Genomic DNA, 57,671 nt, shown 5'->3' with positions numbered 1-57,671 from the left:
GATTTTGTGCTTAACATCAGAGGCACGAACCCGGTGCTTATTATTTCGGCGATTGGCTTTAAAGGACGGGAGATAACCGTTGGTCGGCAGTCGTCCATCGTGGTCCGGCTCGAAGACGATGCTACCGCGCTGAACGAAGTCATCGTTACGGGTTACACCACCGACAGCCGCAAAGACAACACGGGGGCCGTATCGACGGTGAAAACCCGCGACATCACCATAACGCCCACGGGCAACGTGGAGCAGGTGTTTCAGGGTCGCGTGTCGGGGGTAACAGTGATTTCGAGCGGGCAGCCCGGCACCAACAGCATTGTCCGGATTCGGGGCTTTGGCTCGTTCGGTAACAATCAACCGCTCTACGTTGTAGATGGGATTCCCGTCAGCGACCAGTTCAACGGGATCAACTTTCTCAGCCCCGACGACATTGAATCGACAACCGTGCTGAAAGATGCGGCTACTGCATCCATCTACGGGGCACGGGCTGCCGGTGGTGTGGTGGTAATTACAACGAAGCGGGGCGTCAAGAAGGCCAATAAACTAACCGTCACCTACGACGGTCTGTTTGGCATAACGACGCCGGGGCAGGGACAAACGATGCTCAATCCCCAGCAGCAGGCCGACTGGACCTGGCAGTCGCGACGGAACGACATTTTTCAGGCTGGCGGCACCATTGGTCCCGACAGTTTCACGGGTTTGGGCGGTGGTCAGTACGGGGCGGGCCAAACACCCGTGTTGCCGGACTACCTCAACGTCGGCGGCACACCGGGCGTCGTGGGCACCGTTGACCTGAATGCCGCCCGCGCGTTATATAACATCAACCCGGCGGCTGGCCCCATCTATCAGGTGGTTCGGGCGAACACGGAAGGCAATGGCACCGACTGGTACGGGACCGTTACGCGCAATGCGCCGTTGATTCGGAACACGCTCGGCATTTCGGGAGGGTCCGAACACAGTCGTTACTACGTTGGGTTCAGTGCTCAGAACCAGGCCGGTGTGCTCAAATACAACCAGTTCAATCGCTACACTGTTCGGTTAAACTCAGAATTTGATATTCTGAAAAACCTGCGGCTCGGCGAAAATCTCCAGCTAACCTACCGGCAGCAGCTTGGGCAGATTGGCAACACGAACGGTCAGAGCACTCCGCAGGACGAGAACGTTATTTTGCAAGCGTTTCAGATCAACCCCATCATTCCAGTTTACGACGAATTCGGAGGGTACGCCGGTACGGCCGCCAAAGGATTCAATGGCTCTCAGAATCCGGTAGCAACCCTCGACGGCATCCGCAACAACAAGAGTTTTCTGGCCAGCGCTTTTGGCAATGTGTACGTGGAATATGAACCTATTCCGGGCTTGACCCTGCGCAGCAGCATCGGCGGTCAATACGGCAACTTTTTCTCTAATTTCTACAACCGGGCGACCTACGAAACCGCTCAGAACAACAGTACGTTCAGCTACGGAGAAAATTACGGCTACAACCTGAACTGGACGCTGAGCAACACGGCCAGTTACAAACGTCAGATTGGGTTGCACAGTCTCGACCTGCTGGCCGGGCAGGAGGCCCTCAATACGGGCGCGGGCCGTACTATCTCCGCATCGGGCATCGACCCCTTCTCAACCAATCCGAACTACGTGACACTCAGTTCAGTATCCGGCACGGGGCGGCAACTCGGCAGTACCTACGGGCTGGGCGTTAATTTTTACTCGCTCTTCGGGCGGGTGCAGTACACCTACAATGACAAGTACACGCTGACCGGCGTGGTTCGGCGGGATGGGTCGTCGCGCTTCGGGGCCAACAGCCGGTACGGGGTATTCCCAGCGGTTTCGGCGGGCTGGACCCTCTCGAACGAAGCGTTTCTGAAGAACATCCCGGCTATTTCGTACCTGCGCCTGCACGCGGGTTACGGCACCATGGGCAACTCCAACAACGTCGATCCTAACAACCAGTTTAACCTTTATACCCAAAGCATCAACCGGAGTTACGACATTGCCTCGACCAAGAACAGCGTAGCCCCCGGCTTTGCCCGCAGTCAGATCGGCAATCCCGATGCCCGCTGGGAAACGGCCGTTACGACCGACGTAGGCTTCGATGCGTCGCTGTTCAACGGTAAACTCGACGTGCAGTTCGACATCTGGCGCAAAGACACGCGCGACCTGCTCTTCGAGGTGCCGCTGCCCGCTGTGGTCGGCGACAACGCCAATGCGCCCGCGGTGAACATTGCCAAAATGCGCAACCAGGGGATCGACCTGCAACTGACGAACCGGGGCAGTTTCACCCGCGACCTGCGGTACGAAGTCATTCTGAACGGTAGTTTCCTGACCAACATCGTGCAGGCGCTGGCACCGGGTATTCAGAACTTCCAGCCCGCCAACCTGCGGAACATCAGCCCGGTTCAGATTCAGCCTGGCCTGCCCATTGCGTCGTTCTACGGCTACCGGGTCGATGGTCTGTTCAACAGTAAAGAAGAGGTAACCGCATCGGCCACGCAGGACGGAGCCGCACCGGGCCGCTTCCGGTACGCCGACATCAACGGCGACGGCAAGATCGACGCAGCCGACCGCACCTTCCTGGGCAGTCCAGTGCCCAAATTCACGGGTGGACTGACGTTCATTCTGCGTTACAAAGGGTTCGATGCGAGCGCGTACTTGTACTCGTCATTAGGCGGCAAGATCTACAATTTCTCGAAGTGGTACATTGACTTCTACCCGTCGTTCACGGGTCAGGCCGTCAGTGCGCGGGTGCTGGATTCGTGGACGCCCCAGAACACCAATACCGACCAGCCCATCTTCGAGAATACGTCGAACTTCAGCACCAACACCCAGTCGAACTCATTCTACGTCGAAAATGGCTCTTACCTGCGAATGCAGAACTTCACGCTTGGATACACGCTGCCGACTGCGGTGCTGAACAGCACCCGGCTGCAACGGCTGCGGCTGTTCGTGCAGACCACGAACCTGTTTACGGTCAGCAAATACAAAGGTCTTGATCCGGGAGTGGGCGGTACGGCCGATACCAACTTCGGTATCGACATTGGTAATTACCCGGTTACGCGCGGCTTCAACGTAGGTGTTGGGCTTACGTTCTAAGAAATCATTCTATGGGTCAGATGATACCGATTCAGGTATTGTCGCTTGGCCGTTAACTCATATAGTCCATCAAATGTCATGAAAACAACGCTAAAAAAGAGACTGATAATGGCCGTCACCTCGCTGCTGATTGCGGTGGTTGGCTTTGCCTGTAAGGATAAATTCCTGAATCTGGCACCAACGGGAACCCTCAGCAGCGCCGAAATAACGAGCAACGCGGGCATACAGGCCACGCTGATTGGTGCCTATGCCGAACTGAACGGACGGGATTACGGCTGGTTCGGGTCCAGCTTCAACTGGCTCTGGGGTTCGGTGACGGGGGGCGACGCCAACAAAGGATCGAACGCCGGGGATCAGAGCACGGCCGTTTTCGTCCAGAATTTTACGGTTATTCCCACCGCCGGGCCAATCAACGACAAGTGGCGGGCTATGTATGAAGGCATCAGCCGGGCTAACACCGTACTCAGGATATTACAGGAGCCTGGACCCGACGTGACACCGGCCAGTGCCCAGAACCTGAGCGGTCAGGCGCGTTTTTTGCGCGGTCACTATTACTTCGAGTTGAAACGGACGTACAACAACACCCCGTATGTGGATGAAACCCTCGATTATAGCACGGGCGTCAGCAAAGTGACTAACGAGGCTGAACTCTGGCCCAGGATCGAAGCCGACTTCAAATATGCCTACGATAACCTGCCCGAAACGCAGGATGCCGCTGGCCGGGCAAACAAGTGGGCCGCTGCGTCGTATTTGGCCAAGACGCTGCTGTATCAGGGTAAATATGCCGAAGCCAAAGCGCTGTTCGACCTGATTATTGCCAACGGCAAAACCGCTAATGGTCAGCCGTACGCGCTGGTCGCTGACTTCACGACGATTTTTAACGCGGCCAACAGCAACAATGCCGAGTCGATTTTTGCGATTCAAAACGCGGCCAATACCGGGAGCGTCAACAATGCTAACCCCGACATGGTGCTGAATTTCCCCTTCTCCGGGGGGCCGGGTAGTTGTTGCGGATTTTTTCAGCCTTCGTTTGAGATGGCCAACTCGTTCCGAACCAATGCCAACGGGTTGCCCCTGCTCGATGGATCGTACAATACGGTTGCCAATGCGCTGAAAACCGATCAGGGTCTGGCTTCTGCCGATCCGTTTACGCCCGATCCCGGACCGCTCGACCCCAGGATTGACTACTCGGTGGGACGGCGCGGTATCGCTTACTTAGACTGGGGACCGCATCCGGGTGCCAACTGGATTCGGGATCAGATCTACGGCGGTCCGTTTGCGCCCAAGAAGTTCGTGTATCCAAAAGCACAGACGGGCACGTTGACCGACAACACCGGCTGGACGCCCGGCTACACGACGATCAATTACAACATTATCCGGTATGCCGATGTGTTGCTGATGGCCGCTGAGGCTGAGGTTGAAGTAGGTAGTTTGGAAAAGGCCCGTGGCTACGTGAATCAGGTGCGGACGCGGGCAGCCAACCCCGCCGTTTTCGTGAAAAGTGCCGATGGTAAACCCGCTGCCAACTACGTTATTGGTCTGTTCACCATGCCCTGGGCTAATCAGGCTGCGGCCCGTGACGCCGTGCGGTTCGAGCGCAAACTCGAACTGTCGGGCGAAGGTCACCGTTTCTTCGATCTGGTTCGCTGGGGCATTGCCGAACGGGCCGTCAGTGCATTCATTGCCTACGAAAGTACAAAGCTGCCCGGCACCTACGCGGGGGCGAAGTTTACGGCGAAAAAGAACGAGTACATGCCGATTCCCCAGCAGCAGATTGATCTTCAGGGTACGGCCGTGCTGAAGCAGAACCAGGGCTATTGAGATTGCCGGGTTTGCTCGGCCAGCGTATGCCACTACCGTCTTGATGAAAGAGGGTAGTGGCAAATCTCAATGCCTGTGATGAGACTGTAGAGGTAAACCAACGCATTGATACATTCTGTTAGCAACTACTCATTAGTGTCGGGTGCGTTTGCTCCTGCTGACTCCTCCTCATCATCTTGCCGGAGTGCTTGCTCGGCTTCGCGTTGTTCCCGAGAGAGTTCGCCGAAAAGGTCCTGTTGCTGCTGTTCCAGGTCTTGCTGTTCCTGGCGTCTTCCTTCCTGGTTGTCGTTATCAGTCATGGCTATACGATTTAATACTCGGTTGAATAAAATAAACAAACCCAAAGGCTCTACAAGAACGCAAATTGGAAACAAACTTACTCTATTCGATAAGATGGAGGATCAGTATAGGGTCCACTAAAGTCCTGTGGGGAAGATACCGAGTATGCCTTCATCCCGCTATCACTACTTCGGCAGGAGCACAAATACATCGTCGCTGCTCAGGCCGCCGTCCAGACGCACCAAGGCGCGTCCCAGGGTAAAGGCGTTAGGGAAACCCTGTCCTGCGCCGATAGCCTGATAAAAACCCACCGAGAAATCCAGGGCAGCATCATCGCCCACTTTAGATGACGTGCCAACGACCTGCGGAATGAACCGCGCCAGTTCCTTAGCCTGACTCACGGAGTAACAGGCGTTCAGCACTAAGCAGCCAATGCCCGCGCCCAGCACCGAAAACAGTTGCTGGAGGGCTTCGGTGCTGGCTAATACGGGCGCTTCGGTGTCGTCGACTAAATACAGCCCTTCGCTGGTGCCATGCCCCGAAAAGTGGAGAATATACGGTTTTTCTTTCAGTAGTATCCGCGTCAGATGGTGGGGCGTCACCGCCGAAACAGTCGTGTAGTCGTACTTGTCGCGCTCGTCCGACATTTCTAATTCTTCCCAGATCCTGCGCGACTCAGTATCTAACCGCAGCCGGTCGAGTGCCGGGTTAGCCGACAGAAACAGAATCTTGCGTTTGCCAACGGGTGCCGCAGTCGGCATACTCATAAAACCCGGCACCAGCGGCTCTGGCGAAAGCCCGGACGCACTAATGAGCTTGTCCAGACCAAGCATTACTTTGGATTTGCCGTTGAAGTGGGCCGTTACTGTCAGGGTGAGCGGAAAACGTCCATGCTGGCGGGGCGTCATGCTGAACCGCCATTCGGTGAATTCGTCAGCAATGACGGCCTGTCGCACCGGACCGAGTGGTTGAATACCGAAGTTAGCCCCCGCTGACCCGTCCGTTAACTCAACGCTCATTTCGTCGGTCACCCGAACGCCCGCCAACGTGCTGTTCGCATTGATTTTGAACGTATTGGCAGCGACTTCGGCTCCTGCAATGCGAACGGTGCAGATGGTGGGTATGCCAACGGGCATCAGTTCGGGCAGGTCGTAGTCAAGATTACCCGGCCGGAATGGGCTGGGCGGTGGCGGGGAAGGAGCGAGGGGAGCCGGTGGCTCATTCTCCGACATGGAGAATGGCGGGCTGCTTTCCGGCGCTGCATGCTCGAATACGTCAAGGAGATCCCGTTCGTTATCGCCCGGTTCTGCCATCATCATCTCCCGCCCCTGACTGTCATCGGTCATCTCCAGCACGAAGTCCCTGCCCGCTGCCGGAGCCGGGTGTGCAGACACGCTGGTTAGAATCTGATTGATCTGCTGAATAAACGGAGCCGCCAGTAGTTGATACCCTTTGTCGTTCGGGTGAATCTCATCGTGCCAACACTCATCGACGCGATTGGTGCGCTTAATTGTGCCCCGCAAATCAATGTAGAAGACATTATTGAATTGGGCCGCTGCTTCCTGCTGCCGCTTGTTGAATTCGTCCAGAATGAACTGGATAACCGTTTCCCGCTCGGACTGCGGCTCAATGCCCCGCTCAATCATATACTTGCCCAGCCAGCTTTCCTTCTTCGGTTGCAGGGTCGTATCCACCGGAATAATGTAGTCATAGCCGTGAATGATGACGGGTAGTTGGGGAAACCGCTGCTCCAGCGTTTGGAAGATGGATTGGTAGATGGTCTGCAACTGGTCTAACTCCTGAATCAGGTTGTTTTTCAGATACCGGAGCGGGGCTGGCTGCTGATTAAACGTTGTTTCGAGAAAATCGCGGAACTGCTCCCCCAAAATGTCGTTGCCCCCCGCACTCATCAGAAAAATAGCGGGGTTCTGTTCCTCAATGGCGTCCAAGAAGTTCGGCTTCTGCCCCATATTTCGTAACGTATCGCCCGCAGCCGACACGCAGTAAATCGGGTACACGCCCGACAGGTGATCAATAAGTTCGCGCACCAGCAGCGGGTACTGAAACCACGAATCGCCCTCGGCCACTAAGCGCGGGCGGCTGGGGTGCTGTTTGATGGTTTGGAAATACTGACGGTTGCGCAGTTTGCGGGCAATGGTATTGGCAACCCACAGTTTGGCATCGCCCAACCACCCTCGCTCAGCCAGACCGGCCGGATCGCCCAGCAGCGTGATCTCGGACCGGGGCCGGAAGGTGGGCGCACCCGTTTCGTCTGGCCCCAGCGTGTAATACAGCCCCAGGGCAAAATCGGCCTGGGCGCTCTGGATAGCCGTCGTGTCTTTGGTCAGGTCGGTTTCCTCAATCTCGTCAACCTGACCAATCATGGCCGACAGCTCATCGGCCTGCACCTGATTGTGCAGCGGATTGGGCGTCACAATGGTCAACGTCAGCGTCGACCAGTCGGGTAGGGGCTGGGCAGCGGGCTGGTCGAAGTCGTCGCCGTCGCGGGTTTTGAAACCGGCTCCCGATTTGGTTAAGGTCGGGGGCGGGGTAAGTCCGTTGAGGGTCAGGAAGGCCAGCGCCGTTTCGGAGAGTGGCTCTTTGGTGATAATAAATTTGAAATGCTCGGTCAGCTCGGGCCAGTTGTATTGCCGTACCACCTCGTCTAAGCCAAACCGGATCGAATCTTTCCGTCCGCTGGGCACGTCTTTGTCGGGTCGCCCCAGCATAACCTGTTTGGTCAGTTCACCGTCGAGCAGGTAGTTTTTAGGCAGGTACTCAGGATACGCCCGGAACGACCGCGACAGGTAAAACGCGTTGACGTACAGTTTCTGGCCGGTGGGGTTGGTCAACTGAATTTCCAGGTCGGTCAGCCAACGTCCGTCCTGTTCGTTGAGGAGTACCGTTACCACCTCATTCGCCACCGGGAGCGACTCGGTTCCGGCACCGATGCGCCGGGCCACGCTGACCTGAACCGGTGAGGTCGGGGCAACGGGGTTGGTGAGGTGACGGATGTGCTGCCACTGCGCGATGTGCTGCAAATCGTCGGCTACGAAACGGGCCGCACGGGGGTCGCCAGCGGGAACGGGCTGCGCCAGCGGCCGGAACTCGTCGTTGGGCCGGGTCAGGTAATACAACCCGTTGCGGGCGTGTAGCGTGTAATCGGCTCCGGTTTCTCCGCCCTGCGGCACGACGTACCGACCGGCTTTTTCGGCTAAGTAGTCACTTACGGTCTGCACGTCGGTCAGTTGGCCGTTGTCATTGCGCAGGTGAATTCCCAATGGTCGGGTCAGCAAGCCTGCGACGGTAGCCCGGTAGGTTTTGGCCCGGTCGAAACGGGTGGCGGTTACCGCGTCAAGTTCAACGTGGGTGTAGTCGGGTCCAATGTGCTGCACAGTGAGCAGAGCATCCGGCCCGCCATTGGCACCCGCCACCGTTACCGACCCTGATGTTTGCCCCAGCCCATGAATCGCCCCTACGTTCAGCGTCCATTTTTTAGCGTGCTTATTATAGGCCAGTTCGGCGCTGCTGCTGGCGTCGCTGATGGGCTTGTTCAGAAATCCCAGCCGCAGCATGCCCTCCGCCGACCCATCGCCCGACTCAGGAACGTACAGGCGGGGCTGCTGCTCAAAGCCAAACCGCATGGCTTCCCGGACGCGGCTGTGCAGCGTTCGGTAGCTCAACGGACCACCGGCGGCCTTCAGCACGGTGAGCAGCGTTTTGGTGAATACGCCTTCCCCGTTAATTTCCAGCGCCGACTCGTCCGACTCGCAGGCCGAGAACTGAATGTGCGTTCCCTCCGGAATCAGCTTTTCAGGACCTTGCTGGCGGAGGGTGTCTTCAGTTATCGTGTCGCTGAACAGAAACTCGGACCAGGCCCGCTTTGGAAACGCATTGGCCACCCGGCGCTCCAGCACCTCGTCGCCCCCGCGGGCGGCCATCAGCAAATCGAAGTTGCGGGTATTGTCGCCCGAGTGGCAACAGTCGAAGATGGTGATGACGTGCGCCCCGGTCTTTTGGGTCAGTTCGTGAATGAGGTACCGGATTTCCTTGTCGGTCATCAAAAAGTCGGGGACGGGTGCCACCGGACCATCGAAGCAGACGATGCATTCCAGCCGCCCGTCGGCTTCGTTGGGCCATAATTTAGCGTCCGCTTGCTCCTGCGTGCCGTGCCCCGAAAAATAAAACAGTACCGTGTCGGTCGCTGTCGCCTGGGATAAATGCGTCCGAAATCCGTCGATGATGGCTTGTTTAGTGGCGGCTTTGTCAGTCAGCACGTTCACCGCTCTTGCGTCATCGGTAAAATCTGGATCGGCCTTCAGGTAGGCGTTTACTTTTCGGATGTCGTTGACGCATCCGCGCAGCGGTCTTACGCGCTCGTATTGGTCGACGCCCACGAGCAGAGCGTACAAATTGGGGGAAGTTGCCATGGTGGTAAAGAGGTCGGAGTAGCTTGACCGAAAGCTACTTAGAGTTACCACTGCCGCGTCGTTGTATTTATCGAAAGGTTAAAAAGGCGTCTGATTCCGAATTCACCTTATCTTAGTCGTCCTAAACAAAAACGGTCTCCGGGCCATCCATTATGACTATCAGATATAGTGCAATTGTATTGCTGGTTAGCATTTCCACCCTGACTATGGCTCAGACCAAGTCGGTAGAAGATGAAAAATTTGTTTTCCTGAATAATGGCGTGACGGTCGGTATGATTGTCAAATCCGTGCTGAAAGCCGACAAACAACGGCTTAAACTGACCGATCAGCAGCTACCCAAGGCCAAAGAAATTATTACTCAGGCGACCGTTAAGTACAACGAGGGAGTCAAAAAACTGAAAAAATCGGGGATGAATCAGCAGAAGCTGCGCGTGTTGGCCGTCGCCGTGGAGACCGAAAAACTGTACCAGTACAAAACCTTGCTAACGCCCCAGCAATACACGATACTGCTGGCTAACCACAAAAAGACGTACCCTGAAAGCAAGGTATAACTGGCGGGAACGTGCGACCCGCTGAACCTGGTATTTGCCAAACGCCTGCTTAATTTACCCGGACCAAGTCGATGGTAAAGATCAGAATGGAATTGGCCGGAATGCCATTCTGAGCCGCTGAACCATACGCCAGACTGGGGGGCAGGTAGAGGGTAATGCTGCCACCGGGCGCGACCAAAGGAATGCCCTCCTGCCAACCCACAATGAGCTGGTTCAGCCCGAAGGAGACGCCATTGCCACTGTCAAACGTGTTGCCATTGGTCAGCTTGCCGACGTAGTTAACCGTCACCGTGGAGCATATCGTTGGCTTGGTGCCGGAACCGGGCGACTGGATGGTGTAATAAAAGCCGCGACTGTCGGCGGTAGCAGTAATTTTGTTCGTGTCAATATACTGTTTTAGGGCCGTAACCTCCGCCTGGGGTGCCTGCGTCGTCACAGGAGTTGCGTTGCAGGGGGTATCATCGGCCTGCTGGCAACTGCCCGCCACTAATGCCCAGACTATTATCAAAAATCCGTATTTTTTCATCAACAACTGGTTCACTCTGGATTGAGAATTCAAACTGATTCTGTCGGAATCTCCACAAGGTAACCCGCTTCGGGGCGACGGTCAAGCATTACTTAGGCATTGGCCGTTATTCATCCGTTAAAACCACATCCTGACTGGTGACGTTTTACGGATGATAGTACATACAAGTCTTTCAGGCACAGATGCGAACCCGTGCAAGACGGATGCCCGGTTGGTTGAAATGACGCTGCATTTCAGCGAAGACCCAGTCAATGGCTTCGTCTGGATCAGCAGCGGCAACCGATAGGTCTTCATTTAGCCGGATATGGTGGTTCATCTCATCGAGCACGTCAAACATGACCCGGATCAACTGTTTCTTTTTAGCAGCCATATTATCCAATAAACAGGTGTGGTAATCGACTACCACAAGTCTGGGCTAAAAATAACAGCTATCTGTTGGAATTGTATTATATATAGCAAAATAATATTATAGAGGTTGAGATAGCGAGAGCGTCAATCATTGTTACGATGACAGCACGTTTGTTTCAATGTGCCGGATCAGTTCATCCTCAAGTTCTTTTTCTCTATCATAAAATTGATTGTCAAAATCTTCCAATAGCTCGTCATATTCGCCTGTCTCCCAGTCTGATATTACCCTGTTTCTTTCCTCAACGTCTGTCGAAGGTTGCCCATCGGGGAGCCAACTGTTGATCCGTTTCAGCAAACCGGCTATGTCCGAAAAACCAAGCGTTTCTAAATCGTCGATTGTTTCCCTGTTTCGGTCTGCGCCATGATTATAGTAGTGGCTTATCAATCCACCATTATTAACATCGCCAAGTAAACCTTGTACAGTAAACCAGATTCGTTCATTAGGAGTCAATGACTGAAAATCGTCAAATCCTTTCGTTACCAGTTTCTCCCACTCGTCCTGAAAATCAATCAGCGATTTGTCCGTGCTCTGCATACGATTTCGCTTGTTAACAGCGTATTGGAAAATTGAGAAAGACGCCACCTTTTGGTCACCAATCGACGGCGTCATGGCCGCACCGGCGTCTGGTAAACAGTTTTTTAGAGTGACCCGCCCGGCTGAGTCTCAGTCCAACTGCGGCTCTGGCCCCCGGAACGGATCGAGTTCGGTGATGAGGGGTAATTTAATGGACTTGCCTTCCTGAGCCGACTGATAGATGGCTTCCATGATGCGATGGTCCTGCAGGCCTTCTTCGCCGGGTGTAAATGGTTTCTTGTTACGCTGAACACAGTCCGAAAAGTGGTCCATCTCGGTAGCAAACTGGTTTCGCTTCGGGATGTACGTGTTGTCGGTGTGCTCCGTCTGGCCGATGGCGTACGATTTTTCCAATTGCAAGCCGTTTTAGGCGAACACGTTGTCCATATTCAGCCAGCCCCGTTCGTTCAGAATCCGGTACCACCGCGATTCGTGGGCGAAGTACTGCGTTGGCGTCGGCGAACTTACCGCTGACCTAACCGTAACCGTGCTGGGTAATCCGGCGGGTGAAACGGCAACGGTTGAAATTGCGGGAGCGGAGCAGCAAGCATTGGTACTCCGCTCCCGCAATTTCAACCGTTGCCGGTTGGTTGAGCAGCGGACCATTGAGCGGGCGAAAGCCACAGAGCGGCAAACATTCGATTTGCGTCAGCAAGCGGCCGGTGCTCTCCTGCTGCGCACGACCACCAACGGGCAGTCGCAGACGGTGAAATTATTGCAGTCTTACTGAAGCTGCCGCCGGGAGAGCGGATTTTTCTCACGCTGGCTTCTGCTTACTATCAAGTAGAGCGGAGCCGGAAGAAAACGGTGAACAAAGGTTGCTCGACTTCGACCTCTCGGCAAACGCCATTCACGTATCGGTAGTAATTTTTCTTACCGTCGGGCAGGGTCAGCTCATAGGCGTGGGTTGCCACGGACCGCAGGGTGCAGAACCGCCCGTGCCGCTCCGAAAACAATTCGCTGACGCCCAACGGCTCGCGGTCGTACAAACTGGCGGCACTGTAGGTGGCCCGCCGGTTGGCAATGATTGAAGAGGCATCGTTGATCCGGATTTGGTATTGGTTGCCGTCCCAGTGAACCAGTGCATCATGTTTGGTGCGTCCGTTGAGCTGATCGTTGAACGAGGATTCGGTGAGCAGATTGTTGCGGTAGGTGCTGGTGAAGCGGGTAATCATGCGCTTTTCGCCGAATAGCCGAACGGCAACATCCGCATTGACGCGGTACTGGACGCCGGTAGTGGTGGGTACTTTCGTGACGTTTAGCTGACCAATGGACCGGTTATGAACGATCACGTCGTAGGTCAGCGCTTGCGGGGGCGAACTGACGAACCAACTTAGGATACCTATATAAATTAGATGAGCGAATAGCATAAATCGTGTTGTTTACTGCTGGTATCAATTTTTGCGTAAGACCCGCAACGAAGCCTTTACCCCCACGATGTGCTCAGATAAATTGACGTTCAGCCCGTACATTTACTCGTATAAGTCCGTCGTCAGCGTAATTGATCCAATTCTAATTCTGTTCAGTATAGCCGCCGACAGTTTCGTGGCCGTCTCCCACGAAAAGGGAAGCCACGTGCCGCTGCTGCTGTCGAACACTTCGGTGGCCGCTTCACAGGCGAAAAGCTTGTAGTCGAATTTGGCATAATCAGGGGCTATGTAACCAGGGTAATAGTACGTTTTTTGCTGCGCCTGGGCGTAATTGATCTTCTGCAGCATCAGGTATTTCCCCAGACTATGTTTGCGGTACGCCGGGTGGTAAAAATTCATGATGCCCGCAATGCTTTGTGAACCATCGTCGAAAATTCCGGCTGCAATCAACCGGCCATTATCCCTGACTTCTGTCACGTGGCTCATAAACGCATTATGCGTGGTGCCCCCCAGCAGGCAGGATTCAACCGAATCCGGCGCGTCGAAATTTACCGAATTCCGGTACGCAGCGTATAGCCCCTCAAGCTCATCAGATAGAACAAAGGGCGTAACGGCCACCGAAAATTTTTCGTTAACCCGGAGCAGCCTGCGCTGGTCTTTGCCGTAGCTGACGTTGGCCACTACGACGCGCAGCCAGAGCACGGAGCAAAGCTGACTGCCGAAAAACTCAAACTGGCACGTAAACACCTTCTGCTGCATCCGAAAATAGCCGTTGCTCAGGCATGAGTCCAGTTTACTTCCTTTCATGTCAGGTACGCGTTTTCGTGGCTGCGTAGAACTGCCGAAGTTAGACAGACAGCGCCATTGAAGCAAAGTTACCCATCACTCATTTTGCGTTTTTCCAGTCGATCAGGAACACCGTCCAGCCATCCGGCTCTGTGCGGAGCGAAAACGCGAATCCATGGTTTAGCAGAATCTCGCGGGTAAGCGTCAGGCCGATGCCCTGTCCAGTCGCTTTCGTGCTGAAAAAGGGGTTAAAGAGATTAGCCGCTACGTGCTCAGGAATGGGTTCGCCGTTGTCACGAATGAGCAACTGACGGTCGGTGAGGAGAACGTCAACCGCTTGCCCCGACTGGCAGGCTTCGAGTGCATTTTTTAGGACATTGACCAGCACCTGCTCCATCTGGGCGATGTCAATCGGCTGATTAACGGGCGGATTGGGTAAACTGGCGGTTAGCGAAACACCCCGTTCGTCTGCCTGCGGCTGCATGAGCCGTATGACATCGCGCAGCAGGCCGGCTACGTTTGTGAGCGAGAGGCTGGGTGCGGGCAGGCGCACGACATCGGCGAACCGGCGCATGAACCGGTTCAGCCGCTCGTTGCGTTCGATGGCTACCCGCACAGCCTGCCGCACGTCGGGATCGAAGACGGCTGGTTCAGCGATGGTTAAGATGGAGTTAACGGCCCCAATGGAATTATTAACCTCGTGGGCCATCATCCGAATCACCTTACCGTACGCTTTTTTCTCGGTTTCGATGATTTCGGCGGTCAGTTCTTCAATAAATAGAAACTGCCGCTGAAAGCCCCGGTCAATGAACTGCCCCCGCAATACCCGGTACGTTTCGACGCCCGCCAGCCGGATGGTATGCGGCTGGTCGGGTGGCAAGGTGCTGAGCTGCGCTAAGAGCGGATGCGCAATGGCCGACAGGGGCTTTTGCAACAGATCGTCGTCGGGCAGACGCAGGAGCTGCCTTGCTCTGGGATTGACGGCCGACACGCGCTCGTCGAAGTCGAAAATCAGGAGGGCAATGGGGGCGGCTTCGATCAGTTTATCCATGAAAAACTGCTGCTCAGCCTGCCGGGTGCGCTCCTGCCGGAGCTGGTCGATCATCAGGTTATAAACCCGAATCAGTTCGTCCACTTCCTCGTTGCCCGTCGGTACGAACTTGACCGTGAAGTCCTTATCCTTAATAGCATCGATGCCTGACGCGATAAACGCCGACGGTTGCCGGAAGGAGCGGTAAATGCGGAACGCGACGTACAACGACAACAGAATCAGCACCTCCGAAGCCATGAACCAGACTTTCATGTGCTTCAGGAGCTGAAACGTCAACCCAACCAGCACCGCGTGGAGAGTGAGGATATAGAGCAGGTAGCGCCTTTGAAATTTCATTCCGCATTATACGCAATGCCGTACTTTTCCAGCCGCCGGTACAGCGCGAAGCGCGTAATGCCCAGTGCCCGCGCCACGTTGGCGACCCGATTCTGATGAAACGCCATCGCCCGTTGAATCATTTGGAATTCTATTTCTTCGAGCGTCATGGTGCCGACGGGTGGAAGCGTGGGGCCATGGGCCTGGGGTAAAGAGGTATTCGTTAGGTGTCGCTCAAAGTCGGCCATAGTTAACACATCGCCGGGGGCCAATAGGACGGCCCGTTCCACCACGTTCTTCAACTGGCGTATATTGCCCGGTAGCGACAGTCCTTTCAGCCAGTTCAACGCTTCCTTTTCTACCTGCAAATTAGGTCGCCCGTAAAGCGTTTTCAGGTTGTCGATGAAAAATGATACCAACCGGGGAATGTCGGCGGGGCGCTCGCGAAGGGCGGGTAACCGGACTGTGATGAGGTTAATACGGTAGTACAAATCTTCCCGAAACTGACCCTTAGCAACCATCTCATCCAAATTGCGGTTGGTGGCGCAAATCACCCGCACGTCCACCGCCCGGGTTTTGCTGCTGCCCAGCGGCTCGAAGGTGCGGTCCTGCAACACGCGGAGCAGTTTCACCTGACTGGCCGGGTCGAGATCACCAATTTCGTCCAGGAATATGCTGCCCTTGTTGGCTAATTCAAACCGCCCCACGCGGTCGGATTTGGCATCGGTGAAAGCCCCCCGCACGTGACCAAACAGTTCGCTCTCGAATAAGGTGCTGGAAATGCCGCCCAGATTGACCTTTACGAACGGTTGCCCTTTGCGTCGGCTGTTCTGGTGGACGGCCTCGGCAATGAGTTCCTTGCCCGTGCCACTTTCGCCCGTAATCAGCACCGGCGCGTCGGTGAGTGCCACGCGCCCGATGGTGGTCAGCACGTCCAACAGCTTTGGGTCTTCACCGACGATGTTGTCGAACTGGAATTGCTCGTTCAGTTGCCGCCGACCGGTTGAGAGTGGGTCGCCCAAACGCCGTGATGAACCCGCCAGTTTAAGCGCCGTCCTGACCGACTGCACGAGGTAGTCATTTTGCCATGGTTTGGTGATGAAATCATTAGCCCCCGCTTTCATGCCCGCCACGGCAAGGTCAATGCTGCCCCAGCCCGTTATAAGAATAACAGGAACGCTGGGCAACCGCTCCCGGATGTAGCGCAGCAACCGAAGCCCGTCGTCGCCCGACGTATCGACCGAGAAGTTCATGTCGAGCAAGATAGCTTCCGGCGTTTCCCCGGCCAGGATTTCCCGCGTGTCAAATGGCCCATCAGCGACGTGCACAGCGAAGCCTTCTTTCCTGAAAAGCAGCGAAAGGGACGTTTGAATGGCGATATCGTCGTCGATGATGAGAATCATGGGGTTTACTCCTCATGCAACGCCACGGCGGGTTGCACCGTCGCGGCTTGACGACTTGGATACAAAGCACACAACGTAACAATTAAATAGATAACCACAACTGAAACGGCCATCGCCGTCAGGTACACACCCGCGTCGAGGTCGAAGACGTTGAGCAGCGGAAACTGCCCGGCCAGCAACAGGCCCAGCACCAGCGCAAAGGTAGATAGTACCCACATTTCGCCCACAAACTGCCGCGAAATGGAACCTTCGGTGGCACCCAGCGCCCGACGCAAACCAATTTCGCCCCGCCGACGGGCAATGCTCACATTCAGTACGCCAAACAGGCCAAGGGCCACGTTGATGAGCAGGAACCCGCTGATGATGAGAAAGATAACAACCGGAATGAGGGTCTGATTCTGCCGGTTTTTGCGCAAATCGGTTAAGTAGATTACCTCTACGCTCCAGCCGCGAATCATCGACGTAACATCCCGCACCATTCTGGCCTCAAAATTGGCGTCGGTGCCGGGTCTGACGCGAATGAGCAAGCTTTTGGGCCACGTGTAGCCTTCGTCTAAGAGTTCGAACAGGGTTGGTTCGTTTTTCATGAATTCACTTCTGCCTTTGAACGTATCGACCACGCCCATTACCGTCCAGACGGCTTTATCGCCTTCGCCGTATCCGATGTGTTTTCCAATCGGATTTTCATCGCCGAACAGGGCCTCTTTCGCCTTGCGATTAATGATGGCAGGCTGGTATTTACCAACGCTGTCGGCACTCCGGTACCAGTGTCCGGCCACAAGAGTCATGTTCAGCGTTTGGGCAAAATTTTCGTCGGTTTGGTAGAACGATACCTGCGCTTTTGCCCCATTATGCGCTACACCATTGCCGTTATGATAGGTTGAAAAGGGTATGTTGTCGCCCATTCGCGAAACGGATTCTACTTCGGAATAAGCCCGCAGGCGCTGCGAAACCGCTTTTGTCTTCTGAGCGACCTCGGTCGTATCCTGGTTATTTTTCAGGTTAACCGCCCAGACGTTTTCGTAGGTAAAGCCCAGCGGCTCAGCGTAGTTTCTGACGTTGTACACAATCAGCGAGGTTAGTCCGAACAGGACCAGGAATGAGGCCCAGATCTCCACAATCAACAGGGAATGGGCTTTTTTCTTATTCCAGATTAATTTGAAAAGGTGACGTAGCATGGAAATTAAGATTTTAGCGCGTCTACAATGGACAGTTTCGACATGCGGAGGGCCGGTAACACGCCCGATAACAGCCCGAAGATCAGACAGATGAGTAGGCTTACCCCAAAAACGGACGCGTTGATAGTCAGGTCGGCATAGGCAATCCAGCCGCTATTGTTAATTAGATAAATAATGACGAACGTCAGCAGCAGTGCGATGGACCCGCCGAGGAACGTAATAAAGATGTTTTCGACCACGAATTGCCAGAGCAGCGTTCTGACTGGTGCGCCAAACGCTTTGCGGATGCCAATTTCCGAAGCCCGTTCCATGATGCGGCTGACGTTTATGTTCACCAGATTAATGGCCGGCAGTCCCATCAACATCAGAAAGATAAAGCCGATTACTCCATAAAAAGCCGCTATTCGGGCCGCGCTACTACCGGTGAGTATACCTAAGAAAAACTCCACATACGGTTCGCTACGTACTTCGATTTGGGCGTATTTGAAGCCCCCCTCTTCACCAGGAACCGGGAGTTGGCGGATGCGATCCTGAAACTCCTCCTGAACGCTCTTCAGATCGTTGGGGGTTTTGACCAGCAGCATAGCCGAGTAACTACCCCGTAAGCCGGTGCTCTGGTAGTTGCTTTTGGGGGCAGTGTACGGGAAGTACACGTCGGCGTGGGTGAACAGCCGCGTGACGGGGCTGCCCCGGACAACGCCAATTACCCGGTACCGAATGGTTTCAATCTCGATGGTTTTGCCAACAACCGTCTCCGTCTCATCGGCGAAATACTGCTCCCTGAAACCGTCCGTGATGACGGCCACGTAGTCGCCGTTGGCGATGTTCCGCTCGTTATAGGGTTTACCTTCTAGAAATTGGAATTCGGTCACTTGCCAAAAATCGGCATCGGTAAACTTGGTGTCTATTTTAATTTTTTGAGCGCCAACGTAAGCATCTGAACCCCGGCTGTCCGAATAAATCGTCACGCGCTCCGGCGTTTTGAGCGTTTTGGCGAACTTCATCAGAAACGGGTGACTCATGGGGCCATTTGTGGTGGAGTTTCCGTCGTTGGCACTCATCCTCATCGTTTCGATGTAAAGCGTCCGGTCACGTTTCGTTTCCGGGTAATGACTCCCAATCAGGTGGTCCAAAAACGAGGTCAGCACCATCAGTACGGTCAGCGTCAGGCTGATGCCGAATAGAGTAATGAAGGTGTAGAATGGATGCCGCAGCAGCACCTTCCAGGCGATTTTGAGATAATTCAGTAGCATAGTTGTGAATTGTGAAGAGCGAAAGGTGAAGAGCGAAAATGTAGCGGCACATTCGCTCTTCACCTTTCGCTCTTCGCCATTAATAAGCTGTCTCCCACCATCGATCCGTCAAAGAGCCGGACGAGCCGGTGCGTTTTCTTGGCCATTGTTTCGTCGTGCGTTACCATTATTATGGTGCTTCCTTCCGTGTTGAGTTGCTGAAGAATCGCCATGATTTCGTTGCCCATTGCGCTGTCGAGGTTGCCCGTTGGTTCGTCGGCGAGGATGATGCTGGGTCGCCCCACGATGGCGCGGGCGATGGCCACGCGCTGCTTTTGCCCACCCGACAACTGACCCGGAAAGTGCTTCATGCGGTTGCTTAGCCCCACTTTTTCCAAGGCCTGCTGCGCCAGTTGCCGACGCGACGCACCCGTAGCATCGCCCTTTCGATACAGCAGGGGAATTTCGACGTTGTCCAGCACCGACAGGTCGTTGATGAGGTGGAAGCTCTGGAAGATAAACCCGATTTTCTGGTTTCGTAGCCGGGCCAGATCCACGTCGCGGTACTGGGTCACGGCCTGCCCACCAATTTCGACCTGTCCCGCGCTGGGTGCGTCCAAGAGGCCCATCAGGTTTAGCAGCGTCGATTTGCCGCAGCCCGACGGCCCCATAATGGAGACAAACTCCCCCGCCCGGATGTGCAGGTTGACGTTGCTCAAGGCCAGCGTTTCGATGGTGCTGGTTCGGTAGACTTTTTCGATGTTTTTGAGGTGTATCATGACTGAAGGAATAAAGGGATAGAACGCTGATTCATAAGATGATTGATCCTAATCATCTTATGAATCAGCGTTCTATCAGTAGTTTTTGGTTTAGTTCAAAATCATACAATGTCAGCAGCCGGAGCGTGTAGTACGACTGCCAGTAGTCGCGGAGGGCCAGGATGGCGTCGCGTCGGGCGCGGTCTTTGTCCTGCATGGCAATGCCTAAATCAGTAACGGTCAGGTCGCTCAGTTTGAACCGTTCCTGCGCAATCTGGTAACGACTTTGGGCAATTCCGTCGGCTTCGGTGGTCAGTTTTACCTGCTCGCGAAGCATGTCAAGCAGTGTCACCTGCGTATAAATCTGTTGCTCAAACGTGCGCCTGGCCTGTTCCACCGTCTGCACAGCGAGTTGCTGGTTAGCACGGGCCGTTTCGGTGCGGGCCTGCGCCCGGCCCCAGGTCATAATTGGCACCGTGAACTGAACTTCGACAAACTGCCGGTCCTGCGGTCGAACGTACACGTCGCCGGGTCGGTTGCCCCGGTTTGTTAATCCAAAATCTGCATTTAGGGTCGCATTGATACCGTTTTCCTTGCGTGCTCGATCCACGTCCCGGTTGGCTTCGAGCAATCGGCGCTGAAAACCAATCGCATCGGACCGGTTGGCGAAGGCTTCGGCGATTGCCCGCTGAATGTCGACGGCAAAAACGGGTACCTGATTCGGTATGGCCAGATCGAGCGGTCGTGTTTGACTAATCTCCGAATTAATGAACGACCGCAGTTTCAACGAGGCTACTTCAGCCGCCTGCCGCGCCGACGCCAGGTCTTTACGGGCGTTCAGCACACTCAGTTGCAGTTGGAGCAGGTCGTTGCGCGAGAGTTTCCCCAGATCAAGTTTATGCCGGGCAATGGTGAACAGCGTATCGTTATTCGCGCGGTTAGTTTCGGCAATTTGCAGGTTTACCTGGGCCACCAATAAGTCGAAATACAGGCCCGTCGCGTCCAATGCCACCTGTTCCATACTCTCCACGTATTGTTGGTTGCTCTCGGCGTAACGGAGCGGCTCAATCCGGCGGTCCCACTTCATCGGGTTTGGGCGAAACAGCGGCTGGCTCAAGCCAATGCCAAATGGAATGCCGTTGTAGAGCGTGTTCCGGTTCAGGAAATCATCGAACCGCTGGAGCTGATGCTGCACGTAAATGGACCCACCCGTGAGTGGAATATTCTGGCTCAGCGACAGATTCAGCAGCGAATTATTATTCGACACGGGCTGAAAAGCGATGGTTCCGTCGGGTTGCTGCACCTGAATAAACGAACGTGTAAACCGGGGGAGCGAACCGTCGAGGCTTAGTTGAGGCCGGAAATCGGCCAAAAATGAGCGGTATTTCCAGTAATTGGTCTTTTGTAGGGTGGTGGCCTGCTTACCGGCAATTGATTGGTCGCGGGCCAGTTGCACCACGTCGTCCAGCGTTAATTTCAGCGGTTGGGCGGTGGCGAGTGTGCTGGTAAAAAATAACCCGACCAGCAGCAGAAAAGAGATAGTTCTCATGGTTTGGCGAGGTCAATGGTGAGTTGTTCCAGGTGTTCGTATTCGCTCAGATCGGTCAGGATAACCCGGTCGCCGGGTTGCAGGCCCCGTTTGATTTCGACCCAGTTGAAGTTGGTCAGGCCAATCTCGATCTCCCGCCGATGTGCTACGTTGTCTGCCTGCATCACGTACACGTACTGCTTCCGCTTGCCTTTGAACGCCGGGCCGTTGGCCACGCGCACGGCCTGGGCGGTACGGTTCGTTACCACAAACACCTCGACCTTCTGATTGGGCCGGAGCGATGGGTGACGATTATCATTCAAACTGACAGCGAACCGGATCGTACCGTTCTGCACCGACGGTTTTACCTGGGTAATCTGGCCGCGCAAATCCGTTTCGTTGATGCGGACGATGACCGGCAACCCCGCCCGAAGCTGGTCGGCGTAGGCGTCGGAGCAGGACCCCTCGACCCGGAAACTGGCTAAATCAGCCACCTTAACCAGCATTTCGCCCTCGTTCACCGCCGATCCAACATTCTCGTTCACCCAGGTCAGCACACCCGCCCGGTCGGCCAGGATATTGGCCTGCCGGAGTTTTTGGGACAACACTTTCAGGTTAGTGCCCTCGATGCGGGCCTGCAACTGCGACTCGCGCAAACTGCTCGCCATCGACCGGCGGTTGTAGGACAGGTCGTTTTCTAACTGCTTCTTCTCCAACTGCGCGATGCGGAGGGCATTTTCGGCGCGGGTGACGTCTTCGGGCGTCCGGCCTCCCACGGTCAGCAACCGCCGGGTGTCGTTCAGTTCGGCGGCCAGTTTGTTGATGTTGAGCAACTTAATCTGGTCATTGATGTCGGCGTCATACAGATTTTTGTCCAGCTTCATTCGGAGTTGCTCAATACCGTTTTGCTTCAGGGCCAACTGATCCTGGAGTTTTTCGTATTCGATCTGCGTCAGCGATTTATCTAACTCAACGATGGCCTGACCGGGCCGGACGCGGGCACCGGGCGTCAGCAGTACCCGCCGGATGCTGGCCCGGATGGGGCTGGTTATGATCTGTTCGTAAGCCGGAATGATCTCGCCGATGGCATTGAGTGTATTCTCAACCGGGCCAGTTTGCGCCACCGCTGTCCGAATTTTGGCGGCTTTGACGGATGTTTTCAGCAGCATATGCATTCCCAGAATCACCCCGGTCAGGCCGATAACGGCAACCAGGCCGATAAGCCAGGGTTTTCGGCGGGAACGAGTAACGAGTTCGGGAGCTAAATCGCGGTCCATCCGGCACAAGCATTTTGCTTATGTTTATGCCAATGCTGTGCCACAAGTCTACAGTCTGTTAATCAGAGTTTTATACTGCGAAAGGTCAATAGAATTTTTGCGGATTCGCACAAGGTGAGCGAATCCGCACAGCCGGTTGCACTCATGAACAGGTCGGCAAACAGTTACCCGCCCCTAATCGATCTGAGCAGGCTACCCGCTCACTTGACTCTAACCCCCGTTCGTTGCGTGATTAGCTCCGCTAATTATTTTGTACGTTTATGGCAAGACATACGAACCGATATGTTGAATCGCAAACCATAAAAGGACAGATTAATGAAAACAGAATTCGGACTTAGTATGACCGTTTTAGTAGGTATGCTGTGCATTGGTTGTACCACCAGGCCAACGCAGCTACCTATTGTTGGTACGTGGGAATTAGTGGCGGCCACGACGACGGAGAAAGACACCACTTTCTCCACCTTCGACAGCCGGAATAAATTCGTAAAGATCATTAATCCGACTCATTTTGCCTTTTTAAATCATAGCCTTCGGGCAAAAGAAGACACCAATGCGGGTACGTTTACAGCGGGCGGAGGAGCCTACACGCTGGTAGACAGCGTATATACGGAAAGCTTAGATTACTACATCGACCGGAAGTGGGAAAACAACAAATTTGACTTTGTCGTGACCCTGAAGGGCGACACGCTTGTTCAGAAGGGCGTTGAGAAACTCGACAAACTGGGCATCGACCGGGTAATTGTTGAAACATACAAGCGCGTGAAGTAATCGCTTTTACGCGTCGTTAGTTACACTTATGCTATTAAGTGGCCGGGTCAATTTGAAGCCGGTAAGCTAACCGAACACGGGAGTAATGGGGACAGGGCATCCCTGATGCAGCAATTACTAATCTGGCAGCACCTCCAATAGTCCAGCCTGGCGGGTGGATGAATTGCCAGCAGACAACAAAAATCCCCGGTGCTACAGCGCCGGGGATTCTACGTTCAGCCTAACCTATAATCTTATTTTTCCGCTTTGTTCTCAGTCGTCAGCGATTGAGCCGCCGGGGCCTTTTGGGCAAATCCGGGCTTGGGTTTGTAGATGGCGCCCGTGGCAAAGTCGACCGGAATGCTAACCAGCGGGAACAGCAGGGTGTATTGCCGGAGTGATTTCATGATGCGTTTGCTTGTTGGTAAGAGGGAGTTTGATCGGGAGCGCTTATTTGGTAGCTCTGATGGTGAACCGGGTGCTATTGTCATCTTCGCCATTGATGGTCAGCTTATTACCCTTCAGGGTGCCGATCTGCTCGCCCGCGTACCGGAACGACAGCGTCCCGCTGCCCGCATCGGATACGTCGATGCCATCGGCCGAGAGCACCATAAATTCTTCATTGTCCGACTTCTGGCGGATGTCTAACGCCATTGTAACGGTGGAGCCGGTTTGGCGCGTTACGCTGATGGTGCCTTTCAGGTTAGTCTGGCTGGCGGGCAGCGTTTTGCCGTCGAACGACAGCTTGGAGTACGTGTACTGCCCGGCGGCCTGCGTAGCGGCATCGGCGGGTTGTGGATCAACGTTCTGCTTTTTGCAAGCGGTAAACAACGTAGTGCTCAGCAACAGAGCGAGTCCTACGAAACGAAAGCGGAGTACTGATTGCATGGTGATTGTTGTGTTTTGACGGTCCGCCGTAGCGGTGGGAAAGAGGTTTATGAACTGGGCCGGGGAGCGCATCCTGGACTACGCGTCCCGACGATGCAAAGTTGGGGGGTGGGTCAGGCACAACGAAACACGGGCTGCTTCAACCGATGGAAGCGTGGGACGAAGTGACTTATGTGCGGGATGAATTGAGAATAATCAGTAACTGCGAGTCAGCAACTACCGGCAATGTGAAAGTAACTACCGGTTAATAATTCAGGAGACCGGTTAAAACCATACTGCTCTATTTTTAGGGCAGAAGCTGCCATCTAACTCTCAGACAGACTCTTATCTCTACTTACTCAGTCTCTTAACCTCTTTTACCATGGAAACATTTGTCGATATTCATTGCCATCCTCATTCCAAGCCGTTCGGCCGGAGCCAGCCCGGCAGTAAACACAGCTCGAACCGCAACAACACCACCAGCGTCTGGCATCATGACCCGCCCACGCTCCTCGACAAACTAACGAACTTCGCCCTCTCGCTGACCCGCTTCCGTCAGAGCGATCTAACAGCCTCCAGTCGGGGAAACGTCCGGGTGCTGGTCAACTCGCTCTATCCGCTCGAACGGGGCTTTTGCCGCAATAAGCTCGGCACAAACATCATTGCCGATCTGCCCCTCAACTTCGTAACCTCCTTCGGGAAGGATTACATCGACCGTATCCAGGCTATCGAGTCCCCCGGCGACTACTGCACCGAACTCAACGAGCAATACGCTTTTCTGAAACAGATGGATGGCAAGGAAGTCGAGCTGTCGGGTGGCCAGAAAGCCCGCTACGTGCTGACCAAAAACTACGATGACATTCAGGCGCTGATGGATGCTCCCGACGACACCGACATCCTGACGATGGCCGTTATGCTGTCCATCGAAGGCGCTCACGTATTTAGCTGCGGGATCGACAACAAGGCGGATGAAACAACGGTGCTGCAGAATATTGCGAGTGTGAAAAGTTGGGACCACCGGCCACTGTTCATCACGTTTGCCCATCATTTCAACAACGAACTCTGCGGGCACGCCGAAAGTCTGACGGGTATCCTGAAAAAACTCCTCGATCAGGAAGATGGTATGAACGAGGGCTTCACGCAGTTGGGCGAGAAGGCGGTACATGCCCTGCTCGATACCACCAACGGCCCACGTATTCTGATCGACATCAAACACATGAGCGAAGCCTCCAAACGACGCTATTTCGAGATACTCGATACGGATTTCAACGCCCAGAAAATTCCGATTATCGTCAGCCACGGCTGCGTACGTGGCAACGACGCCGACCGCCACCTCTACCACGACCATGCCATCAACTTTTCGGACGAGGAGATCCTGCGGGTCGCCCGGTCCGGGGGGCTTTTCGGAATTCAGTTAGACGAACGGCGCATTGGCAGCGAGAGTGCCCTGCGCCATGCCCGTGGTCACCTCAACCGCCGGAAGATCCTGTTCTCGTGGGCTGAACTGGTTTGGCTTCAGATCAAACACATTGCCGAACTGCTCGACCAGCACGATCTGTTTGCCTGGGGCAATATCTGCTTAGGCACGGACTACGACGGCATCGTGAACCCGATCAACGGGTATTGGACGCACCGCGAATTTCCCGAATTAGACGATTTTCTGTCGATGCACGCCCACAATTACATGCAGAGTAACCCTTCCTTTCGAAATCCGCTCAACCGCCTGCACGAAGACGAGATCGTAGCCCGGTTCATGGGTACCAACGCGATTGATTTCTTCAAGCAGCATTATCACTGAGGGTACTCAACCACGCACGCGTCCATCTTCTATCCAAAGACACCAATCAGCCATGAATAGACCAAATCGCTCCCTCCGCCTGTGCGAAATACTGGAGGAGGAGTATGACCACCTGCACCAGTCAACCATCGGCGCTGATCCGCCGGAACAGCGGGTTATCGACACCATTGATCTGCTCAACAAAGCGGAACTGGCGACCGGGTTAGCGCAATGGCTTTATCTAAAGCCGGGCGCAGAAGCCAAGAACCCGTCGCCAGTCGAAGTGCGCTATAAAAAACTCGCCGACTGGATTCTGGCGTATAATCAGGGAGCGGGTTCACCACCGCAGGATGAGTTGCTGCCGCTGGTGAAAACGGTTCTGGAGAATAAGCTCGCATCGGGACTGGATTTAATGATTCAGGAAACGTGGTTACAGGATGCTTCGCTGCGCCCATACACCCGTGGACTACTTAAATGCTATTACGAGCAGGGCACCGTGTCTTCGCGCATCAGGTCTTCGCAGGTCGGTGGGATGTTCAGGCGTTCGTTTAAACTCGATCAGGCCCCGGAGCCGGTGGATCAAAAACTCCTCAACCGGCTCCTGCTCGAAGATGCGTTTACCGGATACATCCACCGGATGGACGACAAACGGCTGGCGGCTGTGTTTGAGAAGATGCACGAAAGCCGACAAACGGCTCTTTGCCTATCGGGGGGCGGCATTCGGAGTGCCACGTTTGCCCTGGGTATCGTGCAGGGATTAGTGAAACACGATGCGCTGGATAAGTTTACCTACCTCTCCACGGTGTCGGGCGGGGGTTATTTGGGGGGCTGGCTTAGCGCCTGGATTCACCACGAAGGGTTTGGCGAAGTCAACCGTAAAATCCTTGGGCAATTGGGCACTCCCCTCGAACCGGAGGCCGTTCCTGCGCCGGTACAGCAACTACTTAAGCCCCCTGCTGGGTTTGTTTTCGGCGGACACCTGGACGTTGTTGGCAACGTACACGCGTAATCTGCTGCTATTGTGGCTCGTCATTATCCCACTGCTGGCCGCTGTCGCGGCTGTTCCGTGGGTGATGGTAACCCTGGCGGAGTTCAGCTGGCAAAGCGTGTCGATAGGGGTGCCGGTTATGGTGAGTTTATCGGCGCTGCTCACCATATACAGTATTAGTTTTGTGCACGCTTACCGGCCCCGGTCGAAGGCCGTTTACGAAAAGAAACAGGCGCATCAATCGAGCCGCGATCAGTCTGCTTTCCTGATAAAGTGCCTCCTGCCCCTGTCCGCAGCCGTTGTGCTCTGGATGCTGGCCTGGCGCTGGTTTGAACATTTGCCGCCGGGAGCACCCGCCTACCTCATCCGCCTATGTGAATCGCTGGGACTTGATCGGCCCACGGATTTAAACATAACGGGCGGATGGCCCATCCTGATCGGGAGCGCCTGTGTTCATCTGATCGGGTGGCTTTTCTCGCTCCGCTTTCGGTTTCAGCGCCAGCGCACCGACGGGTGGCTGGAACCGGTGGTCGTTTTCCTGACGGGGGGCTTCGCCGGGTTTCTGCTTTTGCTAACGGCTAAGCTGCTGCGGATGGGTGGTTCCGACTCAAACATCGTTTCGTACACCTGCTTAGGCGTTCCGGGTTTCCTGCTGGCGGTGGTCCTGGCTGGCTACGCCTTCGAGGGGCTGATGAGCCTGCGCACCGACGATGCCGAGCGGGAATGGTCGGCCCGGTACAGTGCCTGGCTGCTCATCGTTGCCGTGGGCTGGCTCGGCGTGATGGGCCTTGTCCTCTGGGGGCCCACGCTCGTTAACCAGGCCATTGCGCTCGTCGGCTTGTCAACGACGGCGGGTGTGGGCGTGGGGTCAGGCGTGCTGACGGCGCTGCTCGGACAGAGCTCGAAGACGACCGGCGAAGGGGAAGGCGCGGGCGCACGTAAGGGTAAAGCGGGTAAATTGAGCCTGAGCAGCCTGCTGGCTAACCTAACGCTTCCCGTTGTTGCCGCACTCACCGTCGTCGCCCTGTTGATTGCGCTGTCCCTGCTCGATTTAATGCTGATCCGGTGGGTTTGTTCGCTGGTTTCCATCGACTATCCGACAACGTCAATCCTGGCCGTATCGAGGAATGACGTATCGAAGTTTGTCAGTGTCAATCCGGGTGTTCCCATCATTGTGCTGGGCGGTCTTACCATCCTTGGTTTTTTAGTGGGGCTGGCCGTCAACACCAACAAATTCTCACTGCACGCCATGTACCGGGCGCGACTGATCCGGGCGTATCTGGCGGCTTCGCGCCCACCGGGTGAGCGCCAGCCCGATCCGTTTACCGGCTTCGACGAAACCGATAACATCTACATGGGGTGTATGCGCCCCCCGAACCCACCCGCCAGTTCATCGCTCATTAGTAGTCAGAAAAAAACGCCGTTCCACATTGTCAACATTGCACTGAATTTAGTGGCGGGGCGCAATCTGGCGTGGCAGGAGCGAATGGCGGAGTCGTTTACGGTTTCCCCGCTGCACGCGGGCGCTATGTATCTGGGGTATCGGCGTACCTATCTGAAAGAGGGCATTGGTTGTCCTGACCCCCAAGAAGATCCGCGCTATTACGGGGGCAAACGGGGTATTTCGCTGGGCACGGCCATGACCATTTCCGGGGCAGCGGCCAGCCCCAATCACGGCTACCACTCGTCGCCCGTTGTTGCCTTTCTGATGACGCTGTTCAACGTTCGGCTGGGCTGGTGGCTGGGCAATCCCGGCCCGGCCGGGGACCAAACGTTTCATAAGTCGTCGCCAACGCTGGCCATCAAGCCGATCCTCGATGAGATGACGGGCAACACGGACGATGTCAACCCGTATGTTTACCTGTCGGACGGCGGGCACTTTGAGAATCTGAGTATCTACGAAATGGTGCTGCGCCGGAACCGCTTCATTCTGGTCAGCGATGCCAGTTGCGACGAATCCTGCACGCTGGAAGATTTAGGAAACGCCATCCGTAAGATTCGGATCGATATGGGCATTCCCATCGAATTTCCGCACGGGTTCAACATCCGCGCCCGCTCCGACACCGCAGCCGGTCCGGGCGCCTACTGGGCCATTGGTCGAATCGGCTACTCGAAAGTTGATTTGCCAACGTCGGCCTCCCCCCATAAAGACGGCATTTTGCTGTATGTTAAACCCGGAATTATTGGCGATGAGCCACGGGATATTTTCAACTATGCTTCGTCGAAAAAAGCCTTTCCGCACGAGACAACGGCCGACCAGTTTTTCAGTGAAAGCCAGTTTGAGAGCTACCGGGCGCTGGGCGCACACGCGCTGGAACGGGTGTTGACCGATTTAAAGAAAGAGTTTGACCTGTCGATGGACGATTTCTTTACCGAGTCAGGCTGGACAAAATGTTTAAACGCCCTGCAGAAGCAACGCCTGAAGTCAACCACAAACGGTAACGGCAAACTCGCTCCTAAATTCAGGGGACCCGTGGACGTGTACGTGAACTCCTGAGTACAGGATAAAATTCGGGTGGTCCGAACCGTTATCCAACAATGACTGGTGAAGCCTGATCGCTGCTCGTTTCGGGTATGATGCTGGCCAGATTCTCTTTTGGTTGAGTCCTGGTTAAAATCTCCTATGAAGGCATTCCTGTTATTGTTTCTTCCGCTGACTGGCTCGCTAATCGCCCGCGCTCAACAACCCGACAAAACGTTGTGGTATAAGCAACCGGCGCAGTATTTTGAAGAAAGTTTGGTGCTGGGCAATGGTACGCAGGGCGCAAGCGTATTTGGTGGGGTTCAATCCGATAAAATATACCTCAACGATGCCACGCTCTGGTCGGGGGAGCCGGTCAGGGCCGACATGAACCCCGATGCCTACAAGACGGTTCCGGCCGTGCGGGAGGCCCTGAAAAACGAAGATTACAAAGGGGCTGACGGACTGAACCGGAAACTTCAGGGTAAGTTCTCGGAGTCGTACGCGCCCCTCGGCACCCTGTTTATCGACTTCGGCCATGGCCCCGACGCCCGGAACTACTACCGCCAACTGAACTTGGCCGACGCGATTTCCAGCCTGAATTACGAGGTGAACGAGGTGAACGAGGTGAAATACACCCGTGAGTACTTCGTTTCGCAACCCGACCGGGTCATGGTCATCCGGCTTACCAGCAGCCGGAAGGGAGCACTGCGCTTCTCGCTAAAGTTCAATAGCCTACTGAATAACCGCGTAACGGTTGTCAATAACACGTTGACAGCCAACGGCTACGCACCCATCCATGCTGAACCGAGCTACCGGGGCAACATGCCCAACGCCGTTGTTTTCGATTCGACTAAGGGCACTCGTTTCACTACGTTAGCCAAGATCAAAGCCGCTGACGGCCGCGTGGTAACGACAGACAGCACGGTTGGCATCGAAGGGGGTACCGAAGCCCTGATTGTTGTCGCCATCGCCACCAGTTTTAATGGGTCCGACAAAAACCCGGTTACCGATGGGCTGCCCAATGAGCAAATCGCCACCGACCGGCTGACGCGGGCGTTCGCCAAATCATACGTCCAACTCAAACAGGCGCACGTTGCCGACTACCAGTCGTTTTTCGACCGGGTAAGCCTGAACTTAGGCAAAAGCACTGCTCCGGCGCTACCCACCGACGAACGTTTGAAACGGTACGCCGATGGCAAAGAAGACAAGCAGTTGGAGATGCTTTACTTCAACTTCGGGCGGTATCTGCTCATCAGCAGTTCGCGCACGCCGGGGGTGCCCGCCAATTTGCAGGGCATCTGGAACCCGTATATCCGGCCGCCCTGGAGCAGCAACTACACCACCAACATCAATGCCCAGGAGAATTACTGGCTGGCCGAAACCACCAACCTGTCCGAGATGCACCGGCCGTTACTAACGTTTATCAACAAGCTGGCCCAAACCGGGGCGGTAACCGCCAAAACGTTCTACGGCGTCAATGGCTGGTGCGTGGGGCACAACTCCGACGTCTGGGCGATGAGTAATCCCGTGGGTGATTTCGGCAAAGGTGATCCCATGTGGGCCAACTGGAACATGGGCGGAGCCTGGCTGAGTACGCACCTGTGGGAACATTTTACCTTTACGCAGGACAAAACCTTCCTGCGGCAGGAAGGGTATCCGCTGATGAAAGGAGCCGCCCAGTTCTGCTTAGAGTGGTTAGTCGAAGACAAAAACGGTAAACTAATCACGTCGCCGTCGACCTCGCCCGAAAATCAGTTTCTGACGCCCGATGGCTACAAAGGATCAACCCTGTACGGAGCCACCGCCGATCTGTCCATGATTCGCGAGTGCTTTATCCAGACCATCGAAGCCGCCAAAATCCTGAATATAGATGCCGATTTTCGGGCGACGGTGGAGCAGGCACTGGCCCGGTTGTATCCCTACCAAGTTGGCACGGCGGGTAATTTACAGGAATGGTATTACGACTGGAAAGACGTTGACCCCAAGCACCGGCATCAATCACACTTGTATGGGCTGTATCCCGGTCACCACATCCGGCCCGACCGCACGCCCGAACTGGCGCAGGCCTGCCAGAAAACGCTGGACATCAAAGGCGACGAAACAACGGGCTGGTCGAAAGGCTGGCGGATTAACCTGTGGGCGCGGCTGTGGGACGGAAACCACGCCTACAAAATGTACCGGGAACTCCTGCACTACGTAGTGCCCGACGGCGTAAAAACCGACTACGTCCGGGGCGGTGGCACCTATCCTAACCTCTTCGATGCTCATCCGCCGTTTCAGATTGACGGAAACTTCGGCGGAACGGCGGCCGTAGCGGAGATGCTGCTGCAGTCGGGCGAGGGCGAAATCCGGCTGCTACCCGCCCTGCCCGATGTGTGGGACAGCGGATCGGTCAGTGGCCTGCTGGCTCGTGGCGGTTATGAAGTGAGGATGGACTGGATGGGAAACCGCCTGAGGAAAGTGACTATTCATTCGAAAACGGGTGGTCAGGCGAAACTCATCAGCGGCAGCAAAACCAGGACGGTTGCGTTGAAAGCGGGGCAGAAGATAACGTTAACCTGGTAAGACTTACCGTTCGGAGTGGTCGCGTGATTGGTCCCGAGGATTGTTTCGTGCGTGTATAACTAAGCGTACCAATCGGTGTATAATTGCCCCTATTTGCCCATCTCCAGGTACGAACGTACGTCAGTTAAACTGAATGCTGCCAAGTTGAATAATCTTGTCGTTGGGCTTGTCGCGCTTCACCACCACCACATACACATCGTGCCTGCCCGTCACAGATTTGTCAAGGTCGCCGGTCACCTGTTTCATTGTCTTCCAGTCACCCGTTGGCGCGTACGAGGCCCGGCTCACGACCGGCCCCGCGTACGAATCCAGCCGCACTTCGATCTCGCCCGCTTTGTCGACCGACGAATAGTCGTAGGTAAAGGACTTGATGCCTGTGAGGTCAATGGCTTTCAGCAACACGTATGCTTTGTGCCCGCCCGCGTCGAGCCGGTTGCCCCACCGGGGGAAGCCAACGTATGAATCAGCATCGATGGGCCTGACTTTCGCGTTGCGAAGCGTTACCACGTCCGTGCTGGTGAGCGGCCCAACAACGTTTCCGCCGTTGTCGGTGTAGGTTGCCACCAAGGTATATCGTCCACGAGTTTCTTCGGGTTTGTGCTCATTCAAGGCCAGACTTCCCTGCAGCGGGACGGTTACCTGCTTTTGTTCATCGGTGAGCGAGAAAATGTACTTCACCATCTCCTGAGCATCCTGCGTAGGAATCTGCGGGTGGGCGCTCATGATGTGGTCCTTACTCCAACTGCCGCCACCACCCTCGATGATCTTCTTGGCCAATCGCTCCGTAATCCCCGGCTGACCTTTATAACGGCTGGCAACGGCCAAAAATGTTGGCCCCACCGATGGCTTGTCGATCAGATGACACGCTTTGCAGTCACTGTTGGCAATCAGCGTTTTACCCAACGAACCATTACCAACTAAGGCCAGGTCCTGGTGCCCCTGCTGGGGAGTAGCCGTTGGCGTATTGCTCGGCTGGGCGCTGTAGGCGTAAAAAACCTTGATGCGCTTCGGGTCGATTTTGGCATCTTCCTTGTCGGCTACCTTCACGGCGTAGGGGAAAGGTTTGCCCTCCCAATAAAACGATTTATTGCCCGGTGTCGTGATGGCTACTTCCGGCTTCGCGTTACCAACTTTCACAACGATTGTGTCCATATCCACCAGTCCTGTCTGGTCAGTTACTTTCAGAATGGCATTATAAACGCCGGGTTGTGCATACATATACGTCGCGTTGGGCTGGGTAGCGCCCACCGTTTTGCCGTCGAACAACCACTGGTAGGTCAATATATCGTCCTGATCCAGATCGGTGCCGCGCCCGCTGAACTTCACCCGCAGCGGGGCTTGTCCAACCATCTCGCGGATGGCCGGGCCACCCCGGTTATCGGAGGTCAGAAAAGAGCGGGCATTGTCCTGAGCCGCTGCCACCGAATCGACTACGTTGGCGCGGGCGATGGGTGCCCGGTTACCGGTATTGTATTCGATTTTTACGAGCCGGGCATCGTCGTTATCGGCTCCGTAGACCGAGCCGTATTCCAGCATGTACATCACGCCATCTTTAATCTTTACTGAAGGCCAGGTCGATGGGACGGCGGAAATCACCGTTTGTGGCCATAAACGGCTCGTTGCGAACGTAATTCTCGTTCTGGTCGAAACGGGCGGCTACGACCCAGTTACGCATCCAGTCGAAAATGAATAGCGCCCCGTCGTAGTACTCCGGAAATTTGTTTTTGGCCGATGAGTTCCGGTCGTAGGTGTAAAATTCACCGGCCATGGCGCTTCGTCCCCCCTGACCCAACTCCGGAAATTCTTTGGAAGCCGCGTACGGATACCAGATCATGGCCGGAGTCGCCGGTGGCAGGTTTTTCAGCCCGGTATTGCTGGGCGAACTGTTGACCGGCGCTTTTGGGTCGAATGGTAGCCCGGCAACGTTGGTGGCGTAGTCCAGATCGGGGTAGGGTTTGCTATCACCGATGAACAGCGGCCAGCCGTGATTTCCCGGTTTTTTGGCCTGATTAAACTCATCATACCCTCGCGGCCCAATCGTACTGTCCTTTCCGGCGTCGGGGCCAATTTCTCCCCAGTATAACACCGATGTTTTCGGGTTTACGGCGATGCGGTAGGGATTGCGCAAGCCCATCGTGTAGACTTCCGGCCGGGTTTGGGCGCGGTCCGACGGGTCGGTGCCTTTCGGAAAAAGGTTACCGTCGGGAATGGCATAGGTACCGTCGGGTTGCGGGTGAATTTTCAGGATCTTACCCCGTAAATCGTTGGTGTTGGCGGCTGAGCGCTGGGCATCGAGGGTTAAATGATCCGGCCGTTCGTCGATGGGCGAATACCCATTCGAGGGAAATGGGTTGGTGTTGTCGCCGGTCGAGAGGTACATGTTTCCGGCTTTGTCCCAGGCGAAGGAACCGCCGTGGTGGGCACTGGCCTCAAACTCGTGCGGGATTTTCAGCACCACCTTCTCCGACGCCAGATCAATTGTGTTGTCATCATTGACCACAAAGCGCGACAACCGATAAACGGGGTCTTTGTCGGTTGCAGGTGAGTAATACAGGTACAAAAAGTGGTTCGTGGCAAAATTTGGATCAACCGTCACGCCCTGCACGCCGAAGCCCTGCTTGGTCGCCACCGCAAACTTGTGCATCACCTTACTTTCGTTGGTTCGTGCATCGTAAACCGACAGGTTGCCGCTCCGTTCGGTGAAAAACACCCGGTTATCGGCCGTTATGGCTAATTCCATCGGTTCGTTCAGGTCGTTGACCAGCACCGTTTTGGTAAACCGGTTCTCTTCGGGCATTACCACGGCGTAAGCCTTGCTGTAGTTCAGCGGTTCGCCTTTGCCCATTACGTAGTTCAGGCCGCCCAGTAAGTGGGTAACGAATAAAGGCTCACTGAAACTGGCATCTTCGTGTCCCCCGCCGGTGTAAAATGCCCGGCCACCATCAAATTCGTGGTACCAGACGATGGGGTGATTGCTACCATTGGTTCCGCCTTCGTAGGTGTTCTCGTCTAAATTAGCCAGCACGTTCAGATCCGTATAAAACGAGCGGTAATTATACCATTCGTCGGTGCGCTCCCACCGGTCGGGCAAGTGAGTGGTAGACGGGTGGCTTTTGTCGGTGACGTCGACGGTGGCTTTGCGCACGTTGGAGTTGTTGGGGTGGCTGGCAAAATAGGCACCCACTAATTTATTATACCACGGCCAGTCATATTCGGTGTCGGCAGCGGCATGAATACCCATGTAGCCACCACCCGCCTGAATGTAGCGCTCAAAAGCGGCTTGCTGAACGGGATTTAGCACATTACCCGTGGTACTCAGAAACACGACGGCCTGGTAGTTCTTCAAACTGTCGTCGGTAAAATAATTGGCATTTTTGGTGGTATCAATCCGGAAGCTATTCTCCTTGCCTAATTTTTGAATGGCCGCAATACCAAACGGAATCGATGTGTGTTTCCAGCCTTTCGTTTTAGAAAAGACCAGCACCCGCCGGGGTGTCGTTGGAGCAGCGGTTTGAGTGGAAGTGGTGGTCGCAGTTTGCGTAGCCACTTTTTGGGTGTTCAGGCAGGCATACAAGCCGAGGGTGGCTCCGGCTGCGGTGAGGAAACGGAGCCAGTGCTTCGTCGATGTTGGAGACCAAATCATAGTAAATTAACTGTTGAGTCGTTGCTTGTTATAAAAACAATGACTACCGGTTTATACCTAATTTTTAGAGGTAATACGATTGAAAAAAGTTAAGTCATACGGTCTGGTAAACTACTCAGTAAACGCGCCAGGCATTTTTCTAAATTGTACCGGCAGATTGGGCGCGGCAGAGTGTACCGAAAAATCACGGCAGCGAAAAGCCCCGCCAGCTTCATCCTGACGAGGCCCGTTGCTAAGGTTTCCGATAATCCTGTTCACCATTGATGCCGTCCGGTGGGTGACTGGGCGCTAACTGTTGGGGGTTCGGCTAAGCGTCTCAACTGAGGGGCCAGGTCTTTTTGGGGGATAACCACTTTAACCAATGCCGGTACGTTTGTCAACCCCTGCACCTGGGTCAATACGTGTTGCAACTCGTCTACAGTCTGCACCCGGTAACCCCGTGCGCCAAATGCCGTTGCCAGCGCCCGGTAATCCCAGGCAGGCAGCACGTCGAAGGGGGCAAACGTGCCATCGGGCTCAAAAGCCGTGATGTCCACAAAGGCTTGCTCGATTGCGTACACCTGATTACTCATCACAAAAATGACGGCGTTGCACTGCTGGCGCACGAGGCTGGATATTTCCTGACAGATCATCATGAAACCGCCGTCACCCGCTACTACGAACGGCCGCCTGCCACTGCCCAATGCCACACCCAGGGCGCAACCCGTTTCGTGTCCCAGCGACCCCCAGGCCGCCTGCGCCACGAAACTATTCCGGGGTAATCCACATAAATTGCCGAATACATACAGCGACGTGCTTTCGCCCAATACGAGAGCCGTGGTGTCCGTGAGCTGGTTCTGTTGCAGAAAAGCCGCAAGCTCCGTGTAGAACAGGTTGTAGGTGAGGCTGTCGCTTGCCGATGCCACTGTCGGCACGTCGGGTGGCACAACCGGCAGGCTGTAAGACTGTGGTAGAGTTTTGTCAGCCTGGTAGCGGGCCACTAACCCACGCAGAAAATCGCCCGGCGTCACCTGTCGGTAGTACTGATAACCAATGCGGGCTTCCTCGTCGGTTACCTCAATCATCTGCCCAAAATCAGCCTGCATAATGGCGAGGTAATCGTCGGTGATGATAGTTCCCAGCGCAATGGGGCAATCGGTGAGGGCCATCACGGCGCGGGTGAGGGCGGGCGAGGCCGGTCCGGCATACGTACCAATAAACGACGGCTGGCTTTCGTCCAGTACCGTTTTGCCGAGACTGGTGGTCGTAAAATACAATCCGCTGACGTCGACAAGCTGCTGAAACGTGTCCTGGAGACCATACCGCTGAATTTCTACGCCCGCCCACAGCACGGGCAGTTTAGCTGTTTGAATTCGTTCCCAGGCCTGGTCGAGGACCGCCTTCAGGGAGTCGGGGTTGCTGGAAATGGTCAGGGGAGCCAGTTTGCCAACCGGCACTGGACAGGACTCCGCCCAGATGTTATTCAGGCCTTCGAGGTAGATCGGTCGGCGGTGGGTGAGCATGGCCGTGATGGCTCGGTCGATTTGAACGGTGGCTTCGGCCGCATCGCGCAGAATTTCTGAAGCCACCGTAACGTGCTGGAAAACAAGTTGATCGGCCCGAAAATTACCCGTGCTGTGGTGAAACAAAATACCCTGCTCACGCGCCAGTTGACGGTCCGATGTTTTGGGACTGGCCGAAATAACGACCACCGGCACCCGCTCCACAAACGAACCGGCCGTGCAGTTGAGCAGGCTGAACGTGCCCACGCCATACTGCACGCAGGCCGCGCCAATGCCCCGGTAGCGGGCGTAGCCATCAGCCGCGTAACCCGCGCCGAGTTCGTTGATGGTAGGGACGCGGGTGATGCCGGGCGTGGCATCCAGCGTCTTCAGAAAAGGCCCGGCATAGTCGCCGGGGACCGTGAAAATATGCTCCAGCCCCGCCTGTTGTAGCCGGGTGATGAGGTAAGCAGCAACAGTTGTCGTGGCCATGAGCTTAGCTGATGGGGATGGGTTGGAAGCAGTTGGGCGTAATGTCCGCCAGATTCTGCGTGCAGTCCGGGCACTCGACGCAGCCCGTCAGGTCGCCACAACCGGGGCAGGGGTTGGGCATCAGGGCGTACGTTTCGGGGAGCCAGCGCGGTCCTTCTAAGCCAAAAAACTCCTGCAACGTCGATTCGGCGGTGGTCAGTGCGCCCTCAACCCAACCCTGCCCGTAGGAGTAGGCTTCGCCCACAATGTGAATGTCCTGATCGCTGACGGGTTCGCGCATCCGGCACATGACTTCATCCAAGCGGTAATTCGCCTTCCATTCGTGCCAGCCTCCGCCATACGGGTCTTCATTCCAGGTGTGGTACACCGCCGAGTAGGGCATCGGAATTTCGGGCAGGGCGTGTACTTCGGCTACCTGCCGATTGGCTACCTGCACCATCTCATCGGTAGCTGCAAATTCCGTTTTAGGGATCACGTTCTCCACGCCCGGCTCTAAGCAGGCCGGTCGGTAGCCGGGATACGGTTCGCCGTGCTCAAGCCCTTTCCAGAAAGGCACCGTGCTGATGTCGTTATAACTCGCCATCAGCAACGAATTCATATTGGACAGCCCACCGGCCTGCTCGCCTTCCGTACCGAAGTAATAAACCTGCCGCACGGGTAAATCCGTAACCGAGCGGCCCGCCACTAACCCCAGTGCCCGCCACCAGGGACGCTCATAAGCCAAAAAAAGCTTGAAGGCACTCTGAATCAACACCGATCCTATGTTAACCTTTAGCCACGGATCATCGAAAAACCGGCTTTTAATCAGTTCCAGCGACCGGCGGGGCATGGCCAGAATAATTTTCTTCGCCTTTACCTTAATCACCGCTCCGTCTGACTGCACCGCCGTCCGGTTGTCGGTCGTCACGGTTGGCTCGAAAATAAGCGTGTACGGATATTCGCCTGAACCGATTTCGATCTCGGCCAGCCGGTGATTCATGAACACCCGATGACCTTTCGGTAGCACACCGGGCATGTCGTTGAACTGGTTTACCAACGTAATTGGCAACTGGTCATAGCCATCGCGCAGGGTCAGAAACTGGGTTTTGTCGCTGTATTCGGTAGCGGGCAACTGGATTACGGCGTTGGCGTTTGCTACGTTGGCGTCGTAGCCACCGGCATCCTTCATAAACTGGTAGCCTTCGTTGCTCAGCATCCGGTACATCAGATTCCAGAATCCGTATTGCCAGAGGGGCCGCTTAAATACCTGCACTTTCATCTGGTCGCACAGGCTCAGGTTACCTAAGTTCGGGTAGACGCTGTTCATCACCTGCACCTGAAGATTGGTAGGCCCCAGACCCCGCTCCGACCAGGCCAGATTATACGGAACTTTCGCCGGGTCGGCCAGTTCGTGCAGCCGCAGGTGCTTACCCCGCAGGTAGAACAGATTGCAGTTGGCCCCCACCGGCGCGGGGGCACCCATCGGAAAATCTTTCGTCGGCAGTTGCAGGTGACCGACCAGCGTAGCCACCATAATGTGCTGATCGGGAATGTAGCGCATACCGCCTACTTCCGCTTTCACGTTCGGCATTCCGGGTATGGTGATGGTGTAAAGCCGTCCGCCAATCCGGTCGCTGTACTCGAACAGGCCGATTCGTTCGGTCGCTCCCTTTTCCTGCTGAAGGCGCCAGGCACTGTAGGCCCCGGAAACACCTCCTCCAACAACAGCAATGTCGAGGTTCATAAAATAAGGGTGTAAGTGTGTAAGTCAGTAAGTCGTAAGTCACTCAGTCGTAAGTCGATAAGTCAGTAAGTTGCTGGCCGCACCAGCGGACTGGCGAGAGCAATCTATGCGTCAGCCACTTACTGACTTATGACTTGCCGACTCAAGAAGTCATTCCCGCCAGCAGGCGGATGGTGGTGAGGCTCGGCAGCAGACAGTAGGCAGTGCCCCGCGTTTCGATCAGCAATGGCAACTGACTGACCAGAACCGGGTTCTGATTAGCGATTGGAATGGTGAAATTGGTGTTTATGTTGCCCAGACTGGTTGGATTACGGTTGCCAAGCACAGCATCCTGCGGGTATGTGCTAAGCCCGGCCAGGTCCGACGCGAAGTTGTTGGTGTTCATCCAGCCGTAAATTTTTTCAAACTGCCGGGAGAAACTGCCGCATAAAAACAGACCGATCAAGCCCCGGTCTTTGCCGTCGTCGGTTGTTCCGGTCAGCGTTGGGCCATAGGGCACTCCCCGCCGAACGATGCGCGGGGGCGCTGTTCCTTCAATGGGCGTCAGGTGTTCGTCGCGGGGGTTAGCTACGCGGGTGTGGGCCGAATAAGGACATTTGTTCGTGCTCAGTACGTCCTTGTAGGTGCTCGGATCGTTGGGTTCGGTGTAGCCGAACAGTTCTCCATCCTGAGTAGCCGGGTCGGGCGCGTCGGGGCTGAGGATCAGGGGCGAGCCGTTTCGCCACCGACCCATCAGCTTAGCCGCCAGCCATTCCTGGGCCTGGTCGGGTGTGCCGCCAATGATGGGGGCTATCGTAGACGACTGGTCCTGCAATAGTGTGTTAAAAGCCGCTACGTTCTGATACAGAATCCGGAAAGCGTTGTAGCAGCCATTCAGGGCAAAACTCCCCGCGTTTCCGGCCGTTGGACCGGGCTGAATCTGTGACGTGGTGGGGCTGTACCCGATCAGAAAATTGTCCAGATCGCCCTGATCACCCTGCGGGGATGGGGGCGCTCCGCTCCAGGTAAGGGCCGGTTCGGAGATGCCATCGCGATAGCCAAAATGAATTTCGTCGTCGGGCAGCGGATACTGCGTTAGCCGCTCCTGACTGCCCGCCAGTGCAAAGAGTTCCTGTACGCCATTCGCTGCCGCAGCCGCCGTGATGTCCGAAATCAACGCGTCCAGATCCGGCTGCGTCAACCCGTACGCGTGCACGACACAATGCAGGTTTTGATTCTGGAAATTACCCTCCCACCAGGTCGATGGGGCACTACTGCCGTAGTCGGACAGCGAAGCCTGCGACTGACCAGACCAGGGACCGCTTTGGAAATCGGATGGGAACTGAGTCAGATCCGACGCACTCAGTACGTTTAGCTGTTGAATACCCGTAAACGTCAGGCCAATATTCAGCATCTGGGCTGGCTTGTTCGATCCCCAGTCTTCGGCATTTTGCACGAGCGGGTAGAGGGTCTTGAAAAACGCCTGCGTGGCCGATGCGGGGATATTAGCCGGAAAGCTAAACAGCAAATGACATGAAAAAGGGTGTGTATATCCCCGCAGAATCAAGCCCTGAATTGTGGACTTATCCGGCGCATTGGTAACGGTTGTCATGGTGGAGAAGAGGAAGGAGTTACCAATCAATACCTGGCCAATCGACGTCCGGTCAGCCGGGTATTGATTCATTAATGGGTCCGCTTTTGGTCAGTAGGATGCTGGTGGAAAAGCGGCCTGTATCTGAAGCACAGACTGCGGATAGGCTTGGTATAAATCAGCGGGCTGGTTCAGGTTATTAGCGTTGATAAAATTCTGGAATCCGTTCAAATCGGTAACCGGCGGATTGGGCGGATCAAGGGCAATGTCCATAATTGCCTGAAATGCCCCTTTAATCGACGCGTCGTCGTTCCAGAAGTAGCTCAGGTATGGATTCATGGCCCCGTCGAAAGTCGTCATCAATAGAAGCGCCAGCGCTCCCTCGGTTCCTACAGCGTTGGGAACGAGCGCAATACGGGCGTAATGCAGAATCTCTGACGCATCGAGACCGGCGTGGGTATTTGCGGCAAATGATTCATAAATCTGCTTTGCGGCTGCCTGTGAAGTTGCGTCCTGCTTAATGGGGACGTAAAGGGTGAGGGGAGTTGCCATACTTGGTTATTTTTGGGAAGGTTTGCTTACTCTGTTACAGGCTTTTCAGCGAACGCCTTTACTGCGTTTAGACCGAATACAAAAGCTGTTTCTCTGAGATTCTTAAATCGGTATTCGTTTCTTATTTGCCGGATTCAGTGGCCATGATAGCCCCGGCGACACGGGTGCCGTGCAACGCGAACCGGGAAGAGTCGGTTAAAAACTGAAGAGCTGGAGAAATCCGTTTCGGCGATCCACCGTGCAAACAACCAATCGACTGCCATAGAACTGCGTCAGCTTACCCAAAACAGCGTAGGATGATCAGATGCTGACGGTAGCGCCGTTGCTTATAAGTTTCGGCGGATGGTGTAAACCGGCGTGTTTTTGAAGCCAGGCTTACCTGATTTAGTCAGTAAGACTACTGATCTTTTGGCCGTAGCATCGACGTGTTCGACGGCAAACAAACCGTTCTGGGCCAATTTCCAGGTGTCGAAGTTTTGCAGCGCGGCTGCCAGTTGAAGGCTGAAATCGGTCGATTTAACCCCGGCTAATTGCTTAGGGTCGTTGATGCCCGCAAACACCGTAGCGCACTGGTAATTCTGAAACCAGATCATCCACTCTTTGGACCCCGGCTTGAACTTGCTCGTTGCGGCACTAAAGAGCGGGCTGATGGGCGAAGCCTGCGGATACTGAGCCGTGGCGTGGCAACTGAAGCAGGAACTCTGCGGATTGTCGACCGGGCCGTTCAACCGCCCATTCCAGCCTAAGTGAGTAGCGGGTAATTCAGTCGCATCTGGGTTAATGACCGTTTCTTTTAGGGCAGGGTTAATTTTAGTGACGGTCGGCGTAGCGTTGGTAAACGTGCTCGCCGTTTCCTGCGGGTCTTCCCCCCACATCAGGCCGAGGGGAACCAGATTCTCCCACTTATTGGCTTTATTAAGTTGGCCATTGTACTGAAACGTACCGGCAATCCATTTCGTGGGCGCCCGCTCGTCACGGATTAAAATGTCCATCTGAATCAGGGCGACTTTCGTCGTGGTCCGGGTCTGCGAACTAAAATTTGTAGATACGTAAGCATCCCACCACAGCCCGTTTGTCAGAGAAGGAACCTGGGCGGCTGCCTGATCCTGCGGTATCGACGCGTATAGGAGCTTGAACAAGACCGCACCCTGTTTAAAACCTCCTTTGGGGCCTGACGTAATGGAAGCATCGGGATTGTAATGATCTTTCCAGACCTGCCCGATGGTGTATCCGCCTATATCGTTGTAGAACCCAACCGCCCACGCGCCCGACGAATCTATTGTTTGCGTAGGCGCTAACTGGCGGGGTTTGACGGGTGCTTCCTTCGTGAGTCCGTGAATACCTTCCCGACCCTGCCCATTGGGGTCCCAGTGCTGCCAGGGCATGTGATACCACCGCCTGACCGAATTGTTTTCGACCCGAAAGTCAACGCTGGTATTGCCTTCAAAGCAATAATCCCGAACCTGGAGCATGTATTTTTTCCAGTCTTTGCGGAAATCAATTTGGAAGAAGGCGGGTTTTGGTCCGGCAGGCAGCGTTTTCGGAAAATCCTGACTAAGCTTGAACACCGGGCCTGAGTAAGCGGGATCTAAGAAGCCGTAATCAGGAAACCGGTCGGTGGGAATGGTCGGTTGCTGGCTGGGCTGGCTGGTTAGCGAGTAAAACTGAACCGACAGCAGGCAGACCACCGCGAGGCAGACGGCGAGGAGTAATTTTTTCATGATTTAAGAGAGGAAGGAGGTTAAACTCGGCACCAGAACGCACAGTCAGCCCCTTGATAAGGCTTTGTATGCTGTTGTGTCACCTGAGCAAATGTAGCCGTACGTCAGAAATAGAAAATCTATATTTACTAAACGGAGATCATGTTAATTAAAAGGTCATTTTCTGGAGTAGTAAAAATGCTTGACCCGTTAATCAATTGCGGAATTTATACAGATGAGCAACTACGACTTTTTAGTGATAAATCATTGATCGATAAGAATTTGATCTTAGAAATTGGGGAGAGTCACTCTACTTATGGGTAATTGATTACCGTAAAAACTTCGGTTAAAACAGCCACCTGATTAATAATGGAAAGTGTATTCAATATTAATATCTCAAATGAAGATATACAATAAATAAACGATTGAACATTTATGAATAACTATGAATTAGTAAAGCGTAATATATGAATGAAAAGTTACATAGTAGGGGGCGTTTAGCTTGTCCGCGACTAGCCCACTTATTTCGTAAAAGCACAGGACAACTGGCCAATCAGACGTTCGCATTCGATTTAGTATTGACTGAATACCATCAGTTGTAGCGATTGCTCTCGTAAAAAACTTTGATTGTTTTCAAAATGATATGGTCACCCGACGGGGCGCTTGATGTTCTGTCGTTGTCTAAATTGACAATCATTTTAATTTCCTCTAACTGACGCGTGGTAATTGTCTCGTAGCCCATACTCCAGGCAGCAAACAGACGCTGAGCGATTGGACGGTTCAGCACCGGAATAATTTTCGTATGCCGTTGATCCCGTTCAATTCGCTGATATAGGGTGTCAATCGCTTCTTTTTCACCTTCCAGTACCTGAATGACATTGCCCCGAACGTAGAGCATAACACCCGTAATGCCGGTCTTATCGTTGTTCTGTCGACTTTGCTCCACAACAGACGATAAGTCTTCTTCCCGAAAAGGCTCAGTCCAGGAACTGAAGTAAACAATGCAGTGCTCCATGAAAAATAAGTGTTGAGTGAAGAAAACTTAAATTACAGTGTGGTAAATATCAGAGTAAAAAATTTTCGACTCATTCCACATAGTCCAGTTCCTTGCCGAATGTTTCTTCTATCGTCGCCAGCGACCAGAAACTGAGACCGAAGCAAACAAGTGCTACCACCGCACCCGCGCCCAGCACACCAATGGCTGGTTTCAGGACCTGAAACATCGGGATGGTCAGCAGTGTGGTAGCCCGGACATTGTTGGCAACCGACGTTGTAGCCGTAGCGCGAAGGTTGGTGCCGAAGCTTTCGGCCGTAACGGTCAGGAACATGGCAATATAGCCAATGCTGAAGCCCATTGCCAGACAAACGGCATAAAAAACAGGGGCTGAAGTGATTCCACTAAACAAATAAATGGCGACAAAAAAAAGGGTTAGGCCAACCATCAGGCCGATGGCTTTCCGACGAGATTGCAGCCACTGACTGAGAATACCACTGAACAGATCGCCAACAACGACCCCAATATAGGTGAACATGACGGCCCGGCCCGGCTGGATGGCTTCCCGAACGCCCACAGCTTTCCCAAATTCGTTGCTGAACGTGGCCAGAATTCCAATAACGAGGTAGGTAGGCAGCGCTATACCCATGCATCGGAGATAACGCAGAATCTGCTGCCGACCCCGAAATAAAGCCCAGAAATTACCCCGGATAACGCCCGTTTGCTGCACCCGTGTAAACATGCCCGACTCCAGCACACTCACCCGCAGCACGAGCAGCCCCAAGCCCAGTCCGCCCCCAATGAAGTAGGTCGTGCGCCAGTCGAAGAGCGTGACGGTGAAGTAAGCCACCACTGCACCCAGCAGCCCCACGCTGGCCACCAGCGAGGAGCCGTAACCGCGCAGTTCTTTGGGCAGAATTTCGCTGACGAGCGTGATGCCCGCTCCCAGTTCACCCGCCAGACCCAGTCCGGCTATAAATCGCAGCATGGCATACACGTTCGGGTCGCGCACGAAACCGCAGGCAATGTTGGCTAAGGAATAAGTGACAATGCTGCCGAACAGCACCGATAACCGCCCGCGTTTGTCGCCCAGAATACCCCAAAAAATGCCGCCAATGAGCAGCCCCGCCTGCTGAAAATTGAGGATGCGCCCGCCAATCAGCGAGGTGTCGGCTTCGGACAAGCCGAGGTCCTTCAGGCTGGGCACCCGCACAATGTTGAACAGCAGCAGGTCATACACGTCCACAAAGTAGCCCAGCGCGGCTACGATGACGGGCAGCGCAAACAGCGGACGCAGGGAAACGGGCGCGGGGTTAGCAGTTGGCATGAGCGGTTCTCACTTTACCAGAACCGGACGTAGAGCACCGTGATAAGCAGTAAAATAACAACGGTTAAGGCCGTTGCCGATGGTGCCAGACGGAACATGCTTGCATCAATAGCGAAGGCTTTCGGGTTGATCGCTGGTCCGACCAGACTCATCACGACCATCAGCAGGATCGTAAATACGAACGACCAGCCCATGCAAATCAAAAATGGAATCTCGAAGCCACCTTTGCCATTGGGGAAAGCCGTGTAGAGCAGTGTTTCGTTGCCAAACAGACTGGGCGCGTAATTATTGAACAGCACAGCCAGTGCAAAACCGCCCAGAATACCGGCTACCGCAGCCGCCCCGGTGGTGCGTTTCCAGAAGAAACCCAGAATAAACACGGCGAAAATGCCGGGGCTAAGGTAACCTGTGTACTTCTGAATAAACGTGAAACCGCCTTCCTGTCCAATCCCCAGCGCATCCTGCCACGTCAGGCCAATGGACAGCAGCATGGCCGCAAATATGGTGATCCGCCCTACCCACACCAACTGCGATTGGGTGGCATCCTTTTTGATGTATTTCTGGTAAATGTCGAGCGTAAAAATCGTTGAAATCGAGTTGGCTTTGCCCGCCAATGACGCCACGATAGCGGCCGTTAGTGCGGCCATCGACAAGCCCTTGAGACCGTTGGGCAAAAAGGAAAGAATTGCCGAATAGGCATTGTCGGCGAGGAGGGTGCCGCCCGGTGCCATCTCGTTCTGGAGACTGCCGTTTTTGTAGAGCACGTAAGCCGCAATGCCCGGCAGCATCACGATGAGCGGCATGAAAATTTTCAGCAGAGCGGCAAATAGAATCCCCGTCCGGGCGGTTTTCAGGTCGGCACCGAGCGCACGTTGGGTGATGTACTGGTTACAGCCCCAGTAGTTCAGGTTCACAATCCAGATACCGGCAAAATACATCGCCAGGCCCGGCAGGGTCAAATATTTGTTAATCTCGACCTGCGTTGCGTTGGGGCCGGGCTTCTCAAAAATCATGTGGAAGTGATCGTCAGCATCGGCCATCATGGCCGAAAAGCCGGCCAGAACATCGTTGCCAAGTCCAAACTTCTGACTGACTAAGGTAAGCCCAATGTAGGACGTGACTAAGCCGCCGATGATGAGCACGGCCACCTGAATTACGTCCGTGTAGCCAATCACTTTCATGCCCCCCAGCGTAATAACGATGGCGAACAGGCTGAGACCAATAACAATGGGGTGAAACGAATCGGCTCCAACTAAAGTGCTGATAGCCAACGCTCCCAGAAACAAAATGGATGTTAAATTGACGAATACGTACAGGAATAGCCAGAAAATGGCCATGATCAAACTAACCGTTTCGTTATACCGCGTTTTCAAAAACTGCGGCATGGTGTAGATGTGGTTCTTGAGGTAAATAGGCATGAACCACACGGCCACGATAATGAGGGCGAGAGCCGCGAACCACTCGTACACCGCCACGGCGATTCCGAAGGTGAACCCGTTGCCCGACATGCCAATGAATTGCTCCGCCGAGATGTTGGAGGCAATCATGGAGGCTCCAATGGCCCACCACGTCAGCGATCCTTCGGCCAGAAAGAAATCCTTGGTATCGAGCTTAACCGTTTGTTTCTGTTTGTAAATCCAGTAGCCGTAGGACGAAACGCCGATAAAGTAGAGGAGAAAAATAATGTAGTCAATTGTGTTAAGTTGGTTCATTGCTGCGTGCCGAAAGAGAGTGTTAGGATTAGCCCGTAAAAAAGCAACTATTTCTTCAAATAGGGACTAAACCGGGCTAAAATCATTCGCAGAAATAGTCGCATCAACTCTCATTTCTCCACAAAGTCTAACTCCTTTCCGAATGTCTCGTCCATTCGGCTGAGCGACCAAAATGCTAACCCGTAGACGACCGCACCTAACAGCCCGGCCGCCACCAACGCGCCGAGGGTTGGCTTGAGCGCCTGGAAAAACAGCGTCATCGGAATGAGCATACCCCGCACGACACTCGGCACCGAGGTGGTGGCGGTGTTGCGCTGATTGGTGCCGTAACTTTCGGCAACGGTCGTCAGGTACATGGCGATGTAGCCCGTACAGAATCCCGCCAGCAAACAAACCGTGTAGATGCCGCCCGCCGTGCCAATGCCGCCGAAGAGGTAGACGGCACTGAGCGTCAGGCTGAACAGGAACAGACTAATGATGGTTTTCAGCCGCGACCGTAGCCACTGACTCAGCGGTCCACTCAGCAAATCGCCCCCGGCCAATCCCACGTAGATCATCATCACGCAACGGCCGGGTTTCACGACTTCGGCAATGCCCAGCGCCTGCCCGAACTCGTTGGCGAACGTCGCCAGAATCCCAACAATGAACCAGGTAGGCAACCCCACCGCCACAAAGCGCAAATACTTGATCGTCTGTGGCCAACTGCTAAAGAAATAGGAGAAATTGCCCCGACCAACGGCTTGGTGTTCGGTTTTCATTCGGCTGAACAGGCCCGACTCAAACACGCTCACCCGCAGTAGGAGCAAGGCCAGCCCCATGCCGCCCCCCACCCAGAACGCTGTTCGCCAGTTGAAATATTCGACGGTGAGGTAAGCCACACCCGCGCCGAGGTAGCCGATGCCCGCCATCATCGACGAGCCGTAGCCGCGAATAGCTTTGGGCAAAATCTCGGAAACCAGCACGATGGCCGCCCCAATCTCGCCCGACAAACCTACCCCAGCCACAAATCGTAGCCCCGCGTAGGTGTTCACGTCCTGCACGAACCCACAGGCGATGTTCGTCAGCGAATAGGTGATGATACTACCGAACAGCACTGACATGCGCCCACGTCGGTCGCCCAGCACACCCCACAGAATACCACCCACCACCAGCCCGGCCTGCTGGCAGTTCAGAATAAACGTTCCGGCCCGCGATACCTCCGCTTCCGACAGGCCCAGCGATTGCAGACTTGGTACGCGCACGATGCTGAAGATGAGCATGTCATACACATCGACGAAAAAGCCCAGCGCCGAAACGATAACGGGCAGGGCAAACAGTGGACGGAGCGATGGGCGGGTGGAAGTAGGGGAGAGGGTTTGCATTGATCTTGAAGGAATAGACGCTTCTGGACGGCAGAAAGCGCCGGGCCAGGCTGGGTGCCAAGTTAGACTAAAACAGGTGATGTTACGCAGTGGCTACTCAAACGAACTGAATGCATCATTCAGAGGACGTTTGTGGTGATATTGTTGGCTTCCTTTGCTATTTTGGGCCAACAATTACCCTGTCATGAAATCGACGCTACTTGCTGTTACGCTGTTTATCAGTGCGCTACCTATCCAACTTCTATTAGCGCAAAACAAACAGGTTACTGGTGATCCCGTTGCCCGCTACGACGCCTACGTGCAGCAGGCCGTCCGCGACTGGCGGGTGCCGGGCCTGACCGTTACGGTTGTGAAAGATGGCCGGGTGTTGCTCAAAAAAGGCTACGGCGTTCGCGAACTAACCCGCCCCGGATTGGGGAAACCCGAACTGGTCAATAGCCAGACGCTTTTTGCGATGGCGTCGACAACCAAAGCCATGACGGCGGCCTGCCTCGGTATGCTCGTGGACGAGGGGAAACTTCGCTGGGACGACCCCGTTACGAATTACCTGCCCGACTTTCAACTCTACGACCCGGCGGTGACGCGTGACCTGCGGGTGCGCGATCTGCTCACCCATAATGCCGGTCTGGGTAACGCCGATTTTTTGTGGACGTCCATGCAGATTTCGGCCGATGAAATAATGCACCGGTTGCGCCTGCTGAAACCGGCCTATTCGCTGCGGGCCGGGTTCATCTACCAGAACATTATGTACGCAGCGGCCGGGAAAGTGATTGAAAAAGCAAGTGGTCTTCCGTGGGAAACCTTCATCCGTCGGCGCATTTTCGAGCCGCTCAACATGCGCCGGACGCAGGCCCTGTTCCGGGACGTAACCGACCCCAACCGCGCCAAACCGCACATTATAATCAATGATACGGTTCGGGTTGTCAACAGCCGGACCGAAGAGGGAGCCGTGGATGCCGTTGGCCCGGCGGGTTCGGTGTGGTCATGTCCCGACGATCTGGTGGCTTGGATGCAGTGTATGCTCGATACGGCTCGGTATGGCAACGGCCGGGACGCCGGACCGAAAGCACTGTTGAAACCCGCAACCTGGGCTGAGTTATTCCGGCCGCAGACGATGGTGCCCGATGGTCAGTTTTACCCAACCCAGCAGTTGACGAAACCCAACTGGAAAACGTACGGTTTAGGCTGGTTTCAGCACGATTACCGGGGCCACCGCGTCAATTTTCACACCGGTAGCCTGACCGGGATGGTTGCCATTCACGGTCAGCTACCCGACCAGAAGTTAGCCGTGTATGTGCAGGGTAACCTCGACCACGCCGAGCTGCGTCATGCCCTAATGTACCGCGCATTCGATGAGTTTGGGTTTCAACCAGACACTGATAATCGTACTGCGCAACGCGACTGGAGCACGGAGTTCCGGCAGTTGTACGGCAAACTACAGCAACGGGCGAAAGCCGCCGAGCGCAAAGCGGATAGTACGCGGGTGCTCAACACCAAGCCATCGTTGCCGTTGACCGCTTACATCGGCTCTTACGCTGACCCGCTCTATGGCAAAGCGGACGTGACTATGCAGAACGGTAAACTGCGGGTGTCGCTGAATAATACGGTAATGGGGAACCTTGCGCACTGGCATTTCGATACGTTTCGGCTGACCTACGATGATTTCTGGAACGGCACCGATGCCGTCGGGTTTATGCTCAACCCGCAGGGGAAAGTGGCCAAACTGAACTGGAGTGGTGCCGAACTGACGAAGGCACCGGAGGTTGCGGGCAAAGGCGTGGCTGAGCGGTAACGGGCCGGTGCCTGGCGTTCATTACCGAAACGGTCTTCACTATTATCTTTTCGCTTTACAACTCACTGACAACCTGCTGACCCTATGAAGACTGGTTTACTGCTACTCATCTGCACAATTTTTTTTGTGCCATCCATCAACGCCCAGACCGCTCAGCAACGCGTTCGGCAGTACCGTCAGGCTCGTGAAACGGCGTTAATGGACGAGTATCGGCAATTTCTGGCTATTCCGAACGTATCTGCTGACTCGGTCAACATTCGTAAAAACGCGGCATTCATCGTTCAGATGATGCAGCAGCGGGGCATCGCGGCTCAGTTGCTCAATGGTCCCACACCGGGTACTACCCCAGCCGTATTCGGTGAAGTGCGGGTGCCAAATGCGAAAAAGACGCTGATCTTCTACGCCCACTACGACGGGCAACCGGTGAACCCTAAACAGTGGGCTGATGGGTTACAGCCCTTTGTGCCGGTGTTCATTACGGCCCCCATTGAGCAGGGCGGTAAAATCGTGACGACTTATAAATCCGGCGACCCCATCGACCCTAACTGGCGACTCACCGGCCGGGGCAGCGCCGACGACAAAGCCGGGGTGATGACCATTCTGAACGCCTACGACGCACTGATAAAAAGCGGCATCAACCCAGCCGTAAACCTAAAATTCTTCTTTGAAGGTGAAGAGGAAGTCGGTTCAACACACTTGGGCGAGATCTTCCAGGCGCACCGCGACAAACTTGCTGGCGATTTGTGGATCATTGCCGATGGTCCGCGCCACGTGTCGGGCAAGAAAGTTGTGCAGTTCGGGGTGCGGGGCGACGTGAATATGCACCTGACCGTGTTTGGTCCCAAACGCCCGCTCCACAGCGGCAACTACGGGAACTGGGCACCCAATCCGGCACTGAATTTAGTCCGATTGCTGGCCAGTATGAAAGACGATAACGACCGGGTGCTTGTTAAGGGATACTACGACGACGTGGTGCCGCTGACGGCCAGCGAAAAACAGGCAATGGCCGCCGTGCCGAACGTGGAAGCGGCTCTCAAACAGGAACTGGGTATTGCGCAGCCCGATGGTCAGGGGGCCTCGTTTTTAGAATTACTGATGCGCCCCACACTCAACATCAACGGTATTCAGAGCGCCAACGTGGGTGCGATGGCGGGCAACATTATTCCCACCAAAGCCGAGGCTGTGCTGGATCTGAGGCTCGTGCGCGGCAACGACGTAGCCCGGCAAATCCAGCGCGTCACTGACCACATCCGCGCCCAGGGATACCACGTTCTCGACCGGGATCCGACCGATGCCGAACGGCAGCAATACGCCAAACTAATCAAGGTAAAGGCTGAGTCCGGTTACAACGCGCAGCGGACGCCGATGGATTTGCCCATTGCGCAGGACGTGATCAAGGCTGTGCAAACCACCGGCCCCGAATCGGTTGTGTTGCTGCCTTCGGCGGGTGGAAGTTTGCCGCTGTACCTGTTCGAGAAAGTGCTCAACGCCAGCGTTGTGTCGGTGCCGGTCGTGAACTATGATAACAACCAACACGCCGAAAACGAGAACATGAAGGTACAGTATCTGTGGGAAGGCATTGAGATTATGGCGGCTATCATGCTGATCCGGTAGTGACCGTAGTTGGCCGGTTGCATTGGCCATTCGATAACTCGTTGTACCTTTTTTTAATAGTACTACTTACTCCATAGACTTTTTGAAAACAGTTCGTCTGGTCAACCCGTTACGACTAAAAATAGACTAATAGTAAGTACAAACAAGAGCACAACGTCATGAAAAAAGTAGCAATGGCCCTGGGGTTGTTCATCGCCCTGTCGGCAACGGGCATCTCGTTCGCCCAGCAAAACAGTACCATGCCAGCCACTGGCTCAACGGGCATGGTCGGTAAGGAAAGTAAGTCGGAGTTTGATCGCCTGAACAAAAAAGGCGCTGCCGAGGTGGCTGCTATCATACCTACCAGCGCCAAACTGTCGAGTGCCGACCAGGCTCTGATGATGGAAGTAGCCAAAGGCGGCATGATGCAGCTCGAACTCAGCAAAGTGGCCGTTCAGAAGGCCAGCAATGAAGAAGTGCGTCAATTGGCGCAGGCCGAAGTTGAGGAGCAAACGGGTCTGTCGGCGAAGCTGAAAGAAATTGCCCAGGCAAAAGGTATTACGCTGCCCAGCACCCCCGACCCAGAGACCCAGACCAACATTGCCAAGATGCAGTCGGTAACGGGTATGTCGTTCGACCGGATGTACATTGCTGAAAGTGGCGTGAAAGGGCACGAGAAACTCGATGCGGTGATGAGTAAAGTCAAAAGCAACGCGTCGGACAGTAATCTCAAAACCGTAGCACAAACGGCTCACCCGCTGGTTAAAGCGCACCTGAAAGTGTCGCGCGAAATCCTGGGTAAAATGTCGAATGGTGCCAGCACAGGCTCCGGTAAGTAAGGCGTTAGGTAGTGATAATATGCACCGGGGAACGTGGCTACGGCTACGTTCCCCGTTTTTTTGTGTTGCCGTTGCGCATTGTCCATTAAAACTACGACTTCTTCCGCTTCAGCGCCAAATTGTGTTTCTCTTCCCATGATAAGCTAACCACCCTTACTCGCACTGTCAAACCGCTGATTATAAGCACATAACTCCCACAGGTGTTGATGGCGAGCAGGCTACTTGGTATCTGCACCTTCACACACTTGTTTAAGTTGAGCTGCCCGCTTGCCTTTGGAACGGGCTTCCTGTAGACGGGAAGCCCGCCCGCGCAGAGCGAAACACTATGATGAACGACTTGGCAAGAAACGCGCAACTACGGCACCAAACAGGCCAATGAAAATTATGCGGCCCCAATTCACCGCTATTAGGGCTTCAACAAACGGTACTTTGTCGTAAAGATTAATTAGCACTTCATAAAGATAAGCTCCGGCAGCAAGGGCCAAACCTAACATGATGTAGTTTTTACGCATAATGAAACGGATTGATGGTTTAAATAAAATTTGTATTTTGTATTAAATAAATGGAGCGTTTGCCCTGATTATTATGAATTAAAAAAGTCAAACCTACCTGACTTCTGGAACGTGCCGCCTGTCGACCGAAACGCCGAAATGGAAGCAACTGATTGGACGGGCCACCCAACGCCTGTGAGGTCTGATGGTGAGCGAGTTACTCGATTGAACGCACGTACTTTCGACCTTTACACGGCAGCGGCCCACACGGGCGGCCCTGGACCGTCCTCACCCTCGTTGGGCTGAAAACTCTCCTTCGAGGACGTGCGGCCTGTCGCCGAGAACTGATAAGCCGACGCAAAAAGTTGACTGTCAGGAAATTGCTGTGTAATGCGGATTCTGCGGAACCAAAACGGATGAGCAAAACATCCAATAAATGAGGTTAGCCGAGTAGCGCATTTCTTAAACCTTTGCCCGAATACACGAAAGCCCGATAATAGGTTGCCAACTTAAAATGGCTGACCAATAGTCCGTTCCGTGCCGCTCAATTCCTTCAGGGGAAACCTTTACCGAATGCCACTGAATCTGGGAAAGACCCGCCGATTGCAAAGCCGTTTCATGGGTAGATTTTTCGAGGTGGTAATTGGTAACGGCAATGTGTGATGCATCAGACTGATAAAAGCGGTATGTAATGGCGGCCCCTTCCTCATAACTGTCGTTTTCGCGGGTGAAGCCATACGGAAACATAATCGCAGTAATACCTCGGTAATTGGGATTGCTGTTGATGGTAATGAAACGACCGCCGGGTTTCAAATGGTTGACAATAACCAGGCTCATCTGATAAAGTTCGTCAGATGTTCGGGCGTAGTTAAGTAGGTAGCTGGCACAGATAAGGTCGAATTTCTTATCGAGATTGAGCAACAAAACATCCTCGCAATGATACTTGAGTCCGAGTTGCGAAGTGGCTTCGGCCTCCCGCGCGAGCTGGATCATCCCAGCCGAAATATCAACTCCTATAACCTGAGCAGCCCCTCTATACTTGATTTGCCGGGTATAGAAACCCTCTCCGCAAGCTAAATCAAGGACATCCAGGTCGGCCAGGTCTCCTGCCAACTCAAAGAATGTGTGCGACTCAACATAATTTCGCCAGGGTAACAATTTCGATGCCTGATACTCTTTTGCAATTGCGTTGTAGTCGGTTGCCATCACGTTGGTGGTTAAGATTTAGAAAAGAGGACTCTTATATCAACAGGTCACGACGTAAAGTCGTGACCTGTTGATATAAGAAATAAATTCCTTAAACCTAATTTGACAATAAAAGCGAGACTGCCCGCTTTACGCCACCACTACCTTCTCCGTCTTATGGCCATGCTGATACTCAATCAGAACTGTGCGACACATCACACCCGACGGGTGGGGCTGCTTGGCCCGGTGGTGGAGGCCATAGCCGAAGCCGAATCGCTCGAAGCGCACCGCCGGGTCGTAAGTTTACGTTTGGCGAGTGTGGATGAAGCCTGATACACTGATCTCCGCTGTGTGTCGAACTGCCACGCGAATGTGATACCCAACGACCCCGTATGTCGATGACGACCGAAGGGAGACATTTACACACGGCAGGTTGGGCTGAACGCCTTCCTTCGGGGGCGAGTAACCTGTCGCCAGATAGGTGAAAAGCGCGGAGCGGAAAACAACGTACTTTCTTCTTTAAATGTCAAATATCGCCGTTGATCGCTTGCCATATTTCTGAGAAAGCTCCCAACCTGTAAAACATAATTGGTTCGTAACTTCTTCTATAAAAGGAATGGGCATAATAAAGTCGTTCATTTCTTGATCGTTATGAAATTCAATTTCTGCGAGAAGATTGTCTTCATTAAAGTCATCAATTGCTATTGTCAAATACTCTGTCCTGTAATAATATCTTGTTTTCGTTAACTGCCAAGAATCCAAATTTTGGAACATATTATATTCTGACTCACTTAAATAAATATTTGTTATCACACATTGCCCGAAAATATCAGTTTGGATTTTTTGAGTAAACTTATAAATAGTTTCTGATTGATCGGACATTTTTCTTAGTCGAAGAGTAGAGTTGACAATATAATTGTCAAGAATGAGCTTTAGCGGAAGCACATCCAAAACTACGCTATCCCTACTTATTAAGAATTTCCTTTCTCTTTCTATGCGACTATACTTACCCATTATACAAATGACATTAAGATGGTGCTACTAATCTTATTAAATGCTACTGTAATTACTCCGTCCTGTCGGAACGCGCTGCTTGTCACACGAACGCTGCCCCGCAAACCAAAACGCTGACTGTCAAGTTGATTCTCGTGTCAACCGCAACCCGCCGAACGAGCAAAAACCTGACCTCTGCGGCCTGCAACCTGTCGACCAAAACGCCGACATGAAAGCCAATTTATGAACCCGCACCCAACGCCCGAAAGGGCTGATGGTGAACAAGTTAATCAGCTGAATACGAGACGCTTGCCACCTTTTTACCCTTTCTCGGTTGGGCTGAAAACTTTCCTTCGGGACGCGCTTCTTGTCAGCGGAAACGCCCACGCAAAGCGGACAACAACGCACTTTCCGCTGTACATTCGTGCTTTATTTTGTCAATTAATGTTTGTTGGATGAATTATGAGGTGAAATCATTTGGTTAATAAGCGTAAGCTGTGCGGTACTTATTTTCCATTCATTATTTACCTTAACAAAAACATCTGTCACCATCTTGTAATCTGTTTCTCCTTTTTTATAGTGGCGGAATGGCACATCATAGTCTCTATCAGCTATAAGTGTTTCTTCAATATATACCACGGCAATGTTTGGCGTAAGAAACCTGGTACTCTTAAATTCAAACTTTAAAGAAGTAGGGGACAGGCAACAATCACCCAGAAGCTTGAAATGCTCAATGATGTCATTCCTGCCTTTCCAAAATTGCCCCACAAAATTTATCAACGTCCCATCATCCGTAAAATAACCGCTGAACGCTTCCCAATCATGCCTGTTCCAGGCGGCTTCTTGTTGCTGGATGACCTGTTTAATGGCCGCTTCATCGGTTATGTTGTTTTGGGCAAACAGCTTGGTTGCCAAAAGAACATACATAGAAACTATTAGCAGATGTTTCATACTTGATCGAGGTTTGATTAGTACAAACCTACCCGGTTCCGACAGCTAATAGGGGTACAAAAACGACATGCTTGTCACTAAAAATTGTGGGACGTGTAAGGCCGAACGATCGTATGGGTTTCTTGCTGCAAGAGAAGGGTTGGGGTAGCGTCCGCAAACTCGGTAAAGTCCCGACGCATATGGGACAGATCATAGTAACCACAGCACAGAGCCACCTCCAACCAGTCCATGTCTGGATGCTGTTCTTTTAAGCGAACGGCTTTGCTAAAGCGCACCTGTCGCGTGAAGGTTTTGAGACCCAGCCCCAAGCGCTCATAGAATTTTCGCTCAAACTGTCGAGGGCTTAGACAGGCTTGACTTGCCAGATAATCCAAAGATACGGGACGAGTTGGATCTTCCAACATCTGGAATGTCGCATCAATAGGGTGCTTCTCGACCTGTTTTTGCTGTAGTCGACGGACTAAAAAAGCTTCGACAATCTGCTGCATCTGATTGTAGTTGGTCGTTTCTCGCAGTTGTTGATCGACTTGGCGAATCTGGGCGTTCCAAAGCAGAGAGGCATCTAAGGCTTGATCCAGGAGTTCATACATGGGAATACCGAGCAGTCGGTGTAAGCCACCGGGTTCAAAAAAGGTAGCAATGATTAATAGGTCTGGTCCCATCGTCAGGCCAACTCGCGAAAGCTGTGGACCAACAATGACGCAACTGGGCGCGGTGGCTGTCTGACGGGTGCCGTAATGAAAGACTTCGATTGGATTGCGTGGATAGAACGATAGGTTCTGTACCGCATGAGGAGGAAATGGATGCGTTGGCAAAGACAAGCCAGCGGGAGTCTGGACATGCACAATTTGATAGCCTTTTATAAAGCTTGCGAGAAAGGGTTTAGGTGGATAGAACCGAATGAACATCGTCCTCAAGTTAGATGAAAAGCTGTCCTTTATCGAAGAGATTTTACATCCGTTTATGCAACCCGTACACGGGCGAAATAGTAAACAACGTAACAAAAACCGCTTTGTCTAACCTGCCTAACCGGGGCGTTCGGCTTGTCGACCGAAAGCTGGAAATGGAAGCCAAACCCCGACCTCTGTGGGACGTACGGCCTGTCGCACAGACCCCCCCCGCAAGCACTTATTGTATTTCCACCCAACGACCGCAGGGGTTGATGGTGAGCGAAGCAAGCCTTTACACCCCTGCCCGGATGTACGCATGCTTTCTAACTTGCTCATTATCAAGCCATCCTTAAGTTAGTAAAAAGACCCAAATCTTCGCCCGTTATCCCAAACTTAGCCAGCT

General features: G+C 54.1%; 44 protein-coding genes and 1 pseudogene (1 of these 45 running past the window's edge). 12 read left to right on the top strand and 33 right to left on the bottom strand.

What is annotated here, in order from left to right:
- Together ACYVHB_RS28695 and ACYVHB_RS28690 are read left to right on the top strand one after the other, a co-directional pair.
- Nucleotides 1–3,084 carry the 3' portion of a SusC/RagA family TonB-linked outer membrane protein gene (locus ACYVHB_RS28695; protein ID WP_461055339.1) on the top strand. Its footprint begins 189 nt before the window's first position, so 3,084 of the gene's 3,273 nt are visible here — the last part of the coding sequence; its start codon lies off the left edge, out of view; its stop codon occupies nucleotides 3,082–3,084.
- 78 nt (nucleotides 3,085–3,162) lie between these two features.
- Nucleotides 3,163–4,905, top strand: coding sequence for a RagB/SusD family nutrient uptake outer membrane protein (locus ACYVHB_RS28690; protein WP_461055338.1), 1,743 nt, complete (start codon nucleotides 3,163–3,165; stop codon nucleotides 4,903–4,905).
- Nucleotides 4,906–5,030: 125 nt separating this feature from the next.
- On the opposite strand, the gene ACYVHB_RS28685 is transcribed toward ACYVHB_RS28690, so the two are convergent.
- Both ACYVHB_RS28685 and ACYVHB_RS28680 read right to left on the bottom strand, forming a co-directional pair.
- Nucleotides 5,031–5,204 carry a hypothetical protein gene (locus ACYVHB_RS28685; RefSeq protein ID WP_461055337.1) on the bottom strand — a complete coding sequence of 58 codons (174 nt, stop codon included), beginning with the start codon at nucleotides 5,202–5,204 and terminating at the stop codon, nucleotides 5,031–5,033.
- A gap of 165 nt (nucleotides 5,205–5,369) precedes the next feature.
- Entirely contained in the window at nucleotides 5,370–9,614 is a 4,245-nt protein-coding gene (locus ACYVHB_RS28680; RefSeq protein WP_461055336.1) for a caspase family protein, read from the bottom strand.
- Between the two features lie 206 nt (nucleotides 9,615–9,820).
- On the opposite strand from ACYVHB_RS28680, the gene ACYVHB_RS28675 reads away from it, so the two are divergent.
- Complete coding sequence (locus ACYVHB_RS28675; RefSeq protein ID WP_461055335.1) at nucleotides 9,821–10,165, top strand: hypothetical protein; 345 nt, start codon at nucleotides 9,821–9,823, stop codon at nucleotides 10,163–10,165.
- 49 nt (nucleotides 10,166–10,214) lie between these two features.
- Here the strand turns inward: ACYVHB_RS28675 and ACYVHB_RS28670 are convergent, their stop codons facing one another.
- The 4 genes from ACYVHB_RS28670 to ACYVHB_RS28655 form a co-directional block, all read right to left on the bottom strand.
- Complete coding sequence (locus ACYVHB_RS28670) at nucleotides 10,215–10,691, bottom strand: FKBP-type peptidyl-prolyl cis-trans isomerase (RefSeq protein ID WP_461055334.1); 477 nt, start codon at nucleotides 10,689–10,691, stop codon at nucleotides 10,215–10,217.
- Nucleotides 10,692–10,863: 172 nt separating this feature from the next.
- On the bottom strand, nucleotides 10,864–11,061 hold the full coding sequence (locus tag ACYVHB_RS28665; protein WP_461055333.1) for a hypothetical protein: 198 nt from the start codon (nucleotides 11,059–11,061) through the stop codon (nucleotides 10,864–10,866).
- Between the two features lie 132 nt (nucleotides 11,062–11,193).
- Nucleotides 11,194–11,709 (bottom strand): DMP19 family protein, encoded by a 516-nt coding sequence (locus ACYVHB_RS28660; RefSeq protein WP_461055332.1) that lies wholly within the window; start codon nucleotides 11,707–11,709, stop codon nucleotides 11,194–11,196.
- Nucleotides 11,710–11,763: 54 nt separating this feature from the next.
- Complete coding sequence (locus ACYVHB_RS28655; RefSeq protein WP_461055331.1) at nucleotides 11,764–12,027, bottom strand: Gfo/Idh/MocA family oxidoreductase; 264 nt, start codon at nucleotides 12,025–12,027, stop codon at nucleotides 11,764–11,766.
- Nucleotides 12,028–12,052: 25 nt separating this feature from the next.
- Here ACYVHB_RS28655 and ACYVHB_RS28650 point away from each other — a divergent pair, with 25 nt between their 5' ends.
- The gene (locus tag ACYVHB_RS28650) at nucleotides 12,053–12,403 is read left to right on the top strand and encodes a hypothetical protein (protein ID WP_461055330.1); all 351 of its coding nucleotides are present in this window, start codon (nucleotides 12,053–12,055) and stop codon (nucleotides 12,401–12,403) included.
- Nucleotides 12,404–12,452: 49 nt separating this feature from the next.
- Here the strand turns inward: ACYVHB_RS28650 and ACYVHB_RS28645 are convergent, their stop codons facing one another.
- The 9 genes from ACYVHB_RS28645 to ACYVHB_RS28605 all read right to left on the bottom strand — a co-directional run bounded on the left by ACYVHB_RS28645 (nucleotide 12,453) and on the right by ACYVHB_RS28605 (nucleotide 22,571).
- Nucleotides 12,453–13,043 carry a DUF6134 family protein gene (locus ACYVHB_RS28645; protein WP_461055329.1) on the bottom strand — a complete coding sequence of 197 codons (591 nt, stop codon included), beginning with the start codon at nucleotides 13,041–13,043 and terminating at the stop codon, nucleotides 12,453–12,455.
- Nucleotides 13,044–13,145: 102 nt separating this feature from the next.
- Nucleotides 13,146–13,850 carry a GNAT family N-acetyltransferase gene (locus ACYVHB_RS28640; RefSeq protein ID WP_461055328.1) on the bottom strand — a complete coding sequence of 235 codons (705 nt, stop codon included), beginning with the start codon at nucleotides 13,848–13,850 and terminating at the stop codon, nucleotides 13,146–13,148.
- Between the two features lie 79 nt (nucleotides 13,851–13,929).
- A complete protein-coding gene (locus ACYVHB_RS28635; RefSeq protein ID WP_461055327.1) occupies nucleotides 13,930–15,216 on the bottom strand; it encodes a sensor histidine kinase in 1,287 nt (428 codons plus the stop codon).
- The gene (locus tag ACYVHB_RS28630; protein WP_461055326.1) at nucleotides 15,213–16,598 is read right to left on the bottom strand and encodes a sigma-54-dependent transcriptional regulator; all 1,386 of its coding nucleotides are present in this window, start codon (nucleotides 16,596–16,598) and stop codon (nucleotides 15,213–15,215) included. Before ACYVHB_RS28630 ends, ACYVHB_RS28635 begins: the two co-directional genes overlap by 4 nt.
- A 5-nt stretch (nucleotides 16,599–16,603) precedes the next feature.
- Nucleotides 16,604–17,776 carry an ABC transporter permease gene (locus tag ACYVHB_RS28625; RefSeq protein ID WP_461055325.1) on the bottom strand — a complete coding sequence of 391 codons (1,173 nt, stop codon included), beginning with the start codon at nucleotides 17,774–17,776 and terminating at the stop codon, nucleotides 16,604–16,606.
- A 5-nt stretch (nucleotides 17,777–17,781) separates the two neighbouring features.
- Entirely contained in the window at nucleotides 17,782–19,029 is a 1,248-nt protein-coding gene (locus ACYVHB_RS28620; RefSeq protein ID WP_461055324.1) for an ABC transporter permease, read from the bottom strand.
- 59 nt (nucleotides 19,030–19,088) lie between these two features.
- Complete coding sequence (locus ACYVHB_RS28615) at nucleotides 19,089–19,787, bottom strand: ABC transporter ATP-binding protein (RefSeq protein WP_461055323.1); 699 nt, start codon at nucleotides 19,785–19,787, stop codon at nucleotides 19,089–19,091.
- Nucleotides 19,788–19,851: 64 nt separating this feature from the next.
- Nucleotides 19,852–21,315: a TolC family protein gene (locus tag ACYVHB_RS28610; RefSeq protein WP_461055322.1), complete on the bottom strand. Its 1,464-nt coding sequence runs from the start codon at nucleotides 21,313–21,315 to the stop codon at nucleotides 19,852–19,854.
- Nucleotides 21,312–22,571 carry an efflux RND transporter periplasmic adaptor subunit gene (locus ACYVHB_RS28605; RefSeq protein WP_461055321.1) on the bottom strand — a complete coding sequence of 420 codons (1,260 nt, stop codon included), beginning with the start codon at nucleotides 22,569–22,571 and terminating at the stop codon, nucleotides 21,312–21,314. The genes ACYVHB_RS28610 and ACYVHB_RS28605 overlap by 4 nt, the downstream gene beginning before the upstream one ends.
- A 315-nt stretch (nucleotides 22,572–22,886) precedes the next feature.
- On the opposite strand from ACYVHB_RS28605, the gene ACYVHB_RS28600 reads away from it, so the two are divergent.
- Nucleotides 22,887–23,339 (top strand): hypothetical protein, encoded by a 453-nt coding sequence (locus tag ACYVHB_RS28600; protein WP_461055320.1) that lies wholly within the window; start codon nucleotides 22,887–22,889, stop codon nucleotides 23,337–23,339.
- 233 nt (nucleotides 23,340–23,572) lie between these two features.
- Here ACYVHB_RS28600 and ACYVHB_RS28595 read toward each other — a convergent pair whose 3' ends face one another.
- Both ACYVHB_RS28595 and ACYVHB_RS28590 read right to left on the bottom strand, forming a co-directional pair.
- Nucleotides 23,573–23,725, bottom strand: a complete 153-nt coding sequence (locus ACYVHB_RS28595) for a hypothetical protein (RefSeq protein WP_461055319.1) — start codon at nucleotides 23,723–23,725, stop codon at nucleotides 23,573–23,575.
- 43 nt (nucleotides 23,726–23,768) lie between these two features.
- On the bottom strand, nucleotides 23,769–24,206 hold the full coding sequence (locus tag ACYVHB_RS28590; protein WP_461055318.1) for a hypothetical protein: 438 nt from the start codon (nucleotides 24,204–24,206) through the stop codon (nucleotides 23,769–23,771).
- A 361-nt stretch (nucleotides 24,207–24,567) separates the two neighbouring features.
- On the opposite strand from ACYVHB_RS28590, the gene ACYVHB_RS28585 reads away from it, so the two are divergent.
- The 3 genes from ACYVHB_RS28585 (at nucleotide 24,568) to ACYVHB_RS28575 (ending at nucleotide 31,979) form a co-directional block, all read left to right on the top strand.
- Nucleotides 24,568–25,983, top strand: a complete 1,416-nt coding sequence (locus ACYVHB_RS28585) for a membrane dipeptidase (RefSeq protein WP_461055317.1) — start codon at nucleotides 24,568–24,570, stop codon at nucleotides 25,981–25,983.
- Between the two features lie 52 nt (nucleotides 25,984–26,035).
- Nucleotides 26,036–26,971 carry a patatin-like phospholipase family protein gene (locus ACYVHB_RS28580; RefSeq protein WP_461055316.1) on the top strand — a complete coding sequence of 312 codons (936 nt, stop codon included), beginning with the start codon at nucleotides 26,036–26,038 and terminating at the stop codon, nucleotides 26,969–26,971.
- Nucleotides 26,972–29,573: 2,602 nt separating this feature from the next.
- Complete coding sequence (locus tag ACYVHB_RS28575; RefSeq protein ID WP_461055315.1) at nucleotides 29,574–31,979, top strand: glycoside hydrolase family 95 protein; 2,406 nt, start codon at nucleotides 29,574–29,576, stop codon at nucleotides 31,977–31,979.
- 120 nt (nucleotides 31,980–32,099) lie between these two features.
- Here the strand turns inward: ACYVHB_RS28575 and ACYVHB_RS28570 are convergent, their stop codons facing one another.
- The 11 genes from ACYVHB_RS28570 to ACYVHB_RS28520 form a co-directional block, all read right to left on the bottom strand.
- Complete coding sequence (locus ACYVHB_RS28570) at nucleotides 32,100–33,575, bottom strand: PKD domain-containing protein (RefSeq protein WP_461055314.1); 1,476 nt, start codon at nucleotides 33,573–33,575, stop codon at nucleotides 32,100–32,102.
- On the bottom strand, nucleotides 33,532–35,622 hold the full coding sequence (locus tag ACYVHB_RS28565) for a ThuA domain-containing protein (RefSeq protein ID WP_461055313.1): 2,091 nt from the start codon (nucleotides 35,620–35,622) through the stop codon (nucleotides 33,532–33,534). Before ACYVHB_RS28565 ends, ACYVHB_RS28570 begins: the two co-directional genes overlap by 44 nt.
- Nucleotides 35,623–35,876: 254 nt before the next feature.
- The gene (locus ACYVHB_RS28560) at nucleotides 35,877–37,595 is read right to left on the bottom strand and encodes an alpha-keto acid decarboxylase family protein (RefSeq protein ID WP_461055312.1); all 1,719 of its coding nucleotides are present in this window, start codon (nucleotides 37,593–37,595) and stop codon (nucleotides 35,877–35,879) included.
- 4 nt (nucleotides 37,596–37,599) lie between these two features.
- Nucleotides 37,600–39,318: a flavin monoamine oxidase family protein gene (locus tag ACYVHB_RS28555; RefSeq protein WP_461055311.1), complete on the bottom strand. Its 1,719-nt coding sequence runs from the start codon at nucleotides 39,316–39,318 to the stop codon at nucleotides 37,600–37,602.
- A 142-nt stretch (nucleotides 39,319–39,460) separates the two neighbouring features.
- Complete coding sequence (locus ACYVHB_RS28550; protein ID WP_461055310.1) at nucleotides 39,461–40,981, bottom strand: Dyp-type peroxidase; 1,521 nt, start codon at nucleotides 40,979–40,981, stop codon at nucleotides 39,461–39,463.
- An 18-nt stretch (nucleotides 40,982–40,999) separates the two neighbouring features.
- Nucleotides 41,000–41,440, bottom strand: coding sequence for a hypothetical protein (locus tag ACYVHB_RS28545; protein ID WP_461055309.1), 441 nt, complete (start codon nucleotides 41,438–41,440; stop codon nucleotides 41,000–41,002).
- Nucleotides 41,441–41,766: 326 nt separating this feature from the next.
- Entirely contained in the window at nucleotides 41,767–43,161 is a 1,395-nt protein-coding gene (locus ACYVHB_RS28540; RefSeq protein ID WP_461055308.1) for a hypothetical protein, read from the bottom strand.
- 571 nt (nucleotides 43,162–43,732) lie between these two features.
- Complete coding sequence (locus ACYVHB_RS28535; protein ID WP_461055307.1) at nucleotides 43,733–44,155, bottom strand: BLUF domain-containing protein; 423 nt, start codon at nucleotides 44,153–44,155, stop codon at nucleotides 43,733–43,735.
- 70 nt (nucleotides 44,156–44,225) lie between these two features.
- Complete coding sequence (locus ACYVHB_RS28530) at nucleotides 44,226–45,461, bottom strand: MFS transporter (RefSeq protein ID WP_461055306.1); 1,236 nt, start codon at nucleotides 45,459–45,461, stop codon at nucleotides 44,226–44,228.
- A 14-nt stretch (nucleotides 45,462–45,475) separates the two neighbouring features.
- Nucleotides 45,476–47,173, bottom strand: a complete 1,698-nt coding sequence (locus ACYVHB_RS28525) for a sodium:solute symporter family transporter (RefSeq protein WP_461055305.1) — start codon at nucleotides 47,171–47,173, stop codon at nucleotides 45,476–45,478.
- A gap of 110 nt (nucleotides 47,174–47,283) precedes the next feature.
- Nucleotides 47,284–48,534 (bottom strand): MFS transporter, encoded by a 1,251-nt coding sequence (locus tag ACYVHB_RS28520; RefSeq protein WP_461055304.1) that lies wholly within the window; start codon nucleotides 48,532–48,534, stop codon nucleotides 47,284–47,286.
- A gap of 184 nt (nucleotides 48,535–48,718) precedes the next feature.
- Here ACYVHB_RS28520 and ACYVHB_RS28515 point away from each other — a divergent pair, with 184 nt between their 5' ends.
- The 3 genes from ACYVHB_RS28515 to ACYVHB_RS28505 all read left to right on the top strand — a co-directional run bounded on the left by ACYVHB_RS28515 (nucleotide 48,719) and on the right by ACYVHB_RS28505 (nucleotide 52,758).
- Nucleotides 48,719–50,326, top strand: coding sequence for a serine hydrolase (locus ACYVHB_RS28515; RefSeq protein WP_461055303.1), 1,608 nt, complete (start codon nucleotides 48,719–48,721; stop codon nucleotides 50,324–50,326).
- Nucleotides 50,327–50,410: 84 nt separating this feature from the next.
- Entirely contained in the window at nucleotides 50,411–51,940 is a 1,530-nt protein-coding gene (locus tag ACYVHB_RS28510; protein ID WP_461055302.1) for a M20/M25/M40 family metallo-hydrolase, read from the top strand.
- 158 nt (nucleotides 51,941–52,098) lie between these two features.
- The gene (locus tag ACYVHB_RS28505) at nucleotides 52,099–52,758 is read left to right on the top strand and encodes a DUF4142 domain-containing protein (RefSeq protein WP_461055301.1); all 660 of its coding nucleotides are present in this window, start codon (nucleotides 52,099–52,101) and stop codon (nucleotides 52,756–52,758) included.
- Nucleotides 52,759–53,081: 323 nt separating this feature from the next.
- On the opposite strand, the gene ACYVHB_RS28500 is transcribed toward ACYVHB_RS28505, so the two are convergent.
- Nucleotides 53,082–53,270 (bottom strand): hypothetical protein, encoded by a 189-nt coding sequence (locus tag ACYVHB_RS28500; RefSeq protein WP_461055300.1) that lies wholly within the window; start codon nucleotides 53,268–53,270, stop codon nucleotides 53,082–53,084.
- 441 nt (nucleotides 53,271–53,711) lie between these two features.
- On the bottom strand, nucleotides 53,712–54,455 hold the full coding sequence (locus tag ACYVHB_RS28495) for a class I SAM-dependent methyltransferase (protein WP_461055299.1): 744 nt from the start codon (nucleotides 54,453–54,455) through the stop codon (nucleotides 53,712–53,714).
- Between the two features lie 181 nt (nucleotides 54,456–54,636).
- Between ACYVHB_RS28495 and ACYVHB_RS28490 the strand changes: the two are divergent.
- Nucleotides 54,637–54,767, top strand: a pseudogene (locus tag ACYVHB_RS28490) (histidinol dehydrogenase); the annotation flags it as partial.
- Between the two features lie 186 nt (nucleotides 54,768–54,953).
- Here the strand turns inward: ACYVHB_RS28490 and ACYVHB_RS28485 are convergent.
- From ACYVHB_RS28485 to ACYVHB_RS28475, 3 genes are all read right to left on the bottom strand, one after another.
- Entirely contained in the window at nucleotides 54,954–55,316 is a 363-nt protein-coding gene (locus tag ACYVHB_RS28485) for a CYTH domain-containing protein (protein WP_461055298.1), read from the bottom strand.
- 552 nt (nucleotides 55,317–55,868) lie between these two features.
- Nucleotides 55,869–56,378, bottom strand: coding sequence for an SgcJ/EcaC family oxidoreductase (locus ACYVHB_RS28480; RefSeq protein WP_461055297.1), 510 nt, complete (start codon nucleotides 56,376–56,378; stop codon nucleotides 55,869–55,871).
- A 77-nt stretch (nucleotides 56,379–56,455) separates the two neighbouring features.
- Nucleotides 56,456–57,286 carry a helix-turn-helix domain-containing protein gene (locus ACYVHB_RS28475; RefSeq protein WP_461055296.1) on the bottom strand — a complete coding sequence of 277 codons (831 nt, stop codon included), beginning with the start codon at nucleotides 57,284–57,286 and terminating at the stop codon, nucleotides 56,456–56,458.
- Between the last annotated feature and the right edge of the window lie 385 nt (nucleotides 57,287–57,671).

It is taken from the genome of Spirosoma arcticum (assembly GCF_054779955.1).
The sequence above is the reverse complement of the archived record's forward strand: the minus strand, read 5'-3'. Positions and strand labels throughout refer to the sequence as shown.

What these genes read in the sequence shown, in the direction of transcription:
- ACYVHB_RS28690 (WP_461055338.1), top strand. Translation starts at nt 3,163, where the DNA reads ATGAAAACAACGCTAAAAAAGAGACTGATAATGGCCGTCACCTCGCTG.
- ACYVHB_RS28685 (WP_461055337.1), bottom strand. Translation starts at nt 5,204, where the DNA reads ATGACTGATAACGACAACCAGGAAGGAAGACGCCAGGAACAGCAAGAC.
- ACYVHB_RS28680 (WP_461055336.1), bottom strand. Translation starts at nt 9,614, where the DNA reads ATGGCAACTTCCCCCAATTTGTACGCTCTGCTCGTGGGCGTCGACCAA.
- ACYVHB_RS28675 (WP_461055335.1), top strand. Translation starts at nt 9,821, where the DNA reads ATGGCTCAGACCAAGTCGGTAGAAGATGAAAAATTTGTTTTCCTGAAT.
- ACYVHB_RS28670 (WP_461055334.1), bottom strand. Translation starts at nt 10,691, where the DNA reads ATGAAAAAATACGGATTTTTGATAATAGTCTGGGCATTAGTGGCGGGC.
- ACYVHB_RS28665 (WP_461055333.1), bottom strand. Translation starts at nt 11,061, where the DNA reads ATGGCTGCTAAAAAGAAACAGTTGATCCGGGTCATGTTTGACGTGCTC.
- ACYVHB_RS28660 (WP_461055332.1), bottom strand. Translation starts at nt 11,709, where the DNA reads ATGACGCCGTCGATTGGTGACCAAAAGGTGGCGTCTTTCTCAATTTTC.
- ACYVHB_RS28645 (WP_461055329.1), bottom strand. Translation starts at nt 13,043, where the DNA reads ATGCTATTCGCTCATCTAATTTATATAGGTATCCTAAGTTGGTTCGTC.
- ACYVHB_RS28640 (WP_461055328.1), bottom strand. Translation starts at nt 13,850, where the DNA reads ATGAAAGGAAGTAAACTGGACTCATGCCTGAGCAACGGCTATTTTCGG.
- ACYVHB_RS28635 (WP_461055327.1), bottom strand. Translation starts at nt 15,216, where the DNA reads ATGAAATTTCAAAGGCGCTACCTGCTCTATATCCTCACTCTCCACGCG.
- ACYVHB_RS28630 (WP_461055326.1), bottom strand. Translation starts at nt 16,598, where the DNA reads ATGATTCTCATCATCGACGACGATATCGCCATTCAAACGTCCCTTTCG.
- ACYVHB_RS28625 (WP_461055325.1), bottom strand. Translation starts at nt 17,776, where the DNA reads ATGCTACGTCACCTTTTCAAATTAATCTGGAATAAGAAAAAAGCCCAT.
- ACYVHB_RS28620 (WP_461055324.1), bottom strand. Translation starts at nt 19,029, where the DNA reads ATGCTACTGAATTATCTCAAAATCGCCTGGAAGGTGCTGCTGCGGCAT.
- ACYVHB_RS28615 (WP_461055323.1), bottom strand. Translation starts at nt 19,787, where the DNA reads ATGATACACCTCAAAAACATCGAAAAAGTCTACCGAACCAGCACCATC.
- ACYVHB_RS28610 (WP_461055322.1), bottom strand. Translation starts at nt 21,315, where the DNA reads ATGAGAACTATCTCTTTTCTGCTGCTGGTCGGGTTATTTTTTACCAGC.
- ACYVHB_RS28605 (WP_461055321.1), bottom strand. Translation starts at nt 22,571, where the DNA reads ATGGACCGCGATTTAGCTCCCGAACTCGTTACTCGTTCCCGCCGAAAA.
- ACYVHB_RS28600 (WP_461055320.1), top strand. Translation starts at nt 22,887, where the DNA reads ATGAAAACAGAATTCGGACTTAGTATGACCGTTTTAGTAGGTATGCTG.
- ACYVHB_RS28595 (WP_461055319.1), bottom strand. Translation starts at nt 23,725, where the DNA reads ATGAAATCACTCCGGCAATACACCCTGCTGTTCCCGCTGGTTAGCATT.
- ACYVHB_RS28590 (WP_461055318.1), bottom strand. Translation starts at nt 24,206, where the DNA reads ATGCAATCAGTACTCCGCTTTCGTTTCGTAGGACTCGCTCTGTTGCTG.
- ACYVHB_RS28585 (WP_461055317.1), top strand. Translation starts at nt 24,568, where the DNA reads ATGGAAACATTTGTCGATATTCATTGCCATCCTCATTCCAAGCCGTTC.
- ACYVHB_RS28580 (WP_461055316.1), top strand. Translation starts at nt 26,036, where the DNA reads ATGAATAGACCAAATCGCTCCCTCCGCCTGTGCGAAATACTGGAGGAG.
- ACYVHB_RS28575 (WP_461055315.1), top strand. Translation starts at nt 29,574, where the DNA reads ATGAAGGCATTCCTGTTATTGTTTCTTCCGCTGACTGGCTCGCTAATC.
- ACYVHB_RS28565 (WP_461055313.1), bottom strand. Translation starts at nt 35,622, where the DNA reads ATGATTTGGTCTCCAACATCGACGAAGCACTGGCTCCGTTTCCTCACC.
- ACYVHB_RS28560 (WP_461055312.1), bottom strand. Translation starts at nt 37,595, where the DNA reads ATGGCCACGACAACTGTTGCTGCTTACCTCATCACCCGGCTACAACAG.
- ACYVHB_RS28555 (WP_461055311.1), bottom strand. Translation starts at nt 39,318, where the DNA reads ATGAACCTCGACATTGCTGTTGTTGGAGGAGGTGTTTCCGGGGCCTAC.
- ACYVHB_RS28550 (WP_461055310.1), bottom strand. Translation starts at nt 40,981, where the DNA reads ATGAATCAATACCCGGCTGACCGGACGTCGATTGGCCAGGTATTGATT.
- ACYVHB_RS28545 (WP_461055309.1), bottom strand. Translation starts at nt 41,440, where the DNA reads ATGGCAACTCCCCTCACCCTTTACGTCCCCATTAAGCAGGACGCAACT.
- ACYVHB_RS28540 (WP_461055308.1), bottom strand. Translation starts at nt 43,161, where the DNA reads ATGAAAAAATTACTCCTCGCCGTCTGCCTCGCGGTGGTCTGCCTGCTG.
- ACYVHB_RS28535 (WP_461055307.1), bottom strand. Translation starts at nt 44,155, where the DNA reads ATGGAGCACTGCATTGTTTACTTCAGTTCCTGGACTGAGCCTTTTCGG.
- ACYVHB_RS28530 (WP_461055306.1), bottom strand. Translation starts at nt 45,461, where the DNA reads ATGCCAACTGCTAACCCCGCGCCCGTTTCCCTGCGTCCGCTGTTTGCG.
- ACYVHB_RS28525 (WP_461055305.1), bottom strand. Translation starts at nt 47,173, where the DNA reads ATGAACCAACTTAACACAATTGACTACATTATTTTTCTCCTCTACTTT.
- ACYVHB_RS28520 (WP_461055304.1), bottom strand. Translation starts at nt 48,534, where the DNA reads ATGCAAACCCTCTCCCCTACTTCCACCCGCCCATCGCTCCGTCCACTG.
- ACYVHB_RS28515 (WP_461055303.1), top strand. Translation starts at nt 48,719, where the DNA reads ATGAAATCGACGCTACTTGCTGTTACGCTGTTTATCAGTGCGCTACCT.
- ACYVHB_RS28510 (WP_461055302.1), top strand. Translation starts at nt 50,411, where the DNA reads ATGAAGACTGGTTTACTGCTACTCATCTGCACAATTTTTTTTGTGCCA.
- ACYVHB_RS28505 (WP_461055301.1), top strand. Translation starts at nt 52,099, where the DNA reads ATGAAAAAAGTAGCAATGGCCCTGGGGTTGTTCATCGCCCTGTCGGCA.
- ACYVHB_RS28500 (WP_461055300.1), bottom strand. Translation starts at nt 53,270, where the DNA reads ATGCGTAAAAACTACATCATGTTAGGTTTGGCCCTTGCTGCCGGAGCT.
- ACYVHB_RS28495 (WP_461055299.1), bottom strand. Translation starts at nt 54,455, where the DNA reads ATGGCAACCGACTACAACGCAATTGCAAAAGAGTATCAGGCATCGAAA.
- ACYVHB_RS28485 (WP_461055298.1), bottom strand. Translation starts at nt 55,316, where the DNA reads ATGTCCGATCAATCAGAAACTATTTATAAGTTTACTCAAAAAATCCAA.
- ACYVHB_RS28480 (WP_461055297.1), bottom strand. Translation starts at nt 56,378, where the DNA reads ATGAAACATCTGCTAATAGTTTCTATGTATGTTCTTTTGGCAACCAAG.
- ACYVHB_RS28475 (WP_461055296.1), bottom strand. Translation starts at nt 57,286, where the DNA reads ATGTTCATTCGGTTCTATCCACCTAAACCCTTTCTCGCAAGCTTTATA.